Genomic DNA, 53398 nt, shown 5'->3' on the forward strand with positions numbered 1-53398 from the left:
CGCAATGCATGCACCGCACACGCGCTGTAACGCACCTCCGACCGATTCTCCATGTCCACTCCACAATCGCGGCGTAGCCTCCTCGGCTTCTCTCTCCACGAAGGCGGGCGGGTGGCCAGTCGCATCACTTTCCCGGCAGCGTTCGCGCGCCGGTATGGCGTCGTCCCGCGCATCGTCCTGGGTACCGGGGCGCTGCTGACCAGCATGATGCTGGTGGGCTGCATGTCGGTGCCGGTTCCCGATCTGCCTGATCGCGTGCCAGCAGTCTGGAGTCAGACCGCCGCAGGGCAGGGCGTAGCGGTCGACGCGCGGCAGTGGTGGAAGGTGCTGGCCGATGCGCGCTTGAACGCGCTGGTGGACGAGGCCGTCGCCGGCAATCTGGACCTGCGCCAGGCCACCCTGCGGTTGCAGGCGGTACGCCTGGTGTCGGGCACCTCCGATGCGCGCTTCCGTCCGGAAATCTCCGCCAGTGCCAAGCAGGTGCAGGACGCCGCCGCAGTCGACACGTACTTCCACGCCGGCGTTGAAGCGATCTGGGATCTTGGCCTGTTTGGCGCAGCGGAGAGTGCCCGTCTAAGCGCGCAAGCGGCCAACGGAAATGCCGAAGCACTGCGCGATGCGGCGCAGGTGGCGGTCATCGCTGATGTGGTGCGCAGCTACCTGGATCTTTCCGTCGCGCAGGCGCAGGTGGATCTGCTGGGCAGGCAGCAGGCCGTTGACGCACGTGGCGAGCAACTGGGCCTGGTACGGCAGCGCCTGCATCTGGACGAGCCCGGTGAACTGGATCGTCTGCGCGCGCGGCGGGCGGCCACGCGCGCGGCCATTGCGCAGGCGAATGAAAACGCGGGCAACGCCTCGCGCGCGTTGGCACTGCTGCTGGGTCGCGATGGTCCGGATCCGGCCTGGAATGCCTACCGCACGCCACCGCAGTTGAGCGCCTTCACCCTGCAGCAGGTACCCGCCGATCTGCTGCGCCATCGTCCGCAGATCCTGCTGGCCGAGGCCGATGTGCTGCAGGCTGCCGCCGAAAAGGGCAGTGCACGCGCGTCGATGTTCCCGAAACTGAGCCTGGGCGGTTCCATCCTGTACGCCTACAACCTGACCCAGAATGCTCGCTCCAATTCCGATTCCAGCCCATCGATCGGTCCCTACATCGATATCCCTCTGTGGGATTGGGGCCAACGTCGCGCGCGCTATCAATCCGACGACAAGCAGCTGGATGCAGCCTTGCTGGGGTATCGCAAGGCAGTGCTGCGGGGCGTGGCGGAAGTGGAGGGTGCACTGGGCAGCCTGGCCCGCCAGGACAGCAGCATCCAGTCGCTGCAGGTGGCCGACGAAGCAGCCCGGCAGCAGGTCGTACGACAGGCCCGGCAGGTGCAGCTTGGTCTTTCCAGTGAGTTCGACGGGTTGGAAACCCAGCGTGCCGCGCTGTCCGCGCAGGCCGACCTGATCGGCGCGCAGGGTGCTCGCGTACTTGCATTCGCATCGCTCTATCGCGCAGTGGGCGGTGCTCCCTTGCCAGCCGAGCCTGAAGGCGACGCGCAATGATCGCGCTTGCCCGCAAGACCCTGGTTTACGAGTGGCGCCGTTTCCTGCCGGTGGTGCTGGCCATGTGTTTCGCCGGCGTGCTGCTGATCGTGCAGGCGGCGCTGGTGCTGGGCATCTTCGGCACCGCTGCGATCTACGTGAAGGCGTCCAGCGCCGATGTCTGGGCGGGCTTTGCCGGCACGCAGAGCGTGAACTACGGTCATGCGATCAGTGCGGATGTAGAGAATCGCCTGCGGATGGACCCGGATGTCACCCGCGTCGAACCCTACGAGTGGGTCGATGGCGAGTGGCGCTCCAGCGCACAGGGTGCCGGCAACGTGTCGGTGTATCTGTCCGGCATCTCCACGGCAGGCGACGCGATGATGTTCTCGCGCATCCTGTCGCCCGATCTGCGTGCCCGGTTGCGCGAACCCGGTGCGGTGATCGTCGACAGCGCGGACCTGGATACGCTGGGCGTCGATCTGCACCGCAACCGCGCGTGGATCAATGGCAAGGCCGTGCGTGTGGTTGCAGCGCAACCCGGCCTGCGTGGCCTTGGCGGCGTCAACGTGCTGGCGTCGTTGGATACCGCGCGTGCCATCGCCGGAACCGATCCGCATGAAGGCAGCACCTATTTCGTGGCGGGCACGCGCTCACCGGAGCTGGCCGCGCGCGTGCGCGATCGACTCGGTGCATCGACGGGCCGCGCCACACCCGTCGAGTTCTGGACAGCGCCGGAGTTCGCCAGTCGTTCGCAGCAGTACTGGCTGTTCGATACCGGCGCCGGCATCGCAGTGCTGTTCATGGCGGTCATCGTCTGCTTCGTCGGCGCGGTGATCACCAACCAGTCGTTTGCCGCGGTGGTGGCCGGGTCGGTACGCGAGTACGCCACCCTCAATGCGCTCGGCGCAGGCCGCTACGCGCTGGCCCGTGTGGTGTTCGAACAGGCCGTGCTGATCGGTGGTGTCGGCATGCTGCTGGCCGCAGCTTTCAGCGCGGTGGTGCTGATGGCCGCGCAGACCCAGCGCGTACCGGTACAGCTCACGCCGATGGTGGTTCTTGGCTGCGTGGCGCTGGTCGCGGTGATGGCCATGCTGTCGAGCATCATGGCGGTGCGCAGCGTCGTCCGTTCCGATCCATCGCTGCTGTTGCGTTGAGGGGCCACCGATGACGAATGCTCCCATCGCGATCCCGACCCTGCGTGCCGACGCACTCGAAAAGGGCTTCGTGTCCGGCGATGTGCATGTGCCCGTGCTGCGTGGCCTGTCGCTGGACATCTATCCCGGCGAATTGACCTTGGTATCGGGCCCCTCCGGGTGCGGCAAGAGCACGCTGCTGTCGCTGATGTCCGGGCTCTCAACGCCTGATGGCGGTCGCGTGCATGCGCTTGGCCAGGACGTCAGCCACATGACCCGCAGCGAGGTGGAGCGTTTCCGTCTGCACCACGTCGGTTTCGTGTTCCAGGGCTTCAACCTGTTCCCGGCGCTGACGGCGCTGGAGCAGGTGCAGCTGCCATTGGGCTATCGCGGCATGCGCAACCGCGACAGTGAGCCGTTGGCGCGGCAGGCGCTGGACGAAGTCGGCCTCTCGCACCGCAGCCACATGCGCCCGGCACAGCTGTCCGGCGGCGAGAAGCAGCGCGTAGCCGTCGCCCGTGCGTTCGCCAAGTCACCCACGCTGATCTTCGCCGATGAGCCCACCAGCGCACTGGACGCCGAGAACGGCCAGCGCGTGATCGACATCCTGCACCGCTATGCACGCGCGCATCAGGCCACGGTGTTGTGTGTAAGCCATGATCCACGCCTGATCCGCCATGCGGATCGGGTGATCGCCATGGAAGACGGCACGGTCCGCGATGACCGCCGCCAGAACGAAACCGTAGAGCCCAGCCCATGACCAGAATGCCGCCGTTGTTCTCCCTCAGCTTCTCCTTGGGCGCGGCATTGCTGCTGGGTGCCTGCAGCAAGGATGCACCCGTACCCGCGCAGCCGACCGCTGCCACGGCCGCCAGCGCGGACAACGTCGCCGTCGCGCGCGGCATCATCGATGTGGAAGGCGGGCTGATTGCACTGGTACCAGCGATGGATGGTTCGGTCAGCACCGCGCCGGTGAAGGAAGGAGCGGTGGTGCGCAAGGGCGATGTCCTGCTCACCCTGGATGGCGCACTGCTTGAACAGGAAGTTGGCATGGCCAACGCCGATCTCGCGCTGGCTACCGATCGGCTGAAGGGCAGCCAGGCGCAACTGCGCGAACTGGAGCGCAACGCCACCCGCCTCGCCACCGGCGCCAGTGAAGGCGTGTCGTCCAGCCAGCAGGCCGACGCAGCCAGGCAGCAGCTGGCCGGCGTCCGCGCCGATGTGGATGTGGCCGGAGCGCAGGTCGACATGGCCCAGCACAAGCTGGAGTACGCCAGGCTCAAGCTGCGACAGATGTCGCTGACCGCACCGGACGCCGGCATCGTGGTCGGCCAGGTGCCGGGCGTGGGTGCGTTCGTGCAGGCCGGCAAGCCGGCGATGTCACTGTTGCCGGCGCGACCGTTGCAGGTGCGTGCCGAGCTGAGTGCGGCCTACGCCGATGCCGTGCAGGTTGGCATGCGTGCGACGGTGGTGATCGATAGCGATGGCGCAGAGGGCAAGCCACTGCCGGTGGCGCGCGTGGTCCGCATCAGCCCGGTGTTCGCGCAGGCACGATTGCCCGAAGACGCAGGGCGCGGCGTGGCCAAGGTGGTGGAGTGCGTGCTGGAATTCGAGAGCGCCGCCAAGGCGCGCGTCGGCCAGCATGTGCGGGTGGAGTTCCACAGGTAGGGGCGTGCTTCGCTAGGCGCGTGCGCGTCGGGTCTGTTTCCCGGTCAACGCCCGCCACGCACTGGCCAGCGACACCACGCACAGCGCCAGCAGCACAGCCAGGTCGATCAGCAGCAGGCACAGCAGATGCATGCCCTGGACCGGCGCCTGGTGCAGGGCAGCGGCCAGCCAGGGGAACGACCAGGCCAGCAGCAGCACCAGGGCGATCAGCAGCCGCAACCACACGCGCCCTGGTTTCCAGGGACGCACGATCAGCACGGTGACCAACAGTTCCGCTCCGGCCAGTACAGCGAACTGGATGACCGCGCCGGTGGGGTAGGGCAGGGTTGCGCCTTCGAAGTGGCGCAGCATCCAATAGTCCGGGGTGAAGCCCGCATTGATCAGTGCAGCAATCACCGCAAGCCAGGCCAGGGCGACAAGGCTCCAGCACAGGCGGGCGAAACGGGGTCTCGTGGGCGGGTTCATCGGTGCTGCGGACTGTTGACGGCGTGAAGGAATTTGGACACAATAGCGCTCCTTCGACGCAGGTCGGAGAATATGCGGGAATAGCTCAGTTGGTAGAGCGCAACCTTGCCAAGGTTGAGGTCGCGAGTTCGAGTCTCGTTTCCCGCTCCAGATTGCACAGGGCCCCGGTTGGGGCCTTGTTTTTCTCCTGCCACGGCAAGGCGGGGCACGTTGAGCCACAAGGCTCTTCGCGCAGTCAGAAAAGTGAAAACTGTTGTGAAATGGCTGGTGTGTGTCCCGGGCTTCCGGTACCATGACGGCTTATGCGGGAATAGCTCAGTTGGTAGAGCGCAACCTTGCCAAGGTTGAGGTCGCGAGTTCGAGTCTCGTTTCCCGCTCCATGTTCCGACAGGCCCCATCGCGGGGTTTTGTCATGTCAGGGGCGTCGTTCCTGATCGCAGTACGTTGGCCTCATGGCAGAGTGGCTATGCACCGGATTGCAAATCCGTTTACAGCGGTTCGATTCCGCTTGAGGCCTCCAATTAAAAAGCCCTGACTCCGGTCAGGGCTTTTTTCTTTGTGCGGACCCCTGGCGCCAGCAGGGGTACCAAACTGCACATGCGACCCGGCGGGACCGGCTGCTAACGTCGCCGCACTTCTCTTCAGCGGTGGTGACTGCAGTGCGGAACCTGGCCATCCAGCAGGCGGTGTACGTTCCCCTCGGCGCCATGCTGGCGCTGATCGCTTTTGCATTCACCGTGCCCGGCTACCACCCGCTCTCCCAGCATCTCAGCGAGCTGGGCCTGATGCAGGGGCTGCCAGCCAAGGCGGTGCAGGTCGGCGCGGTGGTCAGTGGCTCGGCCATCATCGTCTTCAGCCTTGCATTGCTCGCGCAAGGTCGCCGTTTCGCGCTCACTGTGCTCACCTCCATCCTGTTCGGGGTGTCCATGGTCAGCAATGGCGTCTTCACCACGGGCAGCCCGCTGCATGGCCTCTATGGCATCGGCATCTTCTCGATCCTGACCCCGCTGCTGTTCCTGGCCGAGCTGGGCCCTGCTGCGTCGACGCGGATGGCCTGGATTGCGCGTGCCATCTCGCTGCTGGGGATAGCCTATCTGTGGCTGATGCTTTCCGGATTCGACCCGGAGCCCTATCGCGGCCTCACCCAGCGCATCGCGCTGCTGCCGGCGTTCGGCTGGTACACCTTCGCCGCGCTGGAGCTGAGTCGATCCCGGCGCTGATTGGCCTGGCGCGGTGGCATTTGCCCGCAGGTACGATCAGTCGTAGCGTATGGCCAAACGGGGCCGCAGGGCCCGGGACAGGAGGTCTGGCATGAACATGAAATCTGGCATCGTCCTGGCATTGCTGCTGGTCGCGCCGCTGGCATCGGCACAGGTCTACAAGTGCAAGGGTGCGTCCGGTGAAACCACCTATTCACAGCATCCGTGCGGTGCCGGCGCAGAACCGATGAAGCTGCGCTCCAACCGCGCCGCAGCGGAATCGGCTGGCGAGCTTGCCAACCGCACCGCAGTCTATCGCACTGCCGAATTGAATGACGCCGGCATTGTCGAGCGCAACTGCCTGCAGAGCGAGCAGTCGCGTATCTACGGCCCGCTGGAATCGCGCAGCCAAGCGGTCAATCAGCAGGTGGCCGATCTGAACCGGCAGCTGGCTGCAGCGAGCAGCAATCTCGCCGGCGCCACCAGCGAATCCGGCATCCGTGCGCAGATTTCCAGTCTGCAGCAGTCGTTGAGTTCTGAACGGACCTCGGCCGACAGCCAGATGACGACAGCCCGCGAGCGCTGCTCGACTGCGCGTCGCGACCGCGAAAAGGAGGTTCGCGAGAAGTACTCCAACGCGCCCGCGTCTTCTTCCTGATCGCAGCTGTCATGCAGTCAGCGGCAAAGGATCGTCAGCGCGGAAATTGCGCGCCACCGGCGTGGTGGTGCCCACATAGTGACGGAACAGATAGATCAATGGTGCCCAGCGCTGCACGTCGATGTGCTGGGTACCGGCAACGGTGATCGCCTCGTGCGCATGCACCCGGCAGATCCGTCCTTCGACGATCATGAAGCCCTGATCCTGGGTTCCGCTGGGCCGGTGCGAGGCAAGCAGCGTGACCTCCACCTGCAGCGGGCATTCGGCAATCGCCGGCGGTGCCACCTGCACCGAATCGACGCGGCTGAAGCCGCCCAGTGCGAACTTGTCAGGCACATGCACGTACCCCATGGCACGCTTCGATTCCGGCACCGGGGTGCGGGCGGTGGCGCGGGCGATGGCTTCAACCTGCGCCGCCTGCGTGGCATCTGCGAAGTTCAGTACGCATTCGCCGCGTGTCAGAAGGTTGCTGCAGCCTTGGCCCTGTTCGCCGATACCGAGCACCACGCGGTCGCCCAGCGCCCAGAATGACGAAAGCGGGCTGATGTTCGCACTGCCGTCTTCATTCAACGTGGTCATCAGCACCACCGGTGTTCCCGGGTAGAGCGCGGAGGGGGTGATGCAGCGGCGTTGGAAATCTTCCGGTGGCATGCCTGAGCTCGTGGGGTGCGGGCGATGACTGTGCACTGGGCAGGGGCGCGCATGCTTCGATCCGGGTCGAAGGATGCGCGGAAAGCGGCATGCCACAATGCGGCCATGGTCCAGACGTCCCGCTCCTTCATCCATGTCGGCACGCTGGTCGGTGACCATGCACGCGCGGCCATGCTGTTGACGTTGATGGATGGCCGGGCGCACACGGCGTCCGAGCTGGCCGGCGTGGCTGGCATCTCGCCGCAGACGGCAAGCAGTCATCTACGGCGGTTGCTCGACGGCGGCATCCTGGCCGTGGAGGTGCAGGGACGCCACCGCTATCACCGGATTGCCTCGACCGAGGTCGCCGACATGCTGGAAGGCATCCTGCGTTTCAGCGATCAACGGCCACCGCTTTCTCCACGAAACGTACGGGTCGATGCCGGCTTCCGTAGGGCGCGCACCTGCTACCGGCACCTGGCGGGTGAATACGCCGTCGCCATCTGCGACCACCTGCTGAGCACCGGAGCGATTACCGCGGCGGCAGACCACTGGCAGATGACGGCTCATGGCGCTGACGTCCTGCGCGCGGTGGGTCATCCGCTGGAAGCGTTGATCGCGCGATCGCCACAGGTGACGCCCGCGCGATACTGCCGCGGCTGCCTGGACTGCACCGAGCGGCGCCCGCACATTGCAGGCATGGTGGGTGAAGCACTGCTGGAGAGTTTCCTGCAGAACCACTGGCTGCGTCGCCTCGCGGGGCGGCGCGACCTGCAGGTCACACCTGCCGGGCAGGAGGCATTTCGCAGGCTGTTCGACGTACGCGCCTGAAGCCCGCCGCGCGCCGCCGGCAGTCTCAGCCGGCCACGACATTGCGACGGGGTATGGTCGGAGTCCTGGTCTTCGGGAGCAGCAATGGCAGGCAAGGACATGAGGGGCCGCATGCACGATGCGGCTGGTCGGCAATGAGCAGGTCAACCGCAGATGTGCGCTGGCTTACTTTCCGGCTGAAGAACGGGCAGTCCATCGGCCCCGATCAACTGAAGGATGGCTGGGTCGTCGCCTCGGAGAGCCGTCATTGTGATGTGCGCCGGGAGAGTATCGAGGGCGCTGGCGTGGTCTATGCCCTGTATGGCCCGCCGGATCTTCCGTCTCCGCGCCGCGCCGAACTGCGCATGCGCGACTTCCTCATGCGCTCCGGCTATACCTTTACCATGGGTACGCTCGGCCACTGATGCGGTCGGCTGCTCAGAAGGGAGCCGCGGCTGCCTTCAACGCCTCGACCACCTGTGAATCCGCAAAGCCGCAGTGGCCTTCACCCACTGCAGGCAGTACGCGCGGCAATGGCGTGGCGCCAGCGTGCTCGGCCAGCTGCGGATACACCGCCTGCATGCGCGGCACGATGCTCGGGTCGTTGTTGTTGAACTGGATCACCAGCGGTCGCTTGAGCGCGCCGGTCAACGCCAGCTTTTCGCGCACGTATCGCTGTGCCGGCGCAGCAGGTGCCAGCCGCTGCACGCCCGCGTTGAACGCCTTGTCGTCACCGAATCCGCGGTAGACGGTCGTAACGTTGCCGACCGGCATGCCGCCAGCGCGCGTGGCCAGTTCGTGCAGGATCATCGCGTGCAGGCTGATCGTGCCCGGCAATGCCTCCACGCTTACCTGCAGCCGTGCAGCCAGTTGCGCAGCCACGGCCGGCCGGGTCTGAAGCGCGGCGGCGATGCCTTGATAGAGCTCCATCTGCGGCAGTGCCGCAGCTTCCGCCGATGCCAAGCCCTGCCGAGGCAGTCCCTTGGGCTCGGGGACGAAATAGTCGAACGCCACCAGGGTGGTCAGCAGGTCATTGGCCAGTTGTTCGCCAGGCAGGTTGGCCCCGCAAAGCGACACGCCACCGGCGTAGTGCCGAGGCAGGCGTTCGAGGGTGGCGATGGCCACCGCACCGCCCATCGAAAAGCCGAGAATCAAGGTGCGACGCACGTCCTTCAATTCGGACACGGCGTGGGCGCGCAGGCGTTCCACGTCCACGATCGCATCTGCCACCGCCCAGCCCTGGCTGGCATAGGCGCTCTGCGCCACGGCATAGCCCGCTGCAAGCAGGCTGGCGGTGCTGTCGTTGGCCGGCATCGGTGATGGCTGCGGCACGCCGACCGGTTCATAGCCATGCGCCAGCATCACCAGTTCGCCGTTCCAGCCGGCGGGCACGTCCAGGCGCCAGCGCGCGCCCTGTAGTTCACCGCTGGAGGTGCGTGGCGGGGCGGGCGGCGCGGCGGCCTGCGACACGTGCGGAAGCAGCAGGACCAGTGCCAGGACCAGCCGGTGGAAGGTTCGCATCATGGTCTTTGCCCTGGCCGGTGTGGTCTGCGCGGAAGGTGCCGCCTGTATAGCGCTGCCCCTGCACGGTGGCTAGCCCCTGACGCAATGCAATCGAATTCGATACGATCTGCTGTATCTGCTCCCTTCCATTTGATCTTGGGTCCCGCCATGGTCGATCGCCTCGCCATCCTGCTCGAACGCTTCGCGGTCACCGCCTCGGTGTTCCAGGCCGGCGCGCTGTGTGGCATCAACAGTCTCGATGGAGAGGGCGAGGCCGGCCAGCTGCACCTGGTGCGGCGCGGTCCGTTGCAGGTCAGTCATGGCACGCAGACGGTGCAAGTCGACGTTCCCAGCCTGCTGCTGTATCCGCGCCCGCTGCCGCATCGTTTCCACACCGATCCCCAGCACGGCGCCGACATGGCCTGCGCCAACCTTCATTTCGAGGGCGGCAGGCTCAACCCCATCAGTGCCGCGCTGCCCGATTTCATCTGCCTGCCGTTGGCCGAACTGTATGGCGGCCATGCCGCCCTGGAGCTGTTGTTCGAGGAGGCATTCGAGCAGCGCTGCGGTCGCACGGTGATGGTCAACCGCCTGTTCGAGGTGGTGATGATCCAGGTGCTGCGGCAGTTGATGGAGGGGGGCGAGATGCGCGGCGGCCTGTTCGCCGGGCTTGGCCATCCACGGCTGCGGTTGGCGCTGGTGGCCATGCACGAGGCACCCGCCCAGGCCTGGACGCTGGAAGATCTGGCCGACGTTGCAGGCATGTCGCGCAGCGTGTTCGCTGCCAGTTTCCGCGAGGCCATGGGAACCACGCCCGGGCAGTATCTGCAGGGCTGGCGGGTAGGCCTGGCGCAGCAGGCGTTGCGGCAGGGGCGACCGTTGAAACGGATCGCCGACGAGGTTGGCTATGGCAGCGAGGCCGCGTTGTCGCGGGCGTTCAAGGCGCACACCGGGCAATCGCCACGGCAGTGGCGCGGACAGGCGCGCGCTGCTGCCGGCTGACTGTTACCCCAGCGCGAGCCGGGTCAGCTTCATGCCGGCGAACAGCCCGGCCAGGCCCAGGGCTACCGAGCCGCCGGCGTACAGTGCGGCCAAGCCATGCTGGCCCCGCTGCAGCAGCAGGCCGGTTTCCAGCGAGAAGGTGGAGAACGTGGTGTAGCCACCAAGAATGCCGGTGGCCAGCAGCAGGCGCAGTTGCGGCGACGCGCCATTGCGCAGCGCAAACGCCTCCACCACCACGCCCATCAGCACGGCGCCGCTGATGTTGACCAGGAACGTCGACCAGGGCCAGGTGCTGCCGGCGGCCACGCGGGCGCCGATCAGATTGCAGGCATGGCGCAGGCAGGCGCCGACACCGCCGCCCAGGAATACCAGCACATAGTTGTTGAACGTCTGCATTGCTTGCCTCGAGTGCGTGTTCGCAGGTTCGACGGCGGACGCAATGGCGGGCACGGCCTGCCATCGACGAACGCCGGGTTCGTCTCAGCAGGAGCCATCAGCCATCTCAGGCGGTTATCGGGGGAGCCCCATCCCCATCGACGGCCATGCTACCAGCCCGCGATGGGTCAGGGCAGGGCAGTCATCACCACGCGTGCGACCTTGCCGCGGCTGACGCCCTCCATCAGCAGGTCATGGGCCATCAACCCCAGCGTGGCCTCGCGACGGTAGCCCACCTCAAGTCCGCGCTCGTCAAGGATGTGGGCGACCAGCTCATAGGCCGCTTGCCAGACATCCAGATGGGCTTCGCTGGGCATGTGCATGTAGGCCGTGCCGCGCTCGCCGACTCCCCGTCCCAGCGGGCCGAACAGCAGCTCCCGTGGGTCCAGCTTCACCGCATCGGCAATGCGGAACAGCTGTTCGGCTTTCACGTGGTTGGCCTTGACGTGGTCGTTGAGCCAGTTGCTGACCGTTGCCGTCGTCGTTTCGGCGGCACGCGCCAGGTCGGCCGGGCGTGCATGCCCGGCGTCCTTCATGGCGACCGCGAGTCGTTGTCCAAGAGTATTCATCTATGCAAGCCAGCTTAACGCGTGGAAGCGAAAGAGGCCTTGGCGCAAGAATAAGTTTGATGATGAAAGGGATCGAAAATGGACGAATTCTGGAGCAAGCGGCAGGTCCGCACGCGGCTGGGCTTTTCCACCGACGCAGAGCTCGCCAGGTTGTTTGGAATCAGCAGATCCGCTGTCTCGCAATGGCCCAGAGGCTTTCCCATCCCGCCGCTGAGGCGCTACATCCTGCAGCAGCGATACCCTGCGTTGTTCCCGATGGATGATGACTCGCACGACGAAACCGAATGAGATGCGTCGAGGGTTGTCGCAGACAGGCCGCCAAGATCGATTTGCTAAGTATGCTTAGCAACATAGACAGAATCGATCGACGTATCCCCAGCGATGGTCCGATCTGTGATGGCTACCCGGGTTCGCCGGCTGACTTTGTCGACATCGGCACGGACGTTTCGGATCCCGGTCGCTACGGCCTTTCATGAACGATTAATAATTTCAATCGCGAAAGTCGCGGCCTGTAATTGACGTGTCGTGAAATCTATGACTAATTGGCATCAACCGGCTGTGAAGGCCGGGAGTCTTTCAGTAGCTCGCAAGTGAATCGGTCGACCGTCAACGATGCAGAACAAGTCCAACGGAGGTCGTATGGAATACGGCATGCATGGCTTGGCTGAACGGGTACGCCGCGAACTGGAAGCCAGTTATCACAAACACGGATGCGGCCCGGCGTTCTGGGATACCTACCAGCAGGTGCTTGATCGTCTGGTTCCGCAGGGGACCGGGCGAACCGATGTCACCAATGAAATGGCGCTGATCATCGAACAACTGGGCATCGTCCGCCGCGCCCAGCTGGTACCGCCGCGCCCGGGCGACCCGGGCTGATTCAGAGCAGGCGCCAAGCGCCGCACACCAGCAGCGCCAGCAGCAACGAAGCCAGGGCCGTGGTGCGGGGGCGCCACCACCGGCGCGGCTGGCCTGCCATCACCTGCGGGCTGCAGTAGCGCACCAGGCTTGGGCCGAAACCGGCCTGATGCTGCTGCTGCGTGCACGCTTCCAGGCAGGCACCGCAGGCCAGGCAGTCGGCCTGTGGGCCATGGCGGATGTCCAGCTGCATCGGGCACGCGCGCACGCAGGCCATGCAATCGAGGCAGTCGCCCAGCCGATCCGCGCTGAAGGTGGGCATCGGTCCGGCCAGCAGCGGATGCGCGGCACGGAAGACATAGTCCTGCGCGGTGGTGGGGTCGAGCAGGCCGCGACCGCGGCCGAGCACGCCGCCCAATGCCGGCGGGCGGGCGCCGCGCGGCTCGCCGCGGCGCGGGTCATACAACATGCGCGGGGTGTGCGGGTCGGTCAGCAACGGCTGCATGCGCGCGAACGGACAAAGTGATCGGCACACCTGCTCGCGCAGGAACCCGGCATTGCCCCACGTGGCGCCGGCATAGAACAGCACCCAGAAGGTCTCCCAGCCACTCCATGCGCCATCGAACGCGCCGGTGACCAGTTCGCGGATCGGGCTGAACAGCCCGACGAACGTGATACCGGTCCACAGCGACAGCAGCAACCAGGCCAGCTGGGTGGCCGGCCGCGCCAGCTTCGCCGGCATCACGCGGGCCAATGCCTGCGCGATTCCGTCGAACGCTCGTGTCCACAGCGTCTGCGGGCAGGCATGTCCACACCACACGCGACCAGCCAAGTGGGTGAGCAGGGCCAGACCCACCGCCATCACCGCCAGCAGCCCCAGCAACACACCGATGTCATCCGGCCACAGGGTCCAGGCGAACAGGTCGAAGCGGCGCGCGTTGAGGTCCAGCAGCAGGGCCTGGCGTCCATCCCACTGCAGCCACGGTAGCGCATGGAACAGGACCAGCAACGCGATGCCCAGGGTGCGGCGCCAACGCCATACGCGCAGGGGCGAGGATGCGGTGATGCTCATCCCAGTGGCAGCTCCTCATCCTCTTCGTTCGGCATCGGCCGCAGCAGGTAGCCGGTCACCGCGCTGGAAAGTGCGGTGACCGCCCAGAACATGAAGAAACCTGCGGTGTAGCCCAGCTCACGGCTGATGGCCGTACCCGGGAAGCTGATCGCCTGCAGCCGCAGTGGATCGACGAAGGCGAAGAACACCACGCAGGCCAGGCCGGCGGCGATGAAGCTGGGCCACAGGACTGCACCCCAATGCTGGATACGCCGCTGGCGGCTGGAAGTCGGTGTGTTCATGCGGGTTCGGGTTGAAGAAGAGGGCGGCGCGTATACTTCGCCGTGGTTGGCGCAGCATCCGCAGGGCATGCTTCCTGCAAGCGTGCCAGCCTAGGTGCGCCGCAGTGCGCTGACATTGATCTGGATCAACAGCGGTGGTGGCGGCATGCGGCACACTGCCGATCCGCACTTGGTGCCCTGATGAACGCAACGCCCACGACTGCCCTTCCCATTGCTTCGCCAGAGTTGTGCAGCGAGGAGGAAGTGACCCGGTTGGTCCACGATTTCTATGCGCGCGTGCGTGAAGAGGAGCGTCTGGGGCCGGTATTCGAAGGGCATGTGCGCGACTGGCCGGAACACCTGGCCCAGCTCGTCGATTTCTGGTCGGCGATGCTGCGCGGGACCCGCAGGTTCAAGGGCTCGCCGATGTCCAAGCACATGGCCATCGATCTGGAAAAGGATCTGTTCGACCGCTGGCTGGTGCTGTTCCACATCACCACGGCCGAATGCAACAACCCGCCCATGCAGGCGCTGGCCGACGATGTGGCCGCCCGCATCGCCGACACCTTCTGGCGCCGCTACCAGATGCTGCGCTGGCCGCAGGTCATGCTGCCGGTGCTGGGCGTGCCCACCAAGGATTGATCTGGGTCAAGGCGCACCGGCAGGCTTAGGGCGATGCTGGCGCCATGGACACGTTCTCTCCCGCTGCCGGTGGCCTGGCCTGGACCTTCGATCCCGATCTGCTGCGACGGCATGACCGTCCCGGCCCGCGCTACACCTCCTATCCCACCGCGCCGCACTTCCATGACGGCTTCGATGCACCCGCGCTGCGCCAGGCGATCGCCGACAGCAACCCGTTGGCGCGCGCGTTGTCGTTGTACGTCCACGTGCCATTCTGCTCCAGCCCCTGCTTCTACTGTGGCTGCAACCGGGTGATCACCCGCGACCGCGGGCGTGGCCACAGTTACGTGTCACGCGTGCTGGCCGAGGCGGACCTGCTGGCACCGCAGTTCGCCGATGGTCGTGAAGTGATCCAGCTGCACCTCGGCGGTGGTACGCCGAATTTCCTCGATGCCGATGCGATGACCGCACTGGTCGAGGGCCTGCGCCGCCGCTTCGATTTCAGCGGTTCGTCGCAGCGTGATTTTTCCATCGAACTGGACCCGCGTTTCATCGACACCAGCGATGTGGCGATGCTGGCCCGGCTGGGCTTCAACCGCGCCAGCCTGGGCGTGCAGGATTTCGACCCGCAGGTGCAGGAATCGATCAACCGGGTGCAGGGCGTACGGCAGACGCTGGATATCCTGCGTGCGTGCCGCGACAGCGGCATGCGTTCGATCAACGTCGATCTGATCTACGGCCTGCCAGGGCAGAGTCTGCAGGGCTTCGGCCGCACCCTGGAACTGGTGCTGGCGCTGCGTCCGGATCGACTGGCGGTGTATGGCTATGCGCATCTGCCTCACCTGTTCCGCGCGCAGCGACAGATCGACGAAAGCCGGATGCCTTCGCCGGAAGACAAGCTGGCGCTGCTGGGCCTGGCGGTGGAGCGCCTGTCCGCAGCCGGCTACCAGTACATCGGCATGGACCACTTCGCATTGCCGGAAGAAGATCTGTCGCGTGCCCAGCGCGCCGGCCAGCTGCATCGCAACTTCATGGGCTACACCACCCACGCAGACACCGATCTGCTCGGCCTTGGCGTAAGTGCGATCAGTCACATCGGTGCCACCTACAGCCAGAATCCGCGTGACCTGCCGTCGTGGGAGAGCGCGGTGGACCAGGGACAGTTGCCGGTCTGGCGCGGCGTCGCACTCAGTGCCGACGACCAGCTGCGCGCCGAGCTGATCCAGCAGTTGATGTGCCAGGGTGAGGTGGATGGAATGTCACTGGCCCAGCGCCACGGCATTGATTTCGAGACCTACTTCGCCGAAGACCTGCAGGCCGTGCAGCGCCTGCAGCAGGATGGCCTGGCCGAGTACCGCGATGGCGTGGTGCGTGCCAGCGAGCCCGGGCGGCCGTTGCTGCGCCTGCTGGCGATGTGCTTCGATCCCTATCTGCGCGCTGCGCAGGAGCAGCCGCGTTACTCGCGGGCGATCTGAGCGCGGGCCTCAGCGCTTGCCGACGCCGCGTTCGGGATGGCGCGCGGCCATGCCACCACTGGAGGTGGTGCTCCAGTTGCCGCTCAGATCGCGCACGCTGGTGGAGTAGGAGCCGTCGCTGTACTCGGTGCGCCACCTGCCGCTCAGGTCACGCTTGCTGATCGAGTAGCTGCCGTCACTGTACTGGGTGCGGATGTTGCCGCTCAGGTCAGTGCTGCTGTTGGAGTAGCTGCCATCGCTGTGGGTGGTGCGCTTGCGGCCACTCAGATCGGTGGTGGTGGTCGAACGGCTGCCGTTGCTGTGCTCGGCGGTCACCCGGCCGGACAGGTCGCGCTTGATGCGGCTGGACGATCCGTCACTGTTGCGGATATCCAGGCTTCCGTCGAGGTTGCGATGACTGTCCGAACGACTCTGCGCCGATGCCGGTGCGGTGGCCTGGGCGAGCATCGCGACCAGCGCCAGCGATGACGCGATCCCTATCCACTTCATGGCTGATCTCCTTGTGCGCGGTTCGGCGGCCGGGGCGGGGCGTTCGATTCTGCCATGCCGGCTTGGAGCCGTCTTGATCGCAGCAACGTCAGCCGAATGGCCGCATCCCTTTCAACGGGCTGCTGTTGAACCAGCGGTGCGTTGGCCCATTGCGGGGGCGTCGATGCTTGATTGGGTGGTGCCCGGAGCCGGAATCGAACCGGCATGGGGTTGCCCCCGGCGGATTTTAAGTCCGATGCGTCTACCAGTTTCGCCATCCGGGCCTGCAGCGCGCGCCGATTGTAACGGAATCGCCGGCACTGCCGCCGGCTAACACGGCTTTTACGCAACCGGGCGCGGCGCTGGGTACAGTCCGCCAACGTTCCCGGGAATGGCGATATGCGTGCATGTGGCAGGCGATGGATCGGATGCAGTGCCGTGCTGGGGCTGATGCTGGCGATAGGCCCGGTCGCCGCGCAGCAGGTGCCTGCGCCCACCGGGGCGGTGGTGGACATGGCGACGGTGCAGGTGACCGGCGAACAACCCGGCCCCGGCCTCTGGAAGGTCACCGCTCCACAGGGGAATGTGCTGTGGATCCTGGGCACGGTCTCGCCGTTGCCGAGCGGTGTGCAATGGCGCTCCGACGAAGTCGAGCGGACCATTGCCAGCGTCGACCATGTGCTGGGCGATCCGGGTTTCGCCCTCGATGCGAAGATCGGCGTGTTCAAGGGTCTGACCCTGCTGCCACTGGCATTGAAGACCGCGCGCGATCCGCAGGGGCGCACGCTTGACCAGATCCTGCCGCCGGCAACGCACGCGCGCTGGCTCGGCCTGAAACAGACCTACCTGGGCAATGACCGTGGCGTGGAAAAGGACCGTCCGCTGGTGGCCTCCGGCCGCTTGTACCAGGCTTTCCTCAAGCGCAACGGCCTGCGCGATGGCAAGCAGGTCAAGGAAGCACTCGGGCGCGCGTACAAGGCGCACGATCTGAAGCCGGAAGACGTGCAGGTCAAGCTGAAGGTCGACGACATCCGTGGCACGTTGAAGGAGTTGCAGGCCACCGAAGTCGATGACCGCGCGTGTTTCGAACGCACGCTCGACACGGTGGAATTCCAGGCGCCGGTGCTGCGCGAGCGCGCCAACGCCTGGGCGCTGGGGGATGTCGCGGCACTGCGCCGGCTGTCGGGTTCGGCGATGGCCCAGACCTGCCGCGAACTGCTGCAGGATTCGGCCTTCGTGCGCCGGCGCGGCTGGAGCGATATGCCGCAGCAGGTACGCACGCGCTGGCTGCAGGGCGTGGATGCGGCGCTGAGCCGTCATCCAGGCACCTTCGCGACGGTGCCGGTCAGCCTGCTGCTGGGCGAAGGCTATCTGGATGCGCTGATGCAACGCGGCTATCAGGTCGAGTCGCCGCCGGAATAACCAACGCTTGAAGTCCTCGTGCTTCCTGTCATATTCCTCTGCACTCAGGAGGGGAGTGATGGACATGCCGTTGCATGCGTACGCCTATGTCAGCACGGCCAGGGAGGGACTGGAGGTGCCCGAGCTCGATGCATTGCTGGCCGATGCGACCGCGTTCAACCGCATGGCCGGGGTGACCGGGGCGCTGATGTTCGATGGCAGCCGTTTCCTGCAGTACATCGAAGGCCCACGGGATGGGCTGGCTTCGGTGCATGCGCGGATCGGCAACGCGCGTCGCCACGGCAGCATCATCCAGCTTGCCGCAGGCCCGATCCCGAGCCGCTGGTTCCCGCGCTGGACGATGGCCAACCGGCACGTGGATGCGGCGACGCTGGGCAGCATCGTGGCGGCCCCGTGGCATGGTTTCAGCCTGGGGCAGGAGCCTCCGGAGCATGGCTTCTGCCTGTTGTTGCGGGCCTGGACGGGGCGGCACGGCGAACTCGAGCCGGCTGCCGTCAGCCTCGGATCCTGATCCGGGCGTGGTCTGGCGCCGCTGCCGCGGTTAACCTTGTCGGCACGTTTGCCTGCTCCCGGATCCTCGCATGACCCAGTGGACACCATCGCCGCCTGTTGGACGCCGCGCATGAGTGCGCCGATCGGCGCAGCACAGAGCCCGTCCCCGGCCATCATCGGCCTGGGATATGTCGGGCTGCCGTTGGCAGTGGCGTTCGGCCGCCAGCTGCCTACCCTGGGGTACGACATCGATGCTGCGCGCATCGCCGAACTGGCCGGTGGGCAGGACCATACGCTGGAAATGGAGCCGGACGAACTGGCCAGCGCGTCGCTGCTGCGTTACAGCAGCGATCCGGCGCAGCTCGACGCCTGCAACGTCTACATTGTCACCGTGCCCACGCCGATCGATGCCTACGAGCAGCCTGATCTGGAGCCTTTGCGCTCGGCGACGCGACTGATCGCCAGCCATCTGCGCGCCGGTGATCTGGTGATCTACGAATCCACCGTCTACCCGGGTACCACCGAAGAAGTCTGCGTGCCGCTGCTGGAACAGGGCTCGGGGCTGCGCTTCAACGAGGATTTCTACTGCGGCTACAGTCCCGAGCGGGTCAGCCCGGGTGACCGCCAGCGGCGCTTGGCCGACATCCGCAAGATCACCTCCGGTTCAACGCCGGACGTGGCTGCGGTGGTCGATGGCCTGTACCAGCGGATCATCACCGCCGGTACGTTCCCGGTGCCGTCGATGCGGGTCGCCGAAGCGGCCAAGGTGGTGGAGAACATCCAGCGCGACGTCAACATCGCGCTGGTCAACGAGTTGGCCCTGATCTTCGATCGCCTCGGCATCGACACCCAGGATGTGCTCGACGCCGCAGGCAGCAAATGGAACTTCCTGCCGTTCCGGCCGGGGCTGGTGGGAGGCCACTGCATCGGCGTGGACCCGTACTACCTGCTGCACAAGTCCGAAAGCATGGGCTACCACCCCGACCTCATCCACACCGCCCGGCAGGTCAACAACCGGGTGGGCGAACATGTGGCCAAACGCGTGCTGGCGATGCTCGCCGAGCGTGGCCGCATGCCAGCGCACTCGCGCATCCTGGTGCTGGGCGTGACCTTCAAGGAGGACTGCCCGGACCTGCGCAACAGCCGCGCGCTGGAACTGGCCCAGCGGCTGGCCGGCAGCGGCGCGCAGGTGGACGTCAGCGATCCGTGGGTGGGGCCAGCTGCCATGGCGGACGAGGGCGTGAACTGGCTGGCCGATCCGGTGCCCGGCAGCTACGACGCGGTGGTGCTGGCGGTGGCGCATGAGAGCTTCAAGGCGATGGACGATGCCCATATCCGCAGCCTGTTGGCGCCCGGTGGGCTGGTCTATGACGTGAAGTCCGCCTGGCCGCGCAGCGTGGTCGACGATCGCCTGTAGGTGCTTGCGCGGTAGACTCGGGGCAGTTGCAACCGAGGAACGCCATGCACCGGTATATCGTCTACCTGCTCGCCATCCTGATGTTTCCGATCTGCCTGTGGCTGGCCACGATCTGGCCGGCCTGGTACTGGGGCGTCGGCATTACAGCTGCGATGGTGGCGCTGGGGACCTGGGACCTGCTGCAGAAGCGCAGCACCCTGCGCCGCAACTATCCGGTGATGGCGCACTTCCGTTATGGCCTGGAATCGATCGGCCCGGAGATCCGCCAATACTTCGTGCAGAGCGATCTGGAGGATGTGCCGTTCTCGCGGCAGCAGCGTGCGCTGATCTACCAGCGCGCCAAGAACCAGATGGACACGGTGCCCTTCGGTACCCTGCGCAGCACATATGCGGTGGACTACGAATGGATCAACCATTCGCTGGCGCCGACCACCATCGCCAAGCATGATTTCCGCGTGCTGATCGGTCCGAACTGTGCCAAGCCCTATTCGGCCAGCGTGTTCAACATCTCGGCGATGAGTTTCGGTTCGCTGTCGGCCAATGCGATCCGCGCATTGAACGAAGGCGCACGCCTGGGGGGGTTCTACCACGATACCGGCGAAGGCTCGATTTCGCCGTATCACCGTGAGATGGGCGGTGACCTGGTCTGGGAGATCGGCTCGGGCTACTTCGGGTGCCGTGACGAGAAGGGCGGCTTCAGCGAGGAACGCTTCGTTGCCAATGCCAACCACGATCAGGTGAAGATGATCGAGATCAAGCTGTCCCAGGGTGCCAAGCCTGGCCATGGCGGGGTGCTGCCGGCGCCGAAGGTGACCGCCGAGATCTCGGTGACGCGTGGCGTGCCGATGGGCGTGGACTGCGTGTCGCCATCGCGCCATTCGGCCTTCTCCACCCCGGTTGAACTGCTGCAGTTCGTCGCCCGCCTGCGTGAACTGTCCGGTGGCAAGCCGGTTGGTTTCAAGCTGGCCATCGGCCACCCGTGGGAATGGTTCGGCATTGCCAAGGCGATGCACGAGACCGGTCTGCTGCCTGATTTCATCGTCGTCGATGGCGCCGAAGGCGGTACCGGCGCGGCACCGGCCGAATTCGTCGATCACGTGGGGGTGCCGATGCACGAAGCGTTGCTGCTGGTGCACAACACCCTGGTCGGCCTGGACCTGCGCGAGCACATCCGTATCGGCGCTGCCGGCAAGATCACCAGCGCGTTCGATATCGCCCGCACCATTGCGATGGGCGCCGACTGGTGCAATGCCGGGCGCGGTTTCATGTTCGCGCTGGGCTGCATCCAGTCGCTCAGCTGCCATACCGACAAGTGCCCGACCGGCATCGCGACCCAGGATCCGGCACGCTGGAAGCATCTGGATGCACCGGACAAGGCCACGCGCGTGTACAGCTTCCACGAGCACACCCTGCACGCGCTGAAGGAGTTGCTGTGCGCGGCGGGCTTGAACGATCCGGCCGAGCTCGGCCCGGAACACATTCTGCGTCGGGTGTCGCCGGTCGAGATCCGTTCGCTGGCCTCGCTGTATCGCTACCTGGAACCGGGCGAGCTGCTGCACAAGGTGCCCGACCACGCGGTGTTCCATTCGTTCTGGGCGGACGCACGCAGCGATTCGTTCCAGCCGCCACCGAAGATCCAAGCGCTGCGGGCCAGCAAGTCGCGATGACCCGCGTTGCAGGACCCAGCCCATGCTCGATTGCACGAAAACCATCCATGCAAGGAGGCTGCATGCAGTTCAGGACGGGTACCGACGATGATGTGGGCACGCTGTGGGCCCTGCGAACGCGCTGCGTGCGTGAGCTGTGCAGCAGCCACTATCCGCCGGAGGTGATTGCACCCTGGTCGGCATCGCCGCCGCCGGTGCAGTATTCGCGGCTGCTGGGGCAGGGCGGCTGCGTCGTAGCCGAGGATGACCGGGGCAATGTGCTGGGGTTCGGTGTGTTCGATACCGAGGGCAACGAGATCGATGCGCTGTTCGTTGATCCGGATCGGGGCGGGCAGGGTATCGGCCAGGCGCTGATGCAGCGGTTGCTGGCCCTGGCCGACCCGACGCGGGAGGTGGTGCTGTCGGCCTCGCTCAACGCCGTGCCGTTCTACCAGCGGCAGGGCTTCGTCGCCGAGCGCGAGGAACTGTATCCGCATCCCAGTGGCGTGGCATTGGCGTCGGTGAAGATGCGCCGGCCGGGGTGAAATTTCCGGCGCTATCGCGCGTTGATCAACGCGTGGCCAACCACGCGGTCACGCCCTCTGCCGCACGCAGCCCGCTGGCATAGCACGCCGTCAACAGGTAGCCGCCGGTCGGTGCTTCCCAGTCCAGCATCTCTCCGGCGCAGAACACGCCGGGCAAGGCACGCAGCATCAGGCCCTCGTCCAGCGCGTCCAGGCGCACGCCGCCGGCGGTGCTGATCACCTCGGCCATCGGCCGCGGGCGCAGCAGGCGCAGTGGCAGGCGCTTCAACGTGGCGATCACCGCGGCCAGATCGTTGCCGGCATCCTTGCCCAGTGTTTCGAACACCAGTGCGGTCTTCACTGCGTCCAGTCCAGCCTGGCGACGCAGGTGCTCGCCGAAGCTTCGCCCCTTGCGCGGCTGCGAAAGGTCGGCCAGCAGCCGTGCCTCGTCGCGGCCCGGAACCAGGTCCAGCCACAGCGTGGCGTGGCCGTCGCGGTTGAGGGTTTCGCGCAGATCGGCCGACAGGGCGTAGATCAGGCTGCCTTCGATCCCGTACTCGCTGGCCACGCACTCCCCTTGCAGGGTGTGCGGCTCACCGTCGAGGCCATGCCAATGTGCGACGACCGGCTTCAGTGGTGCGCCCGCATGGCGCTGCGCGAAGAACGGTGTCCACGCAATATCGAATCCACAGTTGGCCGATTGCAGCGGCGCGATGTCCACGGCGCGGGCCTGCAACGTCGGAACCCATGCACCGTCACTGCCCAGCTGTGGCCAGCTTCCGCCGCCCAGTGCCAGTACGGTCGCATCGGCGCGCACCTCCAGTTCGCCGTTGTCGGTGGCAAAACGCAGTGCGCCGTCGTCGCTCCAGCCCAGCCAGCGATGGTTGACGTGCAAGCGCACGCCCTGTTCCTTCAGCCGGCGGACCCAGCCGCGCAGCAACGGTGCCGCCTTGCGGTCGACCGGGAACACCCGGCCGGAACTGCCGACGTAGGTCTCCACGCCGAAGCCAGCGGCCCAGTCGCGCAACGCCTGCGCGTCGAAACCATCCAGCCAGCGGCCGACGCGGGTTGCCTGCTCGCGGTAGCGGCTGTCGAACAGTGGACGTGGGTCGGAATGGGTGAGGTTGAGCCCACCCTTGCCGGCGATCAGGAATTTGCGGCCCGGCGAGCCCTTGGCCTCGTACAGATCGACATCCAGGCCTGCCGCGCGCAGCCGCTCGGCGGCAAACAACCCGGCCGGGCCGCCGCCGATGATGGCGATGCGGCGCGACGGGCGGACGTCACTGTTGGACATTGAGCAGCTCGACGTCGAACACCAGCGACGAACCTGCCGGAATCGGGCCGACCTGGCGGTCGCCATAGCCGAATTCCGGCGGAATCATCAGCGTGCGCTTGCCGCCGACCTTCATGCCGGCGACGCCTTCATCCCAACCGCGGATGACCTGGCCTGCGCCCAGTGTGAAGGTGAACGGCTCGCCGCGCTCGACCGAACTGTCGAAGGTCTTGCCGTGCTTGTTGTCGGCGCGCTCGTCGTAGATCCAGCCGGTGTAATGCACGCTGACCTTCTTGCCCGGCACGGCCTCGGCACCACTGCCCAGCTGGGTGTCGATGCGCTCGAACGTGGCAATGGTGCCTCCCGGCGGCGGGCCGGACGGCTCCGACGAGCAACCAACGGCGGCGAGGGACAGCAGCAGGGGAAGCAGCAGGCGGCGCATCAGGCGTCTCCAGGGGCGATGAGTCGAGGGCGGCAAGGTTAGCGCATCGGCGCCGGGTATCATGGTGGCATGGCAAAACTCCTGCTCAATCTGCGCAATGTCGGCAACGACGAATATGCCGATGTCTGCACGCTGCTGGACCAGCACGGCATCGCCTGGTACCGCACCGAACCCAGTCCGTGGGGCATCTCCAATGGTGGCCTGTGGCTGCGCGAGGATGCCGACCAGCCGCGTGCCAAGGCGCTGATGGCCGACTACCAGGCGGCCCGTGGCGTGCGGGTCCGTGCCGAGCGCGAACAGGCCCTGCGCGACGGCACTGCCGAGACCTTTGGCAGCCTGTTGCGCCGCCGCCCTGTGTTCGTGGTGCTGGTGCTGCTGGGCATGGCGGTGGCGGCGGCACTGGTGCTGCTGCCGTTCATGCTGCTGCGGGGGTAGGGGGCCGGCCGGGTTGCACCCGGCACCCGCAGAGGCAATAGCAACAGCAACAGCAACAGCGGGCGTTCCGTGGTGGGCGGGGCGGTGTGGGCAGGCGGGGGACGGCAAAAGCTGCTCTTGCGTGCCTCGTAGAGCGCCATCCATGGCGCTCTGCGCCCCCGCCTGCCCACACCGCCCCGCCTCTGACAGTTTCCCGTGATCTGCTGGGTCGACCCCTCTGCTGCGCAACGGGCTCCGCCCCGTGAATCTGTCGACGGGGCCGGGAGGCGCTAAAATGGCGGGATGATCGCCAATACCGCTGCCTATCATTTCGCCGTCATCGACGCCCCCCAGGCCCTGTGCGACCAGCTGCAGGCGCGTGCCGAGGCGTCCGGCCTGCAGGGGACGATCCTGGTGGCGGGCGAGGGGCTGAACCTGTTCCTGGCGGGTGCGCCGTCCGCGATCGATGGCTTCTACGCGGAACTGCGTGCTGATGCGCGCTTCGCCGATATGCGGGTCAAGACCAGCTTCAGCGAGCACCAGCCGTTCGCGCGGCTGAAGGCCAAGGTCAAGGACGAGATCATCAGCTTCCGTCGTGACGATGGCCAACCGCTGGACTACCCGCGCGCGCCGGCCATCGATCCTGCCACCGTGCAGCGTTGGCTGCGGCAGGGGCATGATGATGCTGGCAAGCGCGTGGTGATGCTCGATACGCGCAACCTGCAGGAGATCGAGTACGGCACCTTCAAGGATGCGCTGGTACTGCCCATCCACAAGTTCACCGATCTGCCCCAGGCGCTGGCGCCCCATCGTGAAGCGCTGAAGGACAGCACCGTGGTCAGTTTCTGCACCGGTGGCATCCGCTGCGAGAAGGCGGCGCTGTGGATGCTCAACGACGGCATGGACAACGTGCTGCAGCTCGATGGGGGCATCCTCGGCTACTTCGAGGAAGTCGGCGGTGAGGGCTACGAAGGTCGTTGTTTCGTGTTCGACGAACGGGTGGCGCTGGATGCCGAACTGAAGCCGTTGGTGGACGAGCCGTTGCCCGGGCCACGCCCCAGCGCGTTCTGACGCTTCCACATTGGCCTGCGGGCCTGAACCGGCCAGGCAGGAATCAGCGTCCCGCCACCGGCACTGGCCGTGAGGGCAGGGCGACCCCATCAAACGGGGATCTTGTGACGGAAAACCGCCTGATGATCCCGTTGTCGATTCTCGACCTGGCCCCGGTCTGCGAGGGCAGCGATACCACTGCCGCCTTTGCCAACATGCTTGAGCTCGCCCAGCATGCCGATGCGCTGGGCTACCGCCGCTACTGGCTGGCCGAACACCACAACATGCCTGGCATCGCCAGTGCCGCCACGGCGGTGCTGATCGGCCATGTGGCCGGTGGCACCCAACGCATCCGCGTCGGCGCCGGCGGCATCATGCTGCCCAATCACGCGCCGCTGCAGGTGGCAGAGCAGTTCGGCACCCTGGCCTCGCTGTACCCGGATCGCATCGACCTCGGCCTGGGCCGCGCGCCGGGTACCGACCAGCCGACCGCCCGCGCCCTGCGCCGCTATTTCGACAGTGCCGACCAGTTCCCGCAGGACGTACGCGAGCTGCTGCACTACTTCGAACCGGTGCAGCCTGGGCAGGCGGTGCAGGCCGTACCGGGTGGCGGCCTGCGGGTGCCGACCTGGATCCTCGGTTCCAGCCTGTTCGGGGCACGCATGGCCGCCTCGATGGGCCTGCCGTATGCATTTGCCTCGCACTTCGCCCCCGATTCCATGGATGAAGCGCTTGCGGTGTATCGCCGCGAATTCCGCCCTTCGGCCACGCTCAAGCAGCCGCACGCGATGCTGGCGTTGAACGTGGTGGCCAGTGACAGCGAGGCCGAATCGCGGCGGTTGTTCACCAGCCAGCAGCAGAGCTTCGTCAACCTGCGTCGCGGCCGTCCGGGCAAGATTCCGGCGCCGATCGATGACATCGAAGCGTTCTGGGAACCCCACGAGAAGCTGGGCGTGGAGCGGGCACTGGCGTGCACCGTGCTGGGTGATCCGCAGCAGGTCGCCGATGGCATTGCGGCGTTCGTCGAGCGCCATCAGCCCGACGAACTGATGCTTACCGCCAACCTGTACGACCACCGCGCGCGCCTTCGCTCGTTCGAACTGGCAATGCAAGCCTGGCATGCCCGCCACGCGGGCTGAACAATTGCGTCACGGCAATTTGCGGTGCGGACGCGTCTGATGGGGACTCCCACTTCCGGAGTCCCCCATGGACGAATCGCGTACCGAGCACATTGCCCAGCTGGCTGAACTGATCAAGGACGTGGAGGTGGCGATGTTCACCACCCGTGGTGTCGATGGGCGCCTCTACAGCCGTCCGCTCGGCACCCAGCAGGTCGCCTTCGATGGCGACCTGTGGTTCGCCACTGCGGCCGACAGCCCGAAGGTGGCCGAGATCGCGCTCGACCCGCGGGTCAACGTGGCCTATGCCTCGCCATCGAAGAATACGTATGTGTCGGTAGCCGGCGTGGCACGGATCATCGATGACCGCGCGAAGGTCGAAGAGCTGTGGTCGCCGGCGATGAAGCTGTTCTTCCCCGGCGGCCCGGATGACCCGAGCCTGCGCTTGATCCACGTGCGTGCAGAGACCGCCGAGTACTGGGACGGACCGGGCACGCTGCTCGGCTCGGCGTTGAGTTTCGTGTTGTCGGCGGTGCAGGATGAGCCGGCACGGTTGGGCGACAACGGATTCATCGATCTGCGTTGATTGCAGTAACCCGCCGGGCCATGCCCGGCGAGCGCAGCGGCAGGCGCTCAGAACCAGCGCTGGAACAGGTCGACGGTGTAGCCCACCAACTGCCCGGAACTGAAGCCGAAGAAAGCGATCGCCACCAGCGCAGCCACCCAGTTGAACAACATCAGCGCGCCGTCGCGTTCAAGCAGGGCCAGCGCGAACAGCAGCAACTGGAAGCCGAACAGATAGTTGGTGAACGGAATCGGCAGCGACAGCAGCAGGCCCAGCAGCACCAGCAGCAGGCCGCTGAAGGCGTGGGCGGGGGCCGGGGTCAGCAGTTGCGGCATGCGCGGCTTGAGCATGCGGTCGAGGCGGCGCAGGGCACCATCGATGCGATCCAGGAACCGGTGCATGGTGCCGCGCTTCGGCCCGCGACGGGCAATGAAGCCGGGCAGCCAGGGCCGGCGCATGCAGAACAGCATCTGCAGGCCGATCAGGATCACCAAAGGACCGCTGACTGCGCCGCCCAACCCCGGGATGGGGATGAAGGCCGGCAGGATGGCGACGAACAGGAATACACCAAAGGCACTCTGCTGCAGATCCTGCAGGATCTGTCCCAGCTTCATGTGCTGGGCCGGGTCACCGAAGGCGAACATCGCCAGCAGGGTCCGGATGCCCTCGTTGCGGTACTCCGGCGATGCAGCGCCGGGGCCGGCGTCAGGCGGTGAGCTCATCGGCCTGCTCATCGGACAGGGTGCGAAGCAGTAGTTTGTCCACGCGCGCACCGTCCAGATCGACCACCTCGAAGCGCCAGCCGGCCCAGTCGAAGTACTCGCCCGCGTGCGGGATGCGGCCGAAGAAGTGGATGCACATGCCGGCCAGGGTGTAGTAATCGCCATCCTCGGCGTCGGGCAGGTCGTTGCTGCCGATCAGCTCGCGCAGGTCCTCGATCGGCAGTGAGCCGTCCACCAGCAGCGAGCCGTCCTCACGGGTCACCACCAGCGCGTCCTCGTCGGCATTTTCCGTTGCCTGCAGGCGGCCGACCACCGCGCCCATCAAATCGCTGATGGTTACCAGGCCCTGGATCTCGCCGTACTCGTCCACCACCAGCGCCATCGACTGCTGTTCTTCGCGGAAGATCTCCAGCAGCTTCATCGCATGGGTGGATTCGGAGACGTACAGCGGTTCGCGCAACGTCTGGAACAGCGCGTTGTCGCCGCGTGCCATCCGCGTGGCCAGCGATTTCAGCTCAAGCACGCCGACCACGTCCATGTCGTTGTCGCGGTACACCGGGTACCGCGAGAACTCGTGCTCGGCCATGATCTCCAGGTTCTTGTCCAGGCCACCCAGCGTATCCAGCCAGGCGATCCGGTTGCGCGGGGTCATCAGGCTGTCGGCGGTACGGTCGCCCAGGCGCATCACGCGGTTCATCATGTCGCGCTCGTGGCTGTCGATCACGCCGGCCTCGTGGCTCTCGGCCACCAGCATGCGGATCTCCTCTTCGGTCACCGACGCGACCTCGTCCTTGCCCAGGCCGAACAGGCGCAGCACCAGCTGGGTGGTCTTGGACAGCAGCCAGACGAAGGGGAAGGCCAGCTTGGCCAGCCAGCTCATCGGCAGCGCCACCAGGCCGGCGATGTCCTCCGAGCGGGTCAAGGCCAGGCGCTTGGGCACCAGTTCGCCGAAGATCAGCGTGATGAAGGTGATGAAGGTGACTGCAAGGGCCTTGCCGATGCCGCCGGCGTAGGCGAAGCCCGGCATCAGCCCCTGGATCCAGCCGCCGATGGCTTCACCCAGTGCCTCGCCGCCGAGGAAGCCGGTCAGCACGCCGATCACGGTGATGCCGATCTGGACGGTGGACAGGAAGGCTTCCGGCTTCTCCGACAGCTCCAGGGCCTTGGCCGCGCGCTTGGAGGTGCCGGCCAGCTGCTTCAGCCGGCTCTTGCGCGAGGTCATGACCGACATCTCGGACATGGCAAAGAAGCCGTTCAGCAGAACAAGCGCGAAAACAATCAGGATCATTTCAAACACGGGCATCGTCCCCGGTTGGTGACAGGGAGGGCGGGTGCTTGCGATGGCGGCAGGCGCTCAGGAACGGGGTCCGGCGCGGCGCTGGGGGATAAGGGTCGTCGTCCATAAGGTGCGCCCGAAGGCGCGCTGGCATCTTAGCAAAGGGCCGTGGCTGGGTGGCAAATGCCTGTTCAGTTTTGGGCGTCCCGACCCCCGGAAAGGGGCAGGGATACCCGTGATGGTCATCTAGCCGTCATAATTCGCACTGGTGCCGTCCTTCCCGCGACGGCTGACAGGTTTCTCAATGTTCTCTCTGCAGACCATTTTCGGTTCCGGCAAACAGTTCTACACCCTGCTCGATGAGGCTGCCGTCGCGGCTTCCGATGCCGCCAAGGCACTGCATTCGATGCTGCGCGACGCCGATCGCCAGCCCGCCCTGGATGCCTTCAAGCTGGCCCGTCTGCGCGAACGCGCGGCCTCGGACAAGATCAGCCAGGCGCTGGTGGACAGCTTCATGACCCCGATCGAGCGCGAAGACATCGAAGCGCTGGGCTCGGCCCTGTACAAGATTCCCAAGCAGATCGAGAAGTTCGCCGATCGCTATTCGCTGGCCACCACCCACCTGGAACACATCGACTTCGCGCCGCGCGCGGCGATGCTGGAGCAGGCCGCTGGCGTAGTGGTGGAGATGGTCGCCGACCTGCGCCACATGAACCTGGACCGGATGACCGCGCTCAACGAGCGCCTGCGCTCGCTGGAAAACGAGGCCGACCGTCTGATGCTCGAGCTGTACCGCGACATCTACTCCGGGCGCCTGGACAACCTGCAGATGTTCCTGCTCAAGGAATTCTTCGAGATCTTGGAAAAGGCCATCGACCGCTGCCGCGAGGCCGGTGTGGTGGCGTACCAGATCGTGTTGAAGAACAGCTGACGGGCCGGTACCGATGCTCACCCTAGTCCTGGTGGTGATCCTGGCCGCGCTCGTCTTCGAGTTCATCAACGGCTTCCACGATACCGCCAACTCCATCGCTACCGTGGTGGCAACCAAAGTACTGTCGCCCGGTTGGGCGGTGATGCTTGCCGCCTTCATGAACCTCATCGGTGCCCTGACCGGCACCGCGGTTGCACTGACCATCGCGTCGGGCCTGCTCAACACCAACGTGGTCGACGTGACCCCGCAGGTGATCCTGTGCGCGCTGCTCGGCGGCATCATCTGGAACCTGATCACCTGGTGGAAGGGCCTGCCGTCCTCGTCCTCGCACGCGTTGATCGGTGGCCTGTGCGGCGCCGGCCTGGCTGCGGCCCACAACAACTGGGACGCGCTGATCTGGTCCGAACGGCTTGGCAGCTGGGCGCAGAACAAGGGCCTGCTGTGGAAGGTGTTCGTGCCGATGATCACCTCGCCGATCGCCGGCTTCCTGCTCGGCATCGCAGTGATGGTGCTGTTGTGGGCGCTGATCGCAGGCCTGGCCAAGATCGGCGGCGCGATCGGCCGGCTGGCACGTCCGCGCATCGTCAATGCGTTCTTTGGCAAGGCACAGATCGCTTCGGCGGCCTACATGGGCTTTGCCCACGGCCACAACGATGCGCAGAAGACCATGGGCATCATCGCGATGACCCTGATCGGTGCCGAGGCGACCGGCGCGTTGAACGACCTGCCGTCGTGGCTGGCCTTCATGCATCCGGACGCGCACGCCGGCGACGGCATTGCCATGTGGATCGTGCTGACCTGTGCGGTGGTGATGGCCGCCGGTACCGCCTCGGGTGGCTGGAAGATCATCAAGACCCTGGGCCACAAGATGGTCAAGCTGCACCCGATCCACGGCTTCGCCGCAGAAACCAGCTCGGCCACCGTGCTGACCCTGGCGGCGCACTTCGGCATGCCGGTATCGACCACCCACAGCATCTCCACCGCGATCATGGGCGTAGGCTTCGCCAAGAACCCGCGTTCGCTGCGCCTGGGCGTGATCGAACGCATCGTCTGGGCCTGGATCCTGACCATCCCGGCGGCAGGCGGCTGCGCCTACCTGATCCTGAAGCTGTTCGAGCTGCTCGGCTGGACCTGAGTTCCACGCCAACGCTGGAAACAAAAAGCCCGCCGGATTCCGGCGGGCTTTTTCATTTCATGAAGCATCCGGTTTCCGTTATCCACGCATGGCGTGGATCTACAGTGTCGACCAAGGTCGACACCTACCAACAGCAGCAGGAAGTCGACACCCACCAACAGCAGCCGGAACCCGTCGAAGGCGGGGTGGGTCCGGTTGCGGGGGTGTCCGCGGCATGGATGCCGCGGCCAAGCCCCCAAGGGTGAGGGCGCTTTGCTTGCGAGGTACTGCTTCGCAAGCGCCCGAACGCACAGCCGCCAGCGGCTGGGCCGGTCTGGGGGTTTACGGCGTCCCCCGCAACCGGGCCCACCCCGCCAACCCACGGAAAGCCCGCTTTTGACGTTGCCGTTGCCGTTGCTGTCCGCGGGTGCCGGGCCGCAGGCCCGGCCGACAACCCCTCAATTGCGCTGGAACAACGCCTGCACATCCCTGCGGAACGCCGCCTGGCTGTCAGCCCGGCTGTAGAACATGTGCCCGCCCGGATAGCTGCGCACCTGCACGCGGTCCGGGTTGCTGCCCATCGCCGGCATCTGGTCCACGGTCAGGATCGAGCCCATGAACGGGCAGGACAGGTCATTCCAGCCATGCACGATCAGCACCTGCAGGTGCGGGTCGATCGCAACGGCCTGGCGCAGCTGGGTCACCGCGCCCTCGCGCAGATCGCCATTGCGATCCCACAGACGGTTCACGTCGTAGTTCAGCGCCTGGTAGCGCGCATCCACCTTCCAGCCGACCTCGCGGGTGACGAAGTCGACCATCGCGGTGGTGGTCGGGGCGATGATGCTGTCCAGCAGCGGATCGTTGGCGCGCTGCTCCGGATCGTTCGGGAACGGATCGAACGCAGTGACGTTGGAGTCGTAGCGGCTGCCCAGCGTGCCCTTGTCGCGGAACACCTCACGCAGGTAGGCCTGGGTTTCCAGGCGACCGCCGGCGCGGCGTACGAACTGCGGGTCCAGGCCGGTCAACTCGGCCACCCGGCGCAGCATCGCCTCGGTCGCCTGCGGATCGCTGCGGCCCTTCATCAGCGCGGTGGCGTAGTCACCGCGGGTGTACTCGACCACCTCGCGCATCGCCGCGTCGGTCAGCTTGCCCTGGCGTTCGAGGTGCGCGGCAGCGATCGACGGCAGGGTCTGCATCCACGCCATCGGCGAGACATCGGCGTTGTCTTCCAGGGTCGGGCTCAGGTAAGGCGACACCAGCACCAGGCCGTTCATCGCCACGCCCAGGCGCGTCTGCAGGAAGTGGGTGATGCGCGGGCCGCGATAGCCGCCATAGCTCTCGCCGGTCAGGTACTTGCGCGAGGCCATGCGCTGGTTGCGCAGCAGCCAGTCGTAGATCGTGCGCGAGAGGTACTCGACATCGGCACTGGGCGTATACAGCTGTTTCTTCGCCTCCTCATCGCCGATGCGGGCACGGCTGAAGCCGGTTCCGACCGGATCGATGAACACCAGGTCGGTGAAGTCCAGCCAGGTGCCGGGATTGTCGTGCAGCTTCGCCGGCGCCGATGCGCTGTCGCCTTCCGAACCGAAGGTCACCACCTTCGGGCCGATGGCGCCCAGGTTGAGGTACACAGAAGACGCGCCGGGGCCGCCATTGAGAGCGAAGGTCACCGGCCGGTCCTTGCCCGGCATCGTGTAGGCGGTAAACACCACATCGGCGATCACCTTGCCCTTCGCATCGCGTACCGGCAGGGTGCCGACGGTGGCGGTGTAGTCGAGGGTGCGGCCCGCCAAACGCATGCTCTGGCGAGCCGACGCATCGGCCGGCAGGGGCGCGGCTGCGGTCTTTTCTTCTTTCGTTTCGGAGGCGCCGTCAGCAGCAGGCGCGGCCAGCACGCAGGCAGGGGCGATCAGCAGGCCGACGCAGAGCGCGGCAGAGTGCAGCAGGAACTTCATGGCACCGGAACGGCAGCGGAAGGGACCCCGATGCTAGGGCGGGGTGCCGCGCACCGGATGTGTCCAAAGGCATGGGCCGGCGTTGTGGCCTGATCCGGTCAAGCGAAGGTCGCTGAGCGCACCGCGTCGTCGGCCAGCAGCCCATACACGGCCGAGTCGGCCAGTTCACCCTGGATACGCCAGCGCTGCCGCAGCAGGCCTTCGCGGTGGAAGCCCAGGCGTTCGAGCACGTGTGCCGAGGCGTGGTTGCGTGGATCGATCTCCGCTTCCACCCGGTGCAGTTGCAGGGTGTTGAACAGATAGGCCAGCACCTGCTGCAGCGCTTCATGCATGTAGCCGTGGCCCTGCCTGCCAGGTGCCAGCAGATAGCCGATTTCCGCGCGCGCCGCGTCCCGATCCAGGGCAAACACCACGCAGATGCCCAGCAGGGGGCCGTCCACCGATTCGCGCAGGGCCAGCTTCAACTGCGTGCCGGTGGCCTGTGCAGCCAGGTCGTCGTCGATCTGCGCGCGTGCTTCGGCCGGACGCGTCCACGCCGGGTGGTTCCACCAGTGCATCACGTCCGGGTCGGACTGCAGGGCGAACAGGGCCGCGGCGTCATCGCGGCGAATGGGGCTCAGCACCAGGCGCGCGCTGTGCAGCGGCAGCCCGGGGAACAGCAGTGAGTTGGCGGGCAATGGGGTCGTCCACGCGGATGAACGCGCATTATGGACCCGCAGGGTTTGCCGATGGCGGCCGATCCAACGGCCCGGTAATGCCGGCCGCTGGCCGGCACCAGGTATCCCGCTGGTTCACGAAAAGCAGCCGGCCAGCGGCCGGCACTACCACCGGTCCGGGAATCAGACTTCCAGCGAAGCCAGATCGCCCTTGCTCTCCAGCCAGCCCTTGCGGTCAGACGCGCGCTTCTTGGCCAGCAGCATGTCCATCAGTGAATGGGTCTGCTCGCCATCGTCGATGGTCAACTGCACCAGGCGACGGGTGTCCGGATGGATGGTCGATTCACGCAGCTGCGGCGGATTCATCTCGCCCAGGCCCTTGAAGCGGGTCACGTTGATGGCGCCCTTGATCTTCTCGCGTTCGATCTTGTCCAGCATCGAGCGCTTTTCTTCCTCATCCAGGGCGTAGAACACCTGCTTGCCCACGTCGATGCGGAACAGCGGCGGCATCGCCACGAACACGTGGCCGGCATCAACCAGCGCCGGGAAGTGCTTCAGGAACAGTGCGGTCAGCAGCGTTGCGATATGCAGGCCGTCGGAGTCGGCGTCGGCCAGGATGATCACCTTGCCGTAGCGCAGGCCGCTGATGTCTTCCTTGCCCGGGTCACAGCCGATGGCCACCGCCAGGTTGTGCACTTCCTCCGAGGCCAGCACGCTGTTGGAGGACACTTCCCAGGTGTTGAGGATCTTGCCGCGCAGCGGCAGGATCGCCTGGAAATCCTTGTCGCGGGCCTGCTTGGCGCTGCCGCCTGCCGAGTCGCCCTCGACCAGGAACAGTTCGGTGCGCGACAGGTCCTGGCTGATGCAGTCGGCCAGCTTGCCGGGCAGGGCAGGGCCCTGGGTGACCTTCTTGCGGACGACCAGCTTCTCGGTCTTCAGGCGCGCACTGGCGCGCTCGATGGCGATCTGCGCGATCTTCTCGCCCAGCTCCACATTCTGGTTCAGCAGCAGGCTGAACGCATCGTGCGCGGCACCTTCAACGAAACCGGCGGCCTGGCGCGAGGACAGGCGTTCCTTGGTCTGGCCGCTGAACTGCGGGTCGGTCATCTTCAGCGACAGCACGAACGACACGCGGTCCCACACGTCTTCCGGGGCCAGCTTGACGCCGCGCGGCAGCAGGTTGCGGAAGTCGCAGAACTCGCGCAGCGCTTCGGTCAGGCCGGTGCGCAGGCCGTTGGCGTGGGTGCCATGCTGTGCGGTGGGAATCAGGTTGACGTAGCTTTCCTGCACCAGCTCGCCTTCCGGCAGCCAGGCCACGGCCCAGTCCACGATCTCGGTGTCTTTCTTCAGGTTGCCCACGAACAGATCAGCCGGCAGCGACTCGCGATCGCCCAGCTCCAGCTTCAGGTAATCGCGCAGGCCGTCTTCGTAGTACCAGGTGTCGACCTCGCCGGTGGCTTCGTCGGTCAGCTTGACGGTCAGGCCCGGGCACAGCACGGCCTTGGCGCGCAGCAGGTGCTTGAGCGCACGCACGGCGAACTTGGGCGTATCGAAGTACTTCGGGTCCGGCCAGAAGCGCAGGCGGGTACCGGTGTTCTTCTTGCCGACGGTGCCGACCACTTCCAGCGGCGAGGCGCGGTCGCCGTTGCGGAAGGTGATGCGGTGTTCGGCACCTTCGCGCTTGATGTGGATTTCCACCAGGGTCGACAGCGCATTGACCACGCTGACGCCGACGCCATGCAGGCCGCCGGAGAAGGTGTAGTTGTTGTTGTTGAACTTGCCGCCGGCATGCAGGCGGGTCAGGATCAGCTCGACGCCCGGGATCTTCTCTTCCGGATGGATGTCCACCGGCATGCCGCGGCCGTCATCGCTGACCTCCACGCTGCCGTCCTTGAACAGGGTGATCTCGATCGAGCGGGCATGGCCGGCGAGGGCCTCGTCCACCGAGTTGTCGATCACTTCCTGCGCCAGGTGGTTCGGGCGCGCGGTGTCGGTATACATGCCGGGGCGGCGCTTGACCGGGTCAAGGCCGGACAGGACTTCAATATCGGCGGCGTTATAGCGGGCGTTCATCTGTCTTCGAAAGCGTGGAGCGACGGGCAAGTGTGCGGTCTGGACCGGGAATTTGCACGCCTGCGGTTCAGCCTCGTTGGCGGGGAGGGGGTAAAATGGCAACCGCTGGAACCGAACACCGGCGCCCCCCACATCCGAGCCATACCGCGAGGAGGACTCCATGAAGAAGTTGCTGACCATTGCGATCCTGGCTGCCGCCGCTGTTGCAGTGCCGATGGTGCTGGCGCAGAACGCCGGCCAGCCTGCTCCGCAGCAGGGTGACCAGGCCGACAAGGCGCAGTCCGAAGCCGAGGCCAAGGCCAAGCGCCGCGCGCAGGCCAATGCCGAGATGAAGGCCAAGGGCCAGCCGGTGCCGCAGCAGGAAGAAGAGGAAGAGGCACGCAAGAAGAAGTAATTCTTCTGCCCCTCCGAGGCCCTTGCCACAAGGGTTTCCCCCTCGAACGCCCCGCCCAGCGGGGCGTTTCTTTTTGCCGATGGCGCCATCTGCCCCTTGGGTTGGCGGCCATCTATCTGTAAACTATGGCTTTCCGGGAGTAAGTGCGTGTCCACCATTTGCGAATGGGCTGGCACGGCCAAGCGTGGCCTCCAGCAAAGCGGGTCGCAGGTGACGGTCGAAGTGACCGGCACGGCCGCCCCGACCTCGCAGGGTGGTTCCCCGCTGGCGCATTGCGCTGGCCGGGCCCGCACCTCCCTCGCTGCTCCAGCGAACCGGAAAACCCCCTTTCTGCTCCACGCCCGCCCCCCGGGCAGGCGTGGCGCTGCCGTTTTCCATTTCCAGACAGGATGCTTGCAGCCATGACTCCCTTGATTTTCGTAACCGGCGGCGTGGTGTCCTCGCTCGGCAAAGGTATTGCCGCCGCGTCACTGGCCGCCATTCTCGAAGCGCGTGGCCTGAAGGTCACGATGATGAAGCTCGATCCGTACATCAACGTCGACCCGGGCACCATGAGCCCGTTCCAGCACGGTGAGGTGTATGTCACCGACGACGGCGCCGAAACCGATCTCGACCTGGGCCACTACGAGCGCTTCGTGCGCACCCGCCTGAGCCGCAAGAACTCGGTCACCACCGGCCGCATCTATGAGGAAGTGATCCGCAAGGAGCGCCGCGGCGACTACCTGGGCGCGACCGTGCAGGTCATTCCGCACATCACCGACGAGATCCGTCGCTGCATGGACGAAGCCACCGAGGGCTTCGACGTGGCCCTGGTGGAGATCGGCGGCACCGTCGGCGACATCGAGTCGCTGCCGTTCCTGGAGGCGATCCGCCAGGTACGCACCGAGCGCGGCCCGGAAAAGGCGCTGTTCATGCACCTCACCCTGGTGCCGTACATCGCTGCGGCGGGTGAGCTGAAGACCAAGCCGACCCAGCACTCGGTGAAGGAACTGCGCTCGATCGGCATCCAGCCGGACGTGCTGCTGTGCCGTTCGGAACAGCCGGTACCGGATTCGGAGCGTCGCAAGATCGCCCAGTTCACCAACGTCTCCGAGCGCGCGGTGATCAGCGTGCCCGACGTCGATGTGCTGTACCGCATTCCGATGGGCCTGCACGCACAGGGCCTGGACGAAATCGTCATCAACCAGCTGAAGCTGGCCGACAAGGCCGGCCCGGCCGACCTGTCGATGTGGGAGGACGCCGTCGATGCCACCCTGCATCCGCTGGATGCGGTGACCATCGCGGTGGTCGGCAAGTACATCGACCACCAGGACGCCTACAAGTCGGTCGGCGAAGCGCTCAAGCACGGTGGCCTGCGCCAGCGCACCAAGGTCACCCTGAAGTGGCTGGAAGCGCAGGACCTGGAAGGCAGCGACATGTCCGCGCTGGCCGATGTCGACGGCATCCTGGTGCCGGGTGGTTTCGGCGACCGTGGCTTCGAAGGCAAGGTGCTCACCTCGCAGTACGCCCGTGAGCACAAGGTGCCGTACTTCGGCATCTGCTACGGCATGCAGGCTGCGGTGGTCGACTACGCGCGCCACGTGGTGGGCCTGGAAGACGCCAACAGCACCGAGAACGATCGCCAGTCGCCGAACCCGGTGATCGGCCTGATCACCGAATGGCGCACGGCCACCGGCGACGTGGAAAAGCGTGACGACAAGAGTGACCTGGGCGGCACCATGCGCCTGGGCCTGCAGGAGCAGCGCCTGAAGCCGGGCACGCTGGCCCGCGAACTGTACGGCAAGGACGTGGTCGCCGAGCGCCACCGCCACCGTTACGAGTTCAACAACCGCTACCGCACCCAGCTGGAAGATGCCGGCCTGGTGATCGCCGGCAAGTCGATGGACGACACCCTGGTGGAAGTGGTTGAACTGCCGCGCGACCAGCACCCGTGGTTCCTGGCCTGCCAGGCGCACCCGGAATTCCTGTCCACCCCGCGTGATGGCCACCCGCTGTTCATCGGCTTCATCCGTGCCGCGCGCGAGCGCAAGGCCGGTGGCAAGCTGCTGCAGGAAGTGCGCGCCTGACTTGTCATGGGGGCCGCCGGCCCCCATCTTGCTCGCTTCAACCCCAGCGCACCGGCACTGCCGGTGTAGCGGACAACAAGGAAACGCCATGAAACTGTGTGGATTCGAGGTCGGGCTGGACCAGCCCCTGTTCCTGATCGCCGGCCCCTGCGTGATCGAGTCGATGCAGCTGCAGCTGGATACCGCCGGCAAGCTGAAGGAAGTGACCGACCGGCTCGGTGTGAACTTCATCTTCAAGTCCAGCTTCGACAAGGCCAACCGCACCTCCGGCACGGCCTTCCGTGGCCCGGGCATGGAAGAGGGCCTGAAGGTGCTGGCCGAGGTCAAGAAGCAGATCGGCGTGCCGGTGCTGACCGACGTGCACGAGTACACCCCGATGGATGAAGTGGCCTCGGTGGTGGACGTGCTGCAGACCCCGGCGTTCCTGGTCCGCCAGACCGACTTCATCCGCAAGGTGTGCTCGGCCGGCAAGCCGGTCAACATCAAGAAGGGCCAGTTCCTGGCGCCGTGGGACATGAAGCCTGTCGTCGAGAAGGCCAAGGCCACCGGCAACGAGCAGATCATGGTCTGCGAGCGTGGCGCCAGCTTCGGCTACAACAACCTGGTCAGCGACATGCGTTCGCTGGCGGTGATGCGCGATACCGGCTGCCCGGTGGTGTTCGATGCCACCCATTCGGTGCAGTTGCCGGGCGGGCAGGGCACCAGTTCCGGCGGCCAGCGCGAGCATGTGCCGGTGCTGGCGCGTGCCGCGGTTGCCGTGGGCATCTCCGGCCTGTTCGCCGAAACCCATCCGGACCCGTCCAAGGCGCTGTCCGACGGCCCCAACGCGTGGCCGCTGGACCAGATGGAAGCCCTGCTCGAGACCCTGATGGAGCTCGACGCGGTGACCAAGAAGCACGGCTTCTCGCGCTTCGCGTGAGTCAGCACCCGCAGGCGGCGCTGGAGATCCAGCGTCGTCGCCGGCGCTGGCGGCAGTGGCCGTGGGGCCCGATTGCACTCGGCCTGGCATTGCTGTCGGTGTCGGGTGTATTCGCTATCGGCATGCTGTTCGGTGCCGGCATGCGCCCGTCGAGTGCCGGCGGTCCGGTAGTGAACCTGATGCCCTTCGTCATCGCCCTGGCGGTGGCCGAAGTGCTGACCATTTCCGCAGGGCTTTTCGCCGCAGTGCTCGGCTGGCGCCTGAACCGGGGCAGGGTTACCGCTGCACTGGCGATGGTCGTGCTGTCGCTGTGGGCGGGCATCCTGCTGCACGATCTTTTTTGATGAATACGATCCCTGAACCCTCGCGCAGCTGGCCGTGGGGCTTGGTCGCCCTGTTGCTGTCGGTGCTCGCCTGGGGCGGCTTGCTCGTGGGCGTGCTGGCCTTCGCCGCCAGCTTCCGTCCGCCGGGGGATGGCAACAACGGCGTGCAGGCCATGCAGTACTTGATGCTGGGCGCGCTGGTCACGCTGGTGCTGTCCTTCGTGGGCAGCCTGGTGGCGATGGTGATGGCCTGGCGACGTCGGCGCGGGCCGGTGTGCGCGACCATTGCCGGTGCCCTGCTGGTGATGCTGGTGTCGCTGCTGCTGATCGTGATCGGGTCCAGCTGGGGCTGATGCCCATCGCGCCATTTGGCAAGTGAGGGGTAGCCGGGGATAATCACGCGGCATTCGTTTTTGTCGCCCCCTCTCCATACAGGTAACCGGCCCGACCATGAGTACGATCCGCAGCATCCATGCCCGTGAAATCCTCGACAGCCGTGGCAACCCCACGCTGGAAGCCGAAGTCACCCTGGAGGACGGTTCGTTCGGTCGCGCCGCGGTTCCCTCCGGCGCATCGACCGGCACCAAGGAAGCGGTGGAGCTGCGTGACGGCGACAAGACCCGTTACCTCGGCAAGGGCGTGCGCAAGGCCGTCGACAACGTCAACGGCGCCATCGCCAACGCACTGAAGGGCTTCGAGGCCACCGACCAGGCCGGCCTGGACCGTCGCCTGATCGATCTGGATGGCACCGAGAACAAGGGCCGCCTGGGTGCCAACGCACTGCTGGGTGTTTCCATGGCTGCCGCGCACGCCGCCGCTGCCTCCAGCAAGCAGGCACTGTGGCAGTACCTGGCCGCCAAGACCGGCGCGACCCCGTCGCTGCCGGTGCCGATGATGAACATCATCAACGGCGGCGCGCACGCCGACAACAACGTCGATTTCCAGGAGTTCATGGTGCTGCCGGTCGGCTTCACCTCGTTCTCCGAAGCGCTGCGTGCCGGTACCGAAATCTTCCATTCGCTGAAGTCGGTGCTGAAGGGCCACGGCCTCAGCACGGCGGTGGGCGACGAAGGCGGCTTCGCGCCGGACTTCCGCAGCAACGTCGAAGCGCTGGACACCATCCTCGAAGCCATCGGCAAGGCCGGCTACACCGCCGGTGAAGACGTGCTGCTGGGCCTGGACGTGGCCTCCAGCGAATTCTTCGAGAACGGCAAGTACAACCTGGTCGGCGAGAACAAGCGCCTGACCTCCGAGCAGTTCGTCGACTTCCTGGCTGACTGGGCCGCGCAGTACCCGATCATCACCATCGAAGACGGCCTGGCCGAGAACGACTGGGCGGGCTGGAAGCTGCTGACCGATCGCATCGGCAAGAAGGTGCAGCTGGTCGGCGACGATCTGTTCGTCACCAATCCGAAGATCTTCCAGGAAGGCATCGATTCGGGCACCGCCAATGCGATCCTGATCAAGGTCAACCAGATCGGTACCCTCAGCGAAACGCTGGAAGCGATCGCCATGGCCGACCGTGCCGGTTACGCCGCCGTGGTCTCGCACCGTTCGGGTGAAACCGAGGACACCACCATCGCCGACATTGCGGTGGCGACCACCGCCACCCAGATCAAGACCGGCTCGCTATGCCGCAGCGATCGCGTGGCCAAGTACAACCAGCTGCTGCGCATCGAGGAAGCCCTCGGTGCCGGCGCGCGTTACGCTGGCCGTGACGCGTTCGTGTCGCTGAAGCGCTGAGCCGATGCGCGACTGGCGCTGGCTGCTGTTGTTGCTGGCCCTGCTGCTGGCATGGCTGCAGTACCGTTTCTGGTTCGGCCCGGGCAATTCGGGTGAAGTGATGATGCTCGAAGCCCAGGTCGCCAACCAGGAGCGGGACAATGACGGTCTGCAGCAGCGCAACGATGCGCTTGCTGCCGAAGTGAAGGACCTCAAGGAAGGCCAGTCCGCCATCGAAGAACGCGCGCGCAGCGAGCTGGGCATGATCAAGCCCGGCGAGAAGTTCTATCGCGTCGTGGAAGATGCACCGACGCGTCCGGCGCAGCCTGCGCCGGTTGCGGCCCCGGCCGGTGACCATCCGGCGGACGTGCCATGAGCGCGGCGATCTGGGTGGTTGTTCCGGCCGCAGGGCGCGGCACGCGTTTTGGTGCGCCGTTGCCCAAGCAGTACCTGCAGGCGGGCGGGCAGACCTTGCTCGCCCACACCCTGGACGCACTGCTGGCACACCCGGCCGTGGCCGGGGCGATGGTGGTGATCGGTGCGGACGATGCCGATTGGCCGGGCTGGAGCGAATGGGCCGGAAAGCCGGTGCTGACCTGCACCGGTGGCGCCACCCGCGCCGCCTCGGTGCTGGCGGGGCTGCAGGCCTTGCCGGACAGCGTGCGTGCCGATGAATTCGTGCTGGTGCACGACGCGGCGCGTCCGAACCTGTCGCAGGCCGATCTTGGCCGCCTGCTGGAAGTGGGCCGCACCGATCCGGTCGGCGCCATCCTGGCCGCGCCGGTACGCGACACGCTCAAGCGTGCTGGTGATGATGGTGGCATCGACGGCACCGAGCCACGTGAGCGCCTGTGGCGTGCACTGACGCCGCAGCTGTTCCGCCGCCACCAGTTGATCCGCGCACTGTCCGAGGCCGCTAGCGCCGGTGTCGATGTGACCGACGATGCCATGGCCATGGAGCGCCAGGGCCAGCGCCCGCTGCTGGTGGAAGGCAGCGAGGACAACTTCAAGGTCACCACGCCGGCCGATCTCGATCGTTTCGAATTCGTACTCTCCCGCCGCGCCGGCTGACCGCCCGCGCGGCCCTGCTGCAAGGGCTGCATCCATGAGCACCTCCCCGTTCCCGCCCGTCCGTATCGGCCAGGGTTACGACGTCCATGCCTTCGGTGAAGGCGACCACATCATGCTCGGTGGCATCGCGGTGCCGCACAGCTGCGGCGTGCTTGCGCACAGCGACGGCGACGTCATCCTGCACGCGCTGTGCGACGCCATGCTCGGTGCGATCGCGCTGGGCGACATCGGCCAGCACTTCCCGCCCACTGACGACCGCTGGAAGGGCGCGGACAGCAGCGAATTCGTGCGCCATTGCGATGGCCTGCTGCGCGAGCGCGGCTGGCGTGTCGGCAACACCGACATCACCGTGATCTGCGAACGGCCCAAGGTCGGCCCGCATGCGCTGGCCATGCGCGAGCGCATCGGTGAACTGTTGCAGCTGCCGTTGGATGCGGTGAGCGTCAAGGCCACCACGTCCGAGAAGCTGGGCTTCACCGGCCGTGGCGAAGGCATCGCTGCGCAGGCGGTCGTGCTGCTGGTGGCCGCATGATCCCGTTGCCGCTCGCGTTCGGTGCACCGCTGCTGCAGGCGCGCATCCGCACCACGCCGGAAGATTTCCAGGTCGATGAGCTGCCCGCTTTCGAAGCGACCGGTGAAGGCGAGCATCTGCTGCTGCATATCCGCAAGCGTGGCGCCAATACGGTGCACGTGGCCAAGGTACTGGCCAAGTGGGCAGGCCTGCCGGAAATGGCGGTCAGCTATGCCGGCATGAAGGATCGCAACGCGGTCACCACCCAGCGTTTCAGCGTACATCTGCCCAAGCGCGTCGCGCCCGATCTGGCCGAGCTGGCCAGTGACGAGATCGAGGTGATCGACTCCACCTGGCACAACCGCAAGCTGCAGCGCGGTGCGCTGGCGGGCAACCGCTTCAGGCTGGTGCTGCGCGATGTGCAGGGTGACGCGGCGGCAATCGACGAGCGCCTGCAGCAGATCGCCGCGCGTGGCCTGCCGAACTGGTTCGGCGAGCAGCGCTTCGGTCGCGATGGCGGCAACGTCCCCGCTGCGTTGGCGATGTTCGGTGGCCGGCGCATGCGCAAGGACCAGCGTTCGCTGCTGTTGTCGGCGGCGCGTTCGGCGTTGTTCAACCGCGTGCTCGCTGCACGCGTGGAGCAGGGCAGCTGGGACCAGCCGCTGCAGGGCGAAGTGTGGATGCTTGATGGCAGCCGCAGCGTGTTCGGCCCCGAGCCCTACAGTGACGTGCTGGCCGAGCGCCTGGCACGTTTCGACATCCACCCCAGTGCTCCGTTGTGGGGCGAGGGTGAGCTGCGCAGCAGCGACGCCGCCCGTGAGCTGGAACTGGCAGCGCTGGATGATGACGAATCAAAGGCGCTGCGCACCGGCCTGGAAGAGGCGCGGCTGAAGCAGGAGCGGCGCGCGCTGCGGTTGCGTCCAGCGCTGTTGCAGCACCAGTGGCTGGCCGCTGACGTACTGGAGTTGTCCTTCGCGCTGCCGCCAGGCTGCTATGCCACCGCGGTTCTGCACGAGCTCGGGCCGGTCGAGGACGCGTCGCAGGCCTGACGGAAATGGTGGCGGAGGCGAAGAGCATCCACGCATGGCGTGGATCCACTTTCCTCCGCCCGCCACAGTAGATCCACGCCATGCGTGGATGGGCCGTCAGTAGATCCACGCCACGCGTGGATGGGCCGTCAGTAGATCCACGCCATGCGTGGATGAATCCAACCGGCAGAACGTCAGCGCCGCGTCAGCAGCACCAGCATGGCGCCGGTCCCGCCTTGCCCGGTCGGGGCGGAATGGAACGCCAGCACGTCGTTGCGCAGGCGCAGCAGGCGGTCCACCAGGTTCTTCAGCACCGGCGCACTGCCATCGGACTGCAGGCCCTTGCCGTGGATGATGCGCACGCAGCCGTACTCGTGGGCGTGCGCCTCCAGCAGGAACTGGCGCAGCATCATCTCGGCCTGCGCGGCGGTGGCGCCGTGCAGGTCCAGTTCGTCCTGCACCGAGTACTGTCCGCGCTTCAAGCGCTGGAACAGGCGTGGCGGCAGGTTGTCGCGCCGGTAGCTGGCAACGTCGCCCGCTTCCAGCGGGGCGTTGTCGCGCAGCAGCCGGGCGAACTCACCGGCGGCTTCTGCGTCGTCGCGCTCGGCCATGCGCGCACGCGGCCTGGGCCGCGGCGCAGCAGGCGCGGGCTCCACTTCCTTGCGCAGCGGCGTCACTTCGCCGATGGCGGCACGGAACAATGCAGCCGGATCTTCGTCTTCAGGGTGCGACATGCGCACAGGGTAAACCGCCTGCGCGGGTCTGCCTATGACCGTTGGATGTCGGCCGTGACCGCAGACAGGGTAGGACCCAGCGCCCGCTTGCGGCACAATAGTCGGCGCACTTGCGGAGCTGCCGCCTCCCTGGAGGAGACGGGCCGGCTTCGCCCACGTTGCAAGGTGACGGGATCGAATTCTTGGAAAATCAAGCGGTTAAATCGAAGATGCGCATCCTGGTCAGCAATGATGACGGTGTCGACGCGGCGGGCATCCGGATGCTTGCATCCGTGCTGCGCGAGGCCGGGCACGAAGTCACGGTGGTCGCACCCGACCGCGACCGCTCCGGTGCCAGCAATTCGCTGACCCTGGATCTGCCGATCCGGCTCAAGCGCATCGACCACTACACCGTGTCGGTGGCCGGCACGCCCACCGACTGCGTGCACCTTGCGCTGACCGGCCTGCTCGAATTCGAGCCTGACATTGTCGTGTCCGGTATCAACAATGCCGCCAACCTCGGCGACGACGTGATCTATTCCGGCACCGTCTCGGCGGCGATGGAAGGTCGTTTCCTCGGCCTGCCGGCGGTTGCGGTGTCGCTGGTGACCCGCAATCACGACCCCAAGCATTTCGAGACGGCGGCGCGTGCCGCAGTGGAGATTGTTGCCCGCCTCAAGGCCGATCCGCTGCCGGCCGACACCATCCTCAACGTCAATGTGCCGGACCTGCCGTGGAGCGAGGTCAAGGGCTTCGAAGTCACCCGCCTGGGCAACCGTCATCGCGCCGAAGGCTGCATCGCGCAGAAAGACCCGCGCGGCAACGAGGTGTACTGGATCGGTCCGGCCGGCCGCGAGCAGGACTCCGGCCCGGGCACCGATTTCCATGCGGTGCGCACCGGCCACATTTCGATCACCCCGATCCAGGTTGACCTGACCCGCTACCAGGCACTGGAAAAGGTCGCCAGCTGGGTCGGCGGCCTCAGCGCCGCGCCGGACCGGCCGGCATGAGCCCACGCCTGCGCCTGCAGCCGGAAGCAGTCGGCATCGGCATGACATCGCAGCGCGTGCGCGACCGCCTGGTCGACCGCCTGCGCGAAGCCGGCATCGTCGACGAGTCGACGCTGAACGCGATCCGGGTGGTGCCGCGCCATCTGTTCATCGATGAGGCCTTGGCCTCGCGCGCGTATGAAGACACCGCGCTGCCGATCGGCCACGGCCAGACCATTTCCCAGCCGTGGGTGGTCGCGCGGATGACCGAGGCCGTGCTGCAGGTGGCGCCGAAGAAGGTGCTCGAAGTGGGTACCGGCTCGGGCTATCAGGCCGCCGTACTCGGCGCGCTGGGGCTGGAGGTCTATACCGTCGAGCGCATCGGTGACCTGCTGCGGCAGGCGCGCAAGCGTTTCCGCGCGCTGGGCATGAACATCCGCACCAAGCACGACGACGGCCGCGTGGGCTGGGCCGAGCATGGCCCGTTCGACGCCATCGTGGTTACCGCCGCCGCACCGGCGCTGGTCGATGCGCTGGTCGAGCAGCTGGCTGCAGGTGGCCGTCTGGTCGCCCCGGTCGGTGGCGCCGGCGCACAGTCGCTGGTGCAGCTCGACCGCAAGGATGACGGCAGCATCGAACAACGCGTGCTGGCGCCGGTCACCTTCGTGCCGCTGCTGTCTGGCATGCTCGATTGAATCCACGGAGCAGGGTTGCATGAAGATTTTCGGGCCGCTGTACGAGCGGGCGATGAAGTGGGCCGCGCATGAGCGCGCGCCGACCTATCTGATGGTGCTGAGCTTTTTCGAAGCCATCATCTTCCCGGTGATGCCGGAAGTGATGCTGGCGCCGATGTGCGTGGCCCAGCCCAAGCGCGGCTGGTGGTTCGCCACCCTCAGCCTGGCCGGCTCGATGGTCGGCGCGCTGATCGGCTACGCGCTGGGCCACTATGCATTCGAAGCGGTCAAGCCGGTGTTCGAGGCGCTGGGCATGCTGCCGGCGATCGAGCAGGGCATTGCTACCGTGCAGGCCAAGATGGTGGAGTCGCCCTGGGCGGTGTTCACTTTCCTGGTGCTGGGCGGCTTCATGCCGATTCCGATGAAGGTCTTCACGTGGGCATCGGGTATCGTCGGCGTGCCGATGCCGCAGTACCTGTTGAGCATGTTGATCGGTCGTGGCAAGCGCGTGTTCGTGCTGGCTGCGGTCATCCGTATCGGTGGTGCGCGCGCGGAAGCTGCGCTGCGCCGATGGATTGAACCGCTGGGCTGGATCGCCACCGCGTTGGTGGTGGTGCTGATCGCCTGGCTTGTATGGAGGTCGAAGTTCGCATGAGTGCAGATCGTCTGAGCAAGGGAGTGCGCATCGGCGCGCTGGCGTTGCTGGTATCCACCCTGGCCGCCTGTGGCACCGCCACCGTGGTCCGGCCCAGTGGCGGCGGCAGCAGTGGCGTCAGCACGCCGAAGACGTCGGTGCCCAAGCCGGGGCAGACGGTGGTCGTGCGCAAGGGCGACACCATCTATGCGCTGGCCCGCATCCACGACATCACGCCGGCCGACCTGATCGCCTGGAACAACCTGGACAACCCGTCGACCATTTACCCGGGGCAGGTGATCCGCCTGTATCCGGCCGGTTCCGGTGGCGGTCGTGCGCCGACCACCGTGGTCACCGCGCCGCGTCCGGCTGGCAGCACGTCTGGCGGCAGTACCGCGCCGACGCCGGGTCCGGCCGGTCCGGTCAAGAGCAACATCGCCTGGCGCTGGCCGGCCGATGGCGCAGTCGTGGGCCGCTACGTGGCCGGCGATGCAACCAAGCAGGGCGTGGACATCGCCGGCACCAGCGGCGCACCGGTGAAGGCCACGGCCAATGGCGTGGTGGTGTATTCCGGCGCCGGCCTGGTCGGCTATGGCGAGCTGATCATCATCAAGCACAGCGACCAGTGGCTGTCGGCCTATGGCCACAACCGCAAGCGCCTGGTCAATGAAGGGCAGAGCGTGAAGGCCGGCGAGCAGATCGCCGAGATGGGCCGTACCGGCGCCAACCGGGACATGCTGCACTTCGAGATCCGCTACAACGGCAAGCCGGTCGACCCGCAGCAATATCTGCCGGCGAAGTAACCGGCCGCTCTTTCTCCGGGCGGATCCCCGGCCCGGCGCAGCGCGCCGGGCGTTCGCCAAGGGCGCGTCCCATGGGCCGCAAGGGCCCTCGGCTCACCCGCTACAACGGCAAGCCGGTCGACCCGCAGCAGTATCTGCCGGCGCGCTAGCGCGGGCAGATACGGGTAGCGCCGGGCCATGCCCGGCGGCTGTACGCCGCAATGCAGCACTGCCCGAGCATGGGCTCGGACGCTTGCATATGCGCAACGTGTGTTTCAGGTAGCGCCGGGCCATGCCCGGCGGCCTCGGGCCTCAGCCTTCCAGGATGAAGGCGGCCGCCACCTTGCGGCCTTCGCCGGCAAGGATGTTGAAGGTGCGTGCGGCAGCCGGATTGTTCATCACTTCCAGTCCGATGCCGCGCGACAGGCAGGCGGCCATGACAACCGCCGGCGGGAACGCCTGGCGCTCTCCGGTGCCGAGCAGTATCAACGCCGGCTTCAGTGCCAGGATCGGCTCCAGGTCAGCCACCTGCAGCGCCGCGACATCGGTCACCGGCCACTGTTCGACCAGCTGGTCCGGGGTCAGGTAGAAGCTGTTGCCCAGAACGCGATCATTGACCCGTGCCGAGCGACCGTCAGCGGCGCGCAGGCTGTAGGCGTAGTCGGGCAGTTCGTGGTTCAGCTGCATGGCAGGGTCCGATCAGCCGCGTGGCAGCACGATCTGGCGGTGTTCCTTGCTCGGGCGATACAGCACGGCCACATGGCCGATACGCTGCACCAACGCACTGTCGGTGGCCTGCACGATCTCGCCGATCATCACGTCGCGGGCGTCACGGTCTTCGGCGGCAACCTTCACCTTGACCAGTTCGTGGCGTTCCAGCACTTCGTTCAGCTCGGTCAGGAAGGCCGGAGTGACGCCCTTGCCGCCGGTCTGCAGCAGGGCCTTCAGGTCGTGGGCTTGGCCGCGCAGGAAACGGGTCTGGGAAGGGGTCAAGGCAGTGGGCATGCAGAAAACACGGTTGAATGGGACGATCAGGGTATCATGGCGACCCCATCAGCCCCTATTTCCAATGGCTACCCGCAGCAAAAGCAGCCAGCGCTGGCTCAAGGAACACTTCTCCGATCCCTTCGTGAAGAAGGCCCAGGCCGAAGGCATGCGCTCCCGTGCGGCCTACAAGCTTGAAGAACTGCTCGAACGTGACCGCCTGCTGAAGCCGCACATGGTGGTGGTCGACCTCGGCGCGGCCCCAGGTGGCTGGTCTCAGCAGGTGCGGAGACAGATCGGCGATACCGGCCGCGTGCTGGCCCTGGACATCCTGGACATGCCGCCGCTGGCCGGCGTGGAGTTCCTTCACGGTGACTTCAGGGAAGAAACCGTCCTATCGCAGTTTGAAGCCATGCTCGGGGATCAGCCGGTAGACCTTGTGCTGTCGGACATGGCCCCCAATAAGAGTGGTGTGGACGCGGTCGACCAGCCGCGGATGATGCACCTGGCGGAGCTGGCCATGGATTTTGCCGACAACCACCTCAAGACTGGTGGGGCGTTCCTGATCAAGCTGTTCCAGGGCGAAGGCTTTGACGACTACGTGCGCGACATGCGCCGCCGGTACGACAAGGTCTCCATCCGCAAGCCGGAAGCCTCGCGCAAGCGCTCTCCCGAGGTGTATGCCTTGGGTCAGGGAAAACGCGCCCACATGAAGTAAGCTCGACCCCGTAAGTTCGACCCCAACGCAACGCCAGCACTAAGAGGAACACCGGAGCCAATGAGGATGAACGACTTGACCAAGAACCTCCTGCTATGGGTGGTCGTCGCCGTCGTGCTGATGGTGGTCTTCCAGAGCTTCTCGCCCAAGACCTCGGGGGCCGGGGCGCAGGGCGCTTCGTACTCGCAGTTCCTGGACCAGGTGGACACCGGCAACGTGCAGAAGGTCGCCTTCGGCGGCGATACGCGCGGCGGTACCAGCCAGATCACCTACACCACCCGTGGTGGACAGTCGTCCACCATCACCGCACCGTTCGATCGCGACCTGATCAACGTGCTGCGCACCAAGAACGTCGAGATCGTGCAGGAAGAGCCGTCCAGCGGCATCTCCCTCGGCGCGATCCTGATGAATTTCCTGCCGGTCATCCTGATCATCGGCTTCTGGTTGTTCATCATGCGGCAGATGCAGGGCGGTGGCGGCGGTGCCAAGGGCGCAATGTCCTTCGGCAAGTCGCGCGCCAAGCTGCAGGGCGAAGACCAGATCAAGGTCACCTTCGCCGATGTTGCCGGTTGCGACGAGGCCAAGGAAGAGGTCGGCGAACTGGTCGATTTCCTGCGTGACCCGTCCAAGTTCACCAAGCTCGGCGGCAAGATCCCGCGCGGCGTGCTGATGGTCGGCCCTCCGGGTACCGGCAAGACGCTGCTGGCCAAGGCCATCGCCGGTGAAGCCAAGGTGCCGTTCTTCTCGATCTCCGGCTCGGACTTCGTGGAAATGTTCGTCGGCGTCGGCGCCAGCCGTGTGCGCGACATGTTCGAGCAGGCCAAGAAGCACGCGCCGTGCATCATCTTCATCGATGAAATCGACGCCGTCGGTCGCCACCGTGGTGCCGGCCTGGGCGGCGGTCATGACGAGCGCGAGCAGACCCTGAACCAGCTGCTGGTCGAGATGGACGGTTTCGAAGGCGGCGAAGGCGTGATCGTGATCGCCGCCACCAACCGTCCTGACGTGCTGGACCCGGCGCTGTTGCGTCCGGGCCGCTTCGACCGCCAGGTGGTGGTCGGTCTGCCGGACGTGAAGGGCCGCGAGCACATCCTCAAGGTGCACATGCGCAAGCTGCCGCTGGCCGACGACGTCGTGCCGATGGTGATCGCGCGTGGTACCCCGGGCTTCTCCGGTGCCGACCTGGCCAACCTCTGCAACGAGGCCGCCCTGTTCGCCGCCCGTGGCAACGAGAAGGAGGTCCGCATGGACCACTTTGATCGTGCCCGCGACAAGATCCTGATGGGTGCCGAGCGCCGCTCGATGGCCATGAGCGAGGAGGAGAAGACCCTCACCGCCTACCATGAAGCCGGCCATGCCATCGTCGGCCGCCTGGTGCCGGAACATGACCCGGTCTACAAGGTCACGATCATTCCGCGCGGCCGTGCGCTGGGCGTGACCATGTACCTGCCGGAAGGCGACAAGTACTCGATGAACCGCGTGGCGATCCAGTCGCAGCTGTGCTCGCTGTACGGTGGCCGCGTGGCGGAAGAACTGATCTTCGGTACCGACAAGGTCACCACCGGTGCGTCCAATGACATCGAGCGTGCCACCAAGATGGCCCGCAACATGGTCACCAAGTGGGGCCTGTCCGAGCAGCTCGGCCCGATCGCCTATGGCGAAGAGGACGATGAGGTGTTCCTGGGTCGTTCGGTGACCCAGCACAAGAGCGTGTCCAACGACACTGCCCGTCGCATCGACGAGGAAGTGCGCAACATCCTCGACAAGGCGTACGCCCGCACCACCGAGCTGCTGACCGAGAACATCGACAAGCTGCATACGATGTCGCAGCTGCTGCTGCAGTACGAAACCATCGATGCGCCGCAGATCGACGCGATCATGGAAGGTCGTGACCCGCCGCCGCCGATGGGCTGGAACAAGTCCAACAAGGATGGCGGCAACAACGACAAGGGCGGCGATGCCCGTCCGTTGCCGCCGATCGCCGGTCCGGCCGAATCGATCTGACGGCCTGCCGTACGCAATGCAAGACGAGGCCGGGGCAACCCGGCCTTGTTGTTTCCGGGCCCCGGCCCATCCGATCCTGACCGTCCGCTGGAGTCCGCATGTCCGCCCCCAAGCCTGAACCGATTTCCCACACCGCCGAGATGGTGATCGCCACCGTAGTCGGCGTCGCTGTCGGCCTGACCGTGGACAATCTGCTGCTGGGCTGTGGCGTGGGTATCGCGGTGGGTATCCTGCTGAGCATCATCAAGACGCTGTACGTGGACCGGAAGCGTCGGCGCAAGTAGGGTTCTGCGGCCGGGCTGCGCCCCGCCTCCGACAATTCCCCGCTGCTGTTGGGCTGCTGTTGGTAGGTGTCGACCTTGGTCGACACGGTAGATCCACGCCATGCGTGGATGCTCTTCGTTCAATTGTCGAGATATTCGATTCCTATGGAGATTCATCCACGCATGGCGTGGATCTACCGGCCACCGGGAAACTGTCGAAGGCGGGGTGGGTCCGGTTGCGGGGGTGTAAGCCGCATGGATGCGGCGACCGAGCTTGCATGGACGTACTTGCAGCGGCCCCCGCAACCGGACCCACCCCGCCATCCCACAGAATGCTGCGGTTGCTTTTGCGGTTGAGGTTGCCGGCCAGCGGCCGGCACTACCGCCTCTGCGGGTGCAGGGCGCAGCCCCGCCGCCTTAAACTAACCTTCGTTGCCCGCAGGATCTGCCATGTTCGACATCTCGCCCCAGCTCGATTGCGCCGGCCGCATCCTGCGCCTGGACCGTGCCCGGGTCATGGGTATCGTCAACGTCACCCCGGATTCGTTCTCCGATGGTGGTGCCCATGACACCACCGAGGCGGCGGTCGCGCATGGCCTGAAGCTGGTGGAGGAGGGCGCCGACCTGCTCGACATCGGCGGCGAATCGACCCGTCCGGGCGCGGCGCCGGTGTCGATCGACGAGGAACTGCGTCGTGTCGTGCCGGTCATCGAGCAGCTGGCAGCGCGCACGGCGGTGCCGATCAGCATCGATACCTTCAAGCCGGAGGTGATGCGTGCCGCGGTTGCTGCAGGCGCCGGGATGATCAACGACATCTTCGGCCTGCGCCAGGACGGTGCGCTGCACGCGGCGGCGGACGCGGGCGTGCCGGTGGTGCTGATGCACATGCAGGGCGAACCGGGTCACATGCAGACTGACCCGCAGTACAACGATGTGGTCGCCGAGGTCCATGGCTTCCTGGTGCAGCGGCTGTTCGCCGCGGAGATGGCCGGCATCGCCAAGAAGAATCTGGTGATCGACCTCGGCTTCGGCTTCGGCAAGACCACGGCCCACAACATGACGCTGCTGGCCCGCTCGGAGCGTTTCCTTGAACTGGGCGTGCCGATGCTGGCCGGGCTGTCGCGCAAGCGCAGCCTGGGCGAGCTGACCGGTCGTCAGTCGCCGGCAGAGCGTGTCGCCGCGTCGGTGGCCGCACACCTGATCGCCGTGCAGCGCGGCGCCCGTATCGTGCGCGTGCACGATGTGGCAGCGACGGTCGATGCGTTGAAGGTCTGGCAGGCGGTCGAGGCGGTACCTGCCGTGCGGGTGGACGCCAAGCCGACCCTCCGCTGGCCGGACGAAGACTGATGGCAGTGGATCAGCGGCCGCTGGCGATTGCCGTGATGGGGCCGACCGCCAGCGGCAAGACCGCCACCGCGATCGCGCTGGCGCAGCAGCTGGACGGTGAAATCGTCAGTGTCGATTCGGCGCTGGTCTATCGCGGCCTGGATATCGGTTCGGCCAAGCCGGATGCGGCCGAGCGCGCACAGGCACCGCACCACCTGCTGGACCTGCGCGATCCCTGGCAGACCTATTCCGCCGCCGAATTCGCTGCCGACGCCGCCCGCGTGGTGGCCGACATCGTCGCCCGTGGCAAGACTCCGATCCTGGCCGGCGGCACGGGGCTGTACTTCCGCGCGCTGTTGCAGGGTCTGTCGCCGATGCCGGAGGCCGACCCGGCGATGCGTGCCGTGCTGAGCGCCGAGGCCGCCGAGCGAGGCTGGGCGGCGCTGCACGCCGAACTGGCCGTCGTTGACCCCGCCGCCGCATCACGCATCCATGCCACCGACCCGCAACGGATCCAGCGGGCGCTGGAGGTCTACCGGCTGACCGGCACGCCGATCAGTGAATGGCAGCGCCGCCCCGGGGTGGCCCCGTTGCCGGTGCGCACGCTGAAGCTGATTCTGGCGCCGCGCGACCGCGCCGTCCTGCACCAGCGCATCGAGGCCCGCTTTGACGCCATGCTCGTGCAGGGCTTCCTCGACGAAGTGCGCGCCCTGCGTGCATTGCCGGAAATGCGGGCGGTGGCCGCACCGCTGGACCTGCCCGCCGTCCGCGCGGTGGGGTATCGCCAGGCCTGGGAGTACCTGGACGGGGACGGGGACGCGGCCCGCTTCCGGG

General features: G+C 66.3%; 61 protein-coding genes, 4 tRNA genes and 1 riboswitch (1 of these 66 running past the window's edge). Of the genes, 46 read left to right on the forward strand and 19 right to left on the reverse strand.

Going from position 1 to position 53398, the window contains the following annotated elements:
- Positions 1–204: 204 nt before the first annotated feature.
- The 4 genes from M2299_RS08265 to M2299_RS08280 are packed head-to-tail and all read left to right on the forward strand — an operon-like array spanning position 205 to position 4331.
- On the forward strand, positions 205–1548 hold the full coding sequence (locus M2299_RS08265; protein ID WP_345782458.1) for a TolC family protein: 1344 nt from the start codon (positions 205–207) through the stop codon (positions 1546–1548).
- Entirely contained in the window at positions 1545–2684 is a 1140-nt protein-coding gene (locus tag M2299_RS08270; RefSeq protein WP_025875192.1) for an ABC transporter permease, read from the forward strand. Before M2299_RS08265 ends, M2299_RS08270 begins: the two co-directional genes overlap by 4 nt.
- 10 nt (positions 2685–2694) lie before the next feature.
- On the forward strand, positions 2695–3423 hold the full coding sequence (locus tag M2299_RS08275) for an ABC transporter ATP-binding protein (protein ID WP_025875189.1): 729 nt from the start codon (positions 2695–2697) through the stop codon (positions 3421–3423).
- Positions 3420–4331, forward strand: coding sequence for an HlyD family efflux transporter periplasmic adaptor subunit (locus tag M2299_RS08280; RefSeq protein ID WP_280884183.1), 912 nt, complete (start codon positions 3420–3422; stop codon positions 4329–4331). Before M2299_RS08275 ends, M2299_RS08280 begins: the two co-directional genes overlap by 4 nt.
- Before the next feature lie 12 nt (positions 4332–4343).
- On the opposite strand, the gene M2299_RS08285 is transcribed toward M2299_RS08280, so the two are convergent.
- On the reverse strand, positions 4344–4796 hold the full coding sequence (locus M2299_RS08285; RefSeq protein ID WP_133119329.1) for a hypothetical protein: 453 nt from the start codon (positions 4794–4796) through the stop codon (positions 4344–4346).
- Between the two features lie 74 nt (positions 4797–4870).
- Between M2299_RS08285 and M2299_RS08290 the strand changes: the two genes are divergently transcribed.
- The 5 genes from M2299_RS08290 (at position 4871) to M2299_RS08310 (ending at position 6653) form a co-directional block, all read left to right on the forward strand.
- Positions 4871–4946, forward strand: a tRNA-Gly gene (locus tag M2299_RS08290).
- Positions 4947–5100: 154 nt separating this feature from the next.
- Positions 5101–5176, forward strand: a tRNA-Gly gene (locus M2299_RS08295).
- Positions 5177–5242: 66 nt separating this feature from the next.
- A tRNA-Cys gene (locus M2299_RS08300) sits at positions 5243–5316 on the forward strand.
- Between the two features lie 139 nt (positions 5317–5455).
- Complete coding sequence (locus tag M2299_RS08305) at positions 5456–6016, forward strand: DUF998 domain-containing protein (RefSeq protein WP_280884184.1); 561 nt, start codon at positions 5456–5458, stop codon at positions 6014–6016.
- A 91-nt stretch (positions 6017–6107) separates the two neighbouring features.
- Positions 6108–6653, forward strand: a complete 546-nt coding sequence (locus M2299_RS08310) for a DUF4124 domain-containing protein (RefSeq protein WP_223485053.1) — start codon at positions 6108–6110, stop codon at positions 6651–6653.
- Between the two features lie 9 nt (positions 6654–6662).
- Here the strand turns inward: M2299_RS08310 and M2299_RS08315 are convergent, their stop codons facing one another.
- Entirely contained in the window at positions 6663–7304 is a 642-nt protein-coding gene (locus M2299_RS08315) for a flavin reductase (RefSeq protein ID WP_280884185.1), read from the reverse strand.
- Positions 7305–7328: 24 nt separating this feature from the next.
- Between M2299_RS08315 and M2299_RS08320 the strand changes: the two genes are divergently transcribed.
- The gene (locus M2299_RS08320) at positions 7329–8114 is read left to right on the forward strand and encodes a winged helix-turn-helix domain-containing protein (protein ID WP_280884186.1); all 786 of its coding nucleotides are present in this window, start codon (positions 7329–7331) and stop codon (positions 8112–8114) included.
- Between the two features lie 134 nt (positions 8115–8248).
- Positions 8249–8518: a hypothetical protein gene (locus M2299_RS08325; RefSeq protein WP_025875177.1), complete on the forward strand. Its 270-nt coding sequence runs from the start codon at positions 8249–8251 to the stop codon at positions 8516–8518.
- A gap of 13 nt (positions 8519–8531) precedes the next feature.
- Here the strand turns inward: M2299_RS08325 and M2299_RS08330 are convergent, their stop codons facing one another.
- Positions 8532–9614, reverse strand: coding sequence for a hypothetical protein (locus M2299_RS08330; protein ID WP_280884214.1), 1083 nt, complete (start codon positions 9612–9614; stop codon positions 8532–8534).
- 150 nt (positions 9615–9764) lie between these two features.
- Between M2299_RS08330 and M2299_RS08335 the strand changes: the two genes are divergently transcribed.
- Positions 9765–10598: an AraC family transcriptional regulator gene (locus M2299_RS08335; RefSeq protein WP_280884187.1), complete on the forward strand. Its 834-nt coding sequence runs from the start codon at positions 9765–9767 to the stop codon at positions 10596–10598.
- 3 nt (positions 10599–10601) lie between these two features.
- Here M2299_RS08335 and crcB read toward each other — a convergent pair whose 3' ends face one another.
- On the reverse strand, positions 10602–10994 hold the full coding sequence (crcB, locus tag M2299_RS08340; RefSeq protein WP_025875171.1) for a fluoride efflux transporter CrcB: 393 nt from the start codon (positions 10992–10994) through the stop codon (positions 10602–10604).
- A gap of 81 nt (positions 10995–11075) precedes the next feature.
- Positions 11076–11139, reverse strand: a riboswitch (Fluoride riboswitch).
- A 22-nt stretch (positions 11140–11161) separates the two neighbouring features.
- Positions 11162–11602, reverse strand: coding sequence for a helix-turn-helix domain-containing protein (locus M2299_RS08345; protein WP_223485056.1), 441 nt, complete (start codon positions 11600–11602; stop codon positions 11162–11164).
- A 78-nt stretch (positions 11603–11680) separates the two neighbouring features.
- Here M2299_RS08345 and M2299_RS08350 point away from each other — a divergent pair, with 78 nt between their 5' ends.
- Positions 11681–11890 (forward strand): hypothetical protein, encoded by a 210-nt coding sequence (locus M2299_RS08350; RefSeq protein WP_140226491.1) that lies wholly within the window; start codon positions 11681–11683, stop codon positions 11888–11890.
- Positions 11891–12241: 351 nt separating this feature from the next.
- Positions 12242–12478, forward strand: a complete 237-nt coding sequence (locus M2299_RS08355) for a hypothetical protein (RefSeq protein ID WP_025875165.1) — start codon at positions 12242–12244, stop codon at positions 12476–12478.
- A 1-nt stretch (position 12479) separates the two neighbouring features.
- Here the strand turns inward: M2299_RS08355 and M2299_RS08360 are convergent, their stop codons facing one another.
- Both M2299_RS08360 and M2299_RS08365 read right to left on the reverse strand, forming a co-directional pair.
- A complete protein-coding gene (locus M2299_RS08360; protein ID WP_280884188.1) occupies positions 12480–13529 on the reverse strand; it encodes a 4Fe-4S dicluster domain-containing protein in 1050 nt (349 codons plus the stop codon).
- The gene (locus M2299_RS08365) at positions 13526–13810 is read right to left on the reverse strand and encodes a hypothetical protein (protein WP_032976492.1); all 285 of its coding nucleotides are present in this window, start codon (positions 13808–13810) and stop codon (positions 13526–13528) included. The genes M2299_RS08360 and M2299_RS08365 overlap by 4 nt, the downstream gene beginning before the upstream one ends.
- Positions 13811–13990: 180 nt before the next feature.
- Between M2299_RS08365 and M2299_RS08370 the strand changes: the two genes are divergently transcribed.
- Together M2299_RS08370 and hemN are read left to right on the forward strand one after the other, a co-directional pair.
- Positions 13991–14431 carry a group III truncated hemoglobin gene (locus tag M2299_RS08370; RefSeq protein ID WP_032976493.1) on the forward strand — a complete coding sequence of 147 codons (441 nt, stop codon included), beginning with the start codon at positions 13991–13993 and terminating at the stop codon, positions 14429–14431.
- A gap of 44 nt (positions 14432–14475) precedes the next feature.
- Complete coding sequence (gene hemN / locus M2299_RS08375) at positions 14476–15885, forward strand: oxygen-independent coproporphyrinogen III oxidase (RefSeq protein ID WP_099842240.1); 1410 nt, start codon at positions 14476–14478, stop codon at positions 15883–15885.
- 9 nt (positions 15886–15894) lie between these two features.
- Here hemN and M2299_RS08380 read toward each other — a convergent pair whose 3' ends face one another.
- The gene (locus tag M2299_RS08380) at positions 15895–16374 is read right to left on the reverse strand and encodes a hypothetical protein (protein WP_099783529.1); all 480 of its coding nucleotides are present in this window, start codon (positions 16372–16374) and stop codon (positions 15895–15897) included.
- A 176-nt stretch (positions 16375–16550) separates the two neighbouring features.
- Positions 16551–16637 (reverse strand) — tRNA-Leu (locus M2299_RS08385).
- A gap of 166 nt (positions 16638–16803) precedes the next feature.
- Between M2299_RS08385 and M2299_RS08390 the strand changes: the two genes are divergently transcribed.
- From M2299_RS08390 to M2299_RS08410, 5 genes are all read left to right on the forward strand, one after another.
- On the forward strand, positions 16804–17775 hold the full coding sequence (locus M2299_RS08390; RefSeq protein ID WP_280884189.1) for a TraB/GumN family protein: 972 nt from the start codon (positions 16804–16806) through the stop codon (positions 17773–17775).
- Between the two features lie 58 nt (positions 17776–17833).
- Positions 17834–18286 carry a BLUF domain-containing protein gene (locus tag M2299_RS08395; RefSeq protein ID WP_280884190.1) on the forward strand — a complete coding sequence of 151 codons (453 nt, stop codon included), beginning with the start codon at positions 17834–17836 and terminating at the stop codon, positions 18284–18286.
- A gap of 111 nt (positions 18287–18397) precedes the next feature.
- On the forward strand, positions 18398–19684 hold the full coding sequence (locus M2299_RS08400) for a nucleotide sugar dehydrogenase (RefSeq protein ID WP_280884191.1): 1287 nt from the start codon (positions 18398–18400) through the stop codon (positions 19682–19684).
- Between the two features lie 44 nt (positions 19685–19728).
- Positions 19729–21351 (forward strand): FMN-binding glutamate synthase family protein, encoded by a 1623-nt coding sequence (locus M2299_RS08405; RefSeq protein ID WP_025878880.1) that lies wholly within the window; start codon positions 19729–19731, stop codon positions 21349–21351.
- 62 nt (positions 21352–21413) lie between these two features.
- Entirely contained in the window at positions 21414–21875 is a 462-nt protein-coding gene (locus M2299_RS08410) for a GNAT family N-acetyltransferase (RefSeq protein WP_025878881.1), read from the forward strand.
- A 25-nt stretch (positions 21876–21900) separates the two neighbouring features.
- Here the strand turns inward: M2299_RS08410 and M2299_RS08415 are convergent, their stop codons facing one another.
- Together M2299_RS08415 and M2299_RS08420 are read right to left on the reverse strand one after the other, a co-directional pair.
- Positions 21901–23148, reverse strand: a complete 1248-nt coding sequence (locus tag M2299_RS08415; protein ID WP_099842244.1) for a TIGR03862 family flavoprotein — start codon at positions 23146–23148, stop codon at positions 21901–21903.
- Complete coding sequence (locus tag M2299_RS08420) at positions 23135–23569, reverse strand: FKBP-type peptidyl-prolyl cis-trans isomerase (RefSeq protein WP_280884192.1); 435 nt, start codon at positions 23567–23569, stop codon at positions 23135–23137. The genes M2299_RS08415 and M2299_RS08420 overlap by 14 nt, the downstream gene beginning before the upstream one ends.
- A 69-nt stretch (positions 23570–23638) precedes the next feature.
- Between M2299_RS08420 and M2299_RS08425 the strand changes: the two genes are divergently transcribed.
- The 4 genes from M2299_RS08425 (at position 23639) to M2299_RS08440 (ending at position 26737) form a co-directional block, all read left to right on the forward strand.
- Complete coding sequence (locus M2299_RS08425) at positions 23639–24004, forward strand: DUF6164 family protein (protein ID WP_032976499.1); 366 nt, start codon at positions 23639–23641, stop codon at positions 24002–24004.
- 282 nt (positions 24005–24286) lie between these two features.
- A complete protein-coding gene (locus tag M2299_RS08430; RefSeq protein WP_280884193.1) occupies positions 24287–25054 on the forward strand; it encodes a sulfurtransferase in 768 nt (255 codons plus the stop codon).
- A 122-nt stretch (positions 25055–25176) separates the two neighbouring features.
- Positions 25177–26172 (forward strand): LLM class flavin-dependent oxidoreductase, encoded by a 996-nt coding sequence (locus M2299_RS08435; RefSeq protein ID WP_099783538.1) that lies wholly within the window; start codon positions 25177–25179, stop codon positions 26170–26172.
- 67 nt (positions 26173–26239) lie between these two features.
- Positions 26240–26737: a pyridoxamine 5'-phosphate oxidase family protein gene (locus M2299_RS08440; protein WP_025878887.1), complete on the forward strand. Its 498-nt coding sequence runs from the start codon at positions 26240–26242 to the stop codon at positions 26735–26737.
- Between the two features lie 47 nt (positions 26738–26784).
- On the opposite strand, the gene M2299_RS08445 is transcribed toward M2299_RS08440, so the two are convergent.
- Both M2299_RS08445 and M2299_RS08450 read right to left on the reverse strand, forming a co-directional pair.
- Complete coding sequence (locus M2299_RS08445; protein ID WP_025878888.1) at positions 26785–27438, reverse strand: exopolysaccharide biosynthesis protein; 654 nt, start codon at positions 27436–27438, stop codon at positions 26785–26787.
- A complete protein-coding gene (locus M2299_RS08450) occupies positions 27422–28726 on the reverse strand; it encodes a hemolysin family protein (protein WP_032952108.1) in 1305 nt (434 codons plus the stop codon). Before M2299_RS08450 ends, M2299_RS08445 begins: the two co-directional genes overlap by 17 nt.
- A gap of 292 nt (positions 28727–29018) precedes the next feature.
- Here M2299_RS08450 and M2299_RS08455 point away from each other — a divergent pair, with 292 nt between their 5' ends.
- Positions 29019–29645 carry a DUF47 family protein gene (locus M2299_RS08455; RefSeq protein WP_025878890.1) on the forward strand — a complete coding sequence of 209 codons (627 nt, stop codon included), beginning with the start codon at positions 29019–29021 and terminating at the stop codon, positions 29643–29645.
- A 13-nt stretch (positions 29646–29658) separates the two neighbouring features.
- Positions 29659–30780 carry an inorganic phosphate transporter gene (locus M2299_RS08460; protein ID WP_025878891.1) on the forward strand — a complete coding sequence of 374 codons (1122 nt, stop codon included), beginning with the start codon at positions 29659–29661 and terminating at the stop codon, positions 30778–30780.
- Positions 30781–31217: 437 nt separating this feature from the next.
- Here the strand turns inward: M2299_RS08460 and M2299_RS08465 are convergent, their stop codons facing one another.
- From M2299_RS08465 to parE, 3 genes are all read right to left on the reverse strand, one after another.
- On the reverse strand, positions 31218–32714 hold the full coding sequence (locus M2299_RS08465) for a S10 family peptidase (protein ID WP_280884194.1): 1497 nt from the start codon (positions 32712–32714) through the stop codon (positions 31218–31220).
- 98 nt (positions 32715–32812) lie between these two features.
- Positions 32813–33391, reverse strand: coding sequence for a GNAT family protein (locus M2299_RS08470; protein ID WP_100436074.1), 579 nt, complete (start codon positions 33389–33391; stop codon positions 32813–32815).
- Positions 33392–33553: 162 nt separating this feature from the next.
- Positions 33554–35443, reverse strand: coding sequence for a DNA topoisomerase IV subunit B (gene parE / locus M2299_RS08475; RefSeq protein ID WP_099842248.1), 1890 nt, complete (start codon positions 35441–35443; stop codon positions 33554–33556).
- Between the two features lie 160 nt (positions 35444–35603).
- On the opposite strand from parE, the gene M2299_RS08480 reads away from it, so the two are divergent.
- The 10 genes from M2299_RS08480 (at position 35604) to truD (ending at position 43498) form a co-directional block, all read left to right on the forward strand.
- A complete protein-coding gene (locus M2299_RS08480) occupies positions 35604–35837 on the forward strand; it encodes a hypothetical protein (RefSeq protein WP_025878895.1) in 234 nt (77 codons plus the stop codon).
- 401 nt (positions 35838–36238) lie between these two features.
- Positions 36239–37903, forward strand: coding sequence for a CTP synthase (locus M2299_RS08485; protein ID WP_025878896.1), 1665 nt, complete (start codon positions 36239–36241; stop codon positions 37901–37903).
- Between the two features lie 88 nt (positions 37904–37991).
- Entirely contained in the window at positions 37992–38822 is an 831-nt protein-coding gene (kdsA, locus tag M2299_RS08490) for a 3-deoxy-8-phosphooctulonate synthase (protein ID WP_012510652.1), read from the forward strand.
- Positions 38819–39166, forward strand: a complete 348-nt coding sequence (locus M2299_RS08495) for a hypothetical protein (protein ID WP_280884195.1) — start codon at positions 38819–38821, stop codon at positions 39164–39166. Before kdsA ends, M2299_RS08495 begins: the two co-directional genes overlap by 4 nt.
- Positions 39166–39498 carry a hypothetical protein gene (locus M2299_RS08500; protein WP_280884196.1) on the forward strand — a complete coding sequence of 111 codons (333 nt, stop codon included), beginning with the start codon at positions 39166–39168 and terminating at the stop codon, positions 39496–39498. The genes M2299_RS08495 and M2299_RS08500 overlap by 1 nt, the downstream gene beginning before the upstream one ends.
- 97 nt (positions 39499–39595) lie before the next feature.
- Positions 39596–40888 (forward strand): phosphopyruvate hydratase, encoded by a 1293-nt coding sequence (gene eno / locus M2299_RS08505; RefSeq protein ID WP_080149197.1) that lies wholly within the window; start codon positions 39596–39598, stop codon positions 40886–40888.
- Between the two features lie 4 nt (positions 40889–40892).
- Complete coding sequence (gene ftsB / locus M2299_RS08510) at positions 40893–41243, forward strand: cell division protein FtsB (RefSeq protein WP_025878900.1); 351 nt, start codon at positions 40893–40895, stop codon at positions 41241–41243.
- Entirely contained in the window at positions 41240–41938 is a 699-nt protein-coding gene (ispD, locus tag M2299_RS08515) for a 2-C-methyl-D-erythritol 4-phosphate cytidylyltransferase (RefSeq protein ID WP_280884197.1), read from the forward strand. The genes ftsB and ispD overlap by 4 nt, the downstream gene beginning before the upstream one ends.
- Positions 41939–41972: 34 nt before the next feature.
- A complete protein-coding gene (gene ispF / locus M2299_RS08520; protein WP_025878902.1) occupies positions 41973–42470 on the forward strand; it encodes a 2-C-methyl-D-erythritol 2,4-cyclodiphosphate synthase in 498 nt (165 codons plus the stop codon).
- On the forward strand, positions 42467–43498 hold the full coding sequence (gene truD, locus M2299_RS08525) for a tRNA pseudouridine(13) synthase TruD (protein ID WP_025878903.1): 1032 nt from the start codon (positions 42467–42469) through the stop codon (positions 43496–43498). The genes ispF and truD overlap by 4 nt, the downstream gene beginning before the upstream one ends.
- 173 nt (positions 43499–43671) lie before the next feature.
- On the opposite strand, the gene M2299_RS08530 is transcribed toward truD, so the two are convergent.
- On the reverse strand, positions 43672–44211 hold the full coding sequence (locus tag M2299_RS08530) for a Smr/MutS family protein (protein WP_100436075.1): 540 nt from the start codon (positions 44209–44211) through the stop codon (positions 43672–43674).
- A gap of 209 nt (positions 44212–44420) precedes the next feature.
- On the opposite strand from M2299_RS08530, the gene surE reads away from it, so the two are divergent.
- From surE to M2299_RS08550, 4 genes are read left to right on the forward strand one after another with little or no spacing between them, the layout of a single operon-like run.
- The gene (gene surE, locus M2299_RS08535; RefSeq protein ID WP_280884198.1) at positions 44421–45200 is read left to right on the forward strand and encodes a 5'/3'-nucleotidase SurE; all 780 of its coding nucleotides are present in this window, start codon (positions 44421–44423) and stop codon (positions 45198–45200) included.
- The gene (locus tag M2299_RS08540) at positions 45197–45874 is read left to right on the forward strand and encodes a protein-L-isoaspartate(D-aspartate) O-methyltransferase (RefSeq protein WP_025878906.1); all 678 of its coding nucleotides are present in this window, start codon (positions 45197–45199) and stop codon (positions 45872–45874) included. The genes surE and M2299_RS08540 overlap by 4 nt, the downstream gene beginning before the upstream one ends.
- Before the next feature lie 19 nt (positions 45875–45893).
- On the forward strand, positions 45894–46508 hold the full coding sequence (locus M2299_RS08545; RefSeq protein ID WP_025878907.1) for a DedA family protein: 615 nt from the start codon (positions 45894–45896) through the stop codon (positions 46506–46508).
- A complete protein-coding gene (locus tag M2299_RS08550; protein WP_032976511.1) occupies positions 46505–47290 on the forward strand; it encodes a peptidoglycan DD-metalloendopeptidase family protein in 786 nt (261 codons plus the stop codon). The genes M2299_RS08545 and M2299_RS08550 overlap by 4 nt, the downstream gene beginning before the upstream one ends.
- A 291-nt stretch (positions 47291–47581) precedes the next feature.
- Here M2299_RS08550 and M2299_RS08555 read toward each other — a convergent pair whose 3' ends face one another.
- Positions 47582–47956, reverse strand: a complete 375-nt coding sequence (locus M2299_RS08555) for an Mth938-like domain-containing protein (protein ID WP_059063756.1) — start codon at positions 47954–47956, stop codon at positions 47582–47584.
- A 12-nt stretch (positions 47957–47968) separates the two neighbouring features.
- Complete coding sequence (yhbY, locus tag M2299_RS08560) at positions 47969–48274, reverse strand: ribosome assembly RNA-binding protein YhbY (protein ID WP_025878910.1); 306 nt, start codon at positions 48272–48274, stop codon at positions 47969–47971.
- Between the two features lie 64 nt (positions 48275–48338).
- Between yhbY and rlmE the strand changes: the two genes are divergently transcribed.
- The 5 genes from rlmE to miaA all read left to right on the forward strand — a co-directional run.
- Positions 48339–48971: a 23S rRNA (uridine(2552)-2'-O)-methyltransferase RlmE gene (gene rlmE / locus M2299_RS08565; RefSeq protein ID WP_025878911.1), complete on the forward strand. Its 633-nt coding sequence runs from the start codon at positions 48339–48341 to the stop codon at positions 48969–48971.
- Between the two features lie 66 nt (positions 48972–49037).
- Positions 49038–50975: an ATP-dependent zinc metalloprotease FtsH gene (ftsH, locus tag M2299_RS08570; protein WP_025878912.1), complete on the forward strand. Its 1938-nt coding sequence runs from the start codon at positions 49038–49040 to the stop codon at positions 50973–50975.
- A gap of 98 nt (positions 50976–51073) precedes the next feature.
- Positions 51074–51259 carry a hypothetical protein gene (locus M2299_RS08575; RefSeq protein WP_100464731.1) on the forward strand — a complete coding sequence of 62 codons (186 nt, stop codon included), beginning with the start codon at positions 51074–51076 and terminating at the stop codon, positions 51257–51259.
- Positions 51260–51688: 429 nt separating this feature from the next.
- The gene (gene folP / locus M2299_RS08580; protein WP_280884200.1) at positions 51689–52585 is read left to right on the forward strand and encodes a dihydropteroate synthase; all 897 of its coding nucleotides are present in this window, start codon (positions 51689–51691) and stop codon (positions 52583–52585) included.
- On the forward strand, positions 52585–53398 hold the 5' portion of the coding sequence (gene miaA, locus M2299_RS08585; protein WP_100436079.1) for a tRNA (adenosine(37)-N6)-dimethylallyltransferase MiaA. Its footprint extends 140 nt past the window's final position; only the first 814 of its 954 coding nucleotides appear in the window; it begins with the start codon at positions 52585–52587; its stop codon lies beyond the right edge, outside the window. The genes folP and miaA overlap by 1 nt, the downstream gene beginning before the upstream one ends.

The sequence above is a fragment of the Stenotrophomonas sp. 1278 genome (assembly GCF_029892765.1).
Taxonomy (GTDB): domain Bacteria; phylum Pseudomonadota; class Gammaproteobacteria; order Xanthomonadales; family Xanthomonadaceae; genus Stenotrophomonas; species Stenotrophomonas indicatrix.

Bases quoted from the DNA above. Each gene is read 5' to 3' on its own strand.
- ispD (WP_280884197.1), top strand. From the start codon at position 41,240: ATGAGCGCGGCGATCTGGGTGGTTGTTCCGGCCGCAGGGCGCGGCACG.
- M2299_RS08415 (WP_099842244.1), bottom strand. From the start codon at position 23,148: ATGTCCAACAGTGACGTCCGCCCGTCGCGCCGCATCGCCATCATCGGC.
- M2299_RS08330 (WP_280884214.1), bottom strand. From the start codon at position 9,614: ATGCGAACCTTCCACCGGCTGGTCCTGGCACTGGTCCTGCTGCTTCCG.
- M2299_RS08480 (WP_025878895.1), top strand. From the start codon at position 35,604: ATGAAGAAGTTGCTGACCATTGCGATCCTGGCTGCCGCCGCTGTTGCA.
- M2299_RS08545 (WP_025878907.1), top strand. From the start codon at position 45,894: ATGAAGATTTTCGGGCCGCTGTACGAGCGGGCGATGAAGTGGGCCGCG.
- M2299_RS08275 (WP_025875189.1), top strand. From the start codon at position 2,695: ATGACGAATGCTCCCATCGCGATCCCGACCCTGCGTGCCGACGCACTC.
- M2299_RS08355 (WP_025875165.1), top strand. From the start codon at position 12,242: ATGGAATACGGCATGCATGGCTTGGCTGAACGGGTACGCCGCGAACTG.
- M2299_RS08320 (WP_280884186.1), top strand. From the start codon at position 7,329: ATGACTGTGCACTGGGCAGGGGCGCGCATGCTTCGATCCGGGTCGAAG.
- M2299_RS08365 (WP_032976492.1), bottom strand. From the start codon at position 13,810: ATGAACACACCGACTTCCAGCCGCCAGCGGCGTATCCAGCATTGGGGT.
- M2299_RS08315 (WP_280884185.1), bottom strand. From the start codon at position 7,304: ATGCCACCGGAAGATTTCCAACGCCGCTGCATCACCCCCTCCGCGCTC.
- M2299_RS08530 (WP_100436075.1), bottom strand. From the start codon at position 44,211: ATGTCGCACCCTGAAGACGAAGATCCGGCTGCATTGTTCCGTGCCGCC.
- kdsA (WP_012510652.1), top strand. From the start codon at position 37,992: ATGAAACTGTGTGGATTCGAGGTCGGGCTGGACCAGCCCCTGTTCCTG.
- M2299_RS08420 (WP_280884192.1), bottom strand. From the start codon at position 23,569: ATGCGCCGCCTGCTGCTTCCCCTGCTGCTGTCCCTCGCCGCCGTTGGT.
- folP (WP_280884200.1), top strand. From the start codon at position 51,689: ATGTTCGACATCTCGCCCCAGCTCGATTGCGCCGGCCGCATCCTGCGC.
- M2299_RS08430 (WP_280884193.1), top strand. From the start codon at position 24,287: ATGATCGCCAATACCGCTGCCTATCATTTCGCCGTCATCGACGCCCCC.
- ftsH (WP_025878912.1), top strand. From the start codon at position 49,038: ATGAACGACTTGACCAAGAACCTCCTGCTATGGGTGGTCGTCGCCGTC.
- M2299_RS08485 (WP_025878896.1), top strand. From the start codon at position 36,239: ATGACTCCCTTGATTTTCGTAACCGGCGGCGTGGTGTCCTCGCTCGGC.
- surE (WP_280884198.1), top strand. From the start codon at position 44,421: ATGCGCATCCTGGTCAGCAATGATGACGGTGTCGACGCGGCGGGCATC.
- M2299_RS08265 (WP_345782458.1), top strand. From the start codon at position 205: ATGATGCTGGTGGGCTGCATGTCGGTGCCGGTTCCCGATCTGCCTGAT.
- M2299_RS08425 (WP_032976499.1), top strand. From the start codon at position 23,639: ATGGCAAAACTCCTGCTCAATCTGCGCAATGTCGGCAACGACGAATAT.
- M2299_RS08395 (WP_280884190.1), top strand. From the start codon at position 17,834: ATGGACATGCCGTTGCATGCGTACGCCTATGTCAGCACGGCCAGGGAG.
- M2299_RS08435 (WP_099783538.1), top strand. From the start codon at position 25,177: ATGATCCCGTTGTCGATTCTCGACCTGGCCCCGGTCTGCGAGGGCAGC.
- parE (WP_099842248.1), bottom strand. From the start codon at position 35,443: ATGAACGCCCGCTATAACGCCGCCGATATTGAAGTCCTGTCCGGCCTT.
- M2299_RS08310 (WP_223485053.1), top strand. From the start codon at position 6,108: ATGAACATGAAATCTGGCATCGTCCTGGCATTGCTGCTGGTCGCGCCG.
- M2299_RS08360 (WP_280884188.1), bottom strand. From the start codon at position 13,529: ATGAGCATCACCGCATCCTCGCCCCTGCGCGTATGGCGTTGGCGCCGC.
- M2299_RS08465 (WP_280884194.1), bottom strand. From the start codon at position 32,714: ATGAAGTTCCTGCTGCACTCTGCCGCGCTCTGCGTCGGCCTGCTGATC.
- M2299_RS08555 (WP_059063756.1), bottom strand. From the start codon at position 47,956: ATGCAGCTGAACCACGAACTGCCCGACTACGCCTACAGCCTGCGCGCC.
- M2299_RS08540 (WP_025878906.1), top strand. From the start codon at position 45,197: ATGAGCCCACGCCTGCGCCTGCAGCCGGAAGCAGTCGGCATCGGCATG.
- M2299_RS08270 (WP_025875192.1), top strand. From the start codon at position 1,545: ATGATCGCGCTTGCCCGCAAGACCCTGGTTTACGAGTGGCGCCGTTTC.
- M2299_RS08445 (WP_025878888.1), bottom strand. From the start codon at position 27,438: ATGAGCTCACCGCCTGACGCCGGCCCCGGCGCTGCATCGCCGGAGTAC.
- M2299_RS08455 (WP_025878890.1), top strand. From the start codon at position 29,019: ATGTTCTCTCTGCAGACCATTTTCGGTTCCGGCAAACAGTTCTACACC.
- M2299_RS08400 (WP_280884191.1), top strand. From the start codon at position 18,398: ATGAGTGCGCCGATCGGCGCAGCACAGAGCCCGTCCCCGGCCATCATC.
- crcB (WP_025875171.1), bottom strand. From the start codon at position 10,994: ATGCAGACGTTCAACAACTATGTGCTGGTATTCCTGGGCGGCGGTGTC.
- rlmE (WP_025878911.1), top strand. From the start codon at position 48,339: ATGGCTACCCGCAGCAAAAGCAGCCAGCGCTGGCTCAAGGAACACTTC.
- M2299_RS08440 (WP_025878887.1), top strand. From the start codon at position 26,240: ATGGACGAATCGCGTACCGAGCACATTGCCCAGCTGGCTGAACTGATC.
- ispF (WP_025878902.1), top strand. From the start codon at position 41,973: ATGAGCACCTCCCCGTTCCCGCCCGTCCGTATCGGCCAGGGTTACGAC.
- M2299_RS08410 (WP_025878881.1), top strand. From the start codon at position 21,414: ATGCAGTTCAGGACGGGTACCGACGATGATGTGGGCACGCTGTGGGCC.
- M2299_RS08350 (WP_140226491.1), top strand. From the start codon at position 11,681: ATGGACGAATTCTGGAGCAAGCGGCAGGTCCGCACGCGGCTGGGCTTT.
- yhbY (WP_025878910.1), bottom strand. From the start codon at position 48,274: ATGCCCACTGCCTTGACCCCTTCCCAGACCCGTTTCCTGCGCGGCCAA.
- M2299_RS08450 (WP_032952108.1), bottom strand. From the start codon at position 28,726: ATGATCCTGATTGTTTTCGCGCTTGTTCTGCTGAACGGCTTCTTTGCC.
- truD (WP_025878903.1), top strand. From the start codon at position 42,467: ATGATCCCGTTGCCGCTCGCGTTCGGTGCACCGCTGCTGCAGGCGCGC.
- M2299_RS08390 (WP_280884189.1), top strand. From the start codon at position 16,804: ATGCTGGCGATAGGCCCGGTCGCCGCGCAGCAGGTGCCTGCGCCCACC.
- M2299_RS08345 (WP_223485056.1), bottom strand. From the start codon at position 11,602: ATGAATACTCTTGGACAACGACTCGCGGTCGCCATGAAGGACGCCGGG.
- M2299_RS08370 (WP_032976493.1), top strand. From the start codon at position 13,991: ATGAACGCAACGCCCACGACTGCCCTTCCCATTGCTTCGCCAGAGTTG.
- M2299_RS08285 (WP_133119329.1), bottom strand. From the start codon at position 4,796: ATGAACCCGCCCACGAGACCCCGTTTCGCCCGCCTGTGCTGGAGCCTT.
- M2299_RS08460 (WP_025878891.1), top strand. From the start codon at position 29,659: ATGCTCACCCTAGTCCTGGTGGTGATCCTGGCCGCGCTCGTCTTCGAG.
- M2299_RS08335 (WP_280884187.1), top strand. From the start codon at position 9,765: ATGGTCGATCGCCTCGCCATCCTGCTCGAACGCTTCGCGGTCACCGCC.
- M2299_RS08575 (WP_100464731.1), top strand. From the start codon at position 51,074: ATGTCCGCCCCCAAGCCTGAACCGATTTCCCACACCGCCGAGATGGTG.
- eno (WP_080149197.1), top strand. From the start codon at position 39,596: ATGAGTACGATCCGCAGCATCCATGCCCGTGAAATCCTCGACAGCCGT.
- M2299_RS08380 (WP_099783529.1), bottom strand. From the start codon at position 16,374: ATGAAGTGGATAGGGATCGCGTCATCGCTGGCGCTGGTCGCGATGCTC.
- ftsB (WP_025878900.1), top strand. From the start codon at position 40,893: ATGCGCGACTGGCGCTGGCTGCTGTTGTTGCTGGCCCTGCTGCTGGCA.
- hemN (WP_099842240.1), top strand. From the start codon at position 14,476: ATGGACACGTTCTCTCCCGCTGCCGGTGGCCTGGCCTGGACCTTCGAT.
- M2299_RS08500 (WP_280884196.1), top strand. From the start codon at position 39,166: ATGAATACGATCCCTGAACCCTCGCGCAGCTGGCCGTGGGGCTTGGTC.
- M2299_RS08325 (WP_025875177.1), top strand. From the start codon at position 8,249: ATGAGCAGGTCAACCGCAGATGTGCGCTGGCTTACTTTCCGGCTGAAG.
- M2299_RS08280 (WP_280884183.1), top strand. From the start codon at position 3,420: ATGACCAGAATGCCGCCGTTGTTCTCCCTCAGCTTCTCCTTGGGCGCG.
- M2299_RS08550 (WP_032976511.1), top strand. From the start codon at position 46,505: ATGAGTGCAGATCGTCTGAGCAAGGGAGTGCGCATCGGCGCGCTGGCG.
- M2299_RS08405 (WP_025878880.1), top strand. From the start codon at position 19,729: ATGCACCGGTATATCGTCTACCTGCTCGCCATCCTGATGTTTCCGATC.